A 55,570-nucleotide genomic window follows, 5' to 3' on the forward strand; every position below is an offset into this window, starting at 1 on the left:
GGCAACTCTCCGGAAATTCCGGATGGTTACGCTTTGGTGCCTATCGAACCGACATACCAGATGAGCGAGGCCATTGGATTACCGTGGGAACATCCACCTTTCCCGATCAGATGGAAAAGAATGCTAGCCGCCGCCCCGCAACCGTCAAGTAATCCTTTACAGTTGGACCGCACCGATGCTGTTGAGATGCTTACCAGCGTGCTTCGTAATGCTCCGCTGGCACCGTCTGATAACCAGGGCAAGCCGCGCAAATAACCAACCACATTCCAACGACCTCGGCTAAGTCCGGGGTTTTTTATTGCCTGGAGAAAACCATGAGTGAAGTAATCCAACTGGTGCCCAACAAGTGGGTATCCGAAGATGTTTTGAAGCAGATAACTGGCCTGACGCACAATGCGATCAAGTCTGCCAGAGAGAAGTCCTGGCTTGAAGGTCGGGAGTACCGGCACTACTCCGGCGACTGTAACCCGCGTGATAACAGCCCGATTTTATACAACCGACATGAAGTCGATAACTGGGTAGAGAGACAACGCCCGGCGATCCCCCGCCAGAAATCTGCTTAAATACCCTCTCCTTTCACCAACGAGGAAGTACGCATGTCCAAATATCCAACTGGCGTGGAGAATCACGGCGGCACGTTGCGCCTGTGGTTCATCTACAAAGGTAAGAGGGTAAGAGAGTCGCTGGGCGTAGAGGATACGCCGAAGAACAGGAAGATAGCCGGGGAGTTACGAACATCTATCGGGTTCGCAATAAAGACAGGGACGTTTAATTATGCCGCTCAGTTTCCGCAGTCGCCAAACCTTAAGAGGTTCGGCATTACCGGGCAAGACATTACGCTCGGGGCGATTTCTGCAAAGTGGCTTGAGCTCAAGAGGATGGAGATAACGGAGAACGCATTCAGGAGGTACAAATCATACATCAAGATAACTACTGAGGAGCTTGGGCCGGATCGGCTCCTCTCATCCATCACACATGAAGACATTCTCACCATGAGAATGGAGTTGCTGACCGGGTATCAGGTTAACGGAAAGCATCAGCTGAACCGGTCTGCCAAAAAAGGACGCACGGTAAGAACAGTCAACGTCTACCTTGCCTGCCTTTCAGGGATGATGGAGTTTGCCGTTCATAACGGGTACATCGATAAAAGCCCATTCACGGGTGTTGATCCGCTTCGCAAGAGCAGGCCTGAACCAGACCCACTCAGTAAGGATGAATACCGCCGCTTACTTGATGCGGCACCGGCTGAGCAAATACGTAATCTGTGGGTGCTCGCTGTTAACACCGGATTGCGACACGGTGAGATAAGCGCGCTGGCGTGGGAGGATATAGATACCAGGCAATGGACGATAACCGTTAGTCGCAATCTGGCAATTAAAGACCACTTTACCCCGCCTAAAACTGAGTGCGGTAACAGGACCATCATGTTGACCCAACCGGCTATACAGGCGCTGAAAAGTCAGATGGCTTATACCCGCATGGGGAAGCAACACAAGATAAAGGTTCATCTGCGAGAGTTTGGGAGAACGCGAACAGATGAATGCACTTTTGTCTTTGTGCCGAAGCTTACCGCAAGAAATGGGATCGGGGGAGAGTGGTACGCGCCAGGGTCATTTGGTGCTACGTGGAATCTGATGCTGCAGCGCGCCGGTATTCGTCACCGGAAAGCTTACGAGTCGAGACACACATTTGCATGCTGGGCATTAAGTGCGGGGGCCAACCCGAACTTTATCGCCTCACAAATGGGTCACACTTCAGCGCAGATGGTTTACAACGTTTACGGAAAATGGATGAGTGATAACAACGGCGATCAGATGAGCATTATGAACGCCAATTTTAGTGAAGATGTCCCACAGATGCCCCAGGCAATATCGCAGTAAGACAAAACTCCTTTCAAATCAACGAATCAATCAGCCCACTCGGGTTTGTTCAGGATATGATCCTGCCAATCCTGCACTTCCGACTCTTTCACGGCGATATGCCGCACTGAAATGCGTTCGCCGTGCATGGCCGCCTTCGAGCCGGTCAGCAGCGGGTGCCACTCAGGGAGCCCCTTTCCTTCCGCCAGCAGGCGGTACGCGCAGGTGTGCGGCAGCCATTCGAAAGTGGGAAGATTGTCACGGGTAAGCTTGATGCAGTCTGGCTCGTAGTCGAAGCGACGGGCGTAATTCTTGCACTGGCAGGTCTTAATGTTCAGCTGCTTGCACGCGACGTTGGTGAAGTAGATTTCGTCCGTGTCCTCGTCCATCAGCTTATGCAGACAGCACTGGCCGCAGCCGTCACAAAGTGATTCCCACTCGGTGTCGCTCATCTCGTCGAGGGTTTTACTCTGCCAGAAAGGTGCCTGTGTCATGATGATGCCCGCATTTAAAAAATAAGCTGCACCTTATAAACGCTGTGGGTTAAAGATGCAAGTAATGCCGCGCGCGGGCGGCAAATTTCATTATAGTACGCGGGCTTTATAATACGCGGGTGGTGATGCTTTTGCCGTCGAAGCTCAGCTCAAGGTTGTCACCGCTTGCCAGCGGACCAACACCCTCCGGCGTACCCGTTAGGATCACATCCCCGGCTCTTAGAGTAAAGAAGCGGCTCATATAAGCAATCAGCGGTGCGATCTTGTGGATCATGTCAGAAGTAGAACCCTGCTGGCGGATGTCTCCGTTAATCTTCAGGGAAAGCTCGGTGTTTTGTGCATCGGCGGTAAACTCTGCGGCCGGAATGAACCCTGAAATCGGACAGGAGTTATCGAACCCTTTTGCTTTTTCCCACGGCTGCCCGGCTTTTTTTAGCTTGCCCTGTAAATCGCGCAGTGTAAGGTCCAGCGCCACCCCGTAACCGGCAATCGCCTTAGCTACGTGCTCTTCGGTTGCCTGTTTCAGCGTTGCGCCAATCAGAATCGCAAGTTCCACTTCGTGATGCACCGACCCCAGCCCCTGCGGCAGCGCCAGCGGCTGGCGAATATCGCACAGCGCGCTCTCGGGCTTGATGAACAGCACCGGCTCTTCCGGCGTTGCGCTGCCCATCTCTTTAATATGCTTCGCGTAGTTACTGCCCACGCACACTACTTTGCTGACCGGAAAATCCAGCAGCGCACCCTGCCAGTTATGATGTTGATACATGCCTTTCCTCTGCGTCGTTGCGTTAACTGCATCTGATACTAGATAAAAAAATCCCCGGTGGATACCGGGGACCGTTTCTTATTGCGGGAGAGTTTACTTAACGATGGCATCCGCCATGGTGCCGATGCTTATCGCGAAGTAGTACGAACGGTTCCAGCGCATGATGGTACGGAAATTGTTGTAGACCAGGAATGAACGCGCCTGGTTATCGTCCGGCGTGACAATCCATGCCCGTTCCGTAGAGGCCGGCAGCTGCAGGCCATCCGGGAGCGTTACGCCAAGTTTCTGCCACTGAGCCACGGTTTTACCCTGCGCGGTTTTCGTCCCCGCTAATCCAGGATTAAACCCTTCGGGAAGCTTCACTTCCGTGCCCCAGCTGCCGCCTGCCTGCCACCCTTCCGTGGCAAGGTAGTTGGCCGTGGAGGCAAAGACATCGCTGGTGTTATTCCAGATGTCGATTTTGCCATCGCCGTCGCCGTCTTTGCCATAGCGCAGATAGGAGCTTGGCATGAACTGGTTCTGGCCCATAGCGCCCGCCCACGAGCCTTTCAACTGGTCAGCCGAAGCGCGGCCCGAGTCGACAATTTTCAGCGATGCCATTAACTCCTTCGTGAAGAAGGCCTCGCGTCGCCCCTCGAAGGCCAGGGTTGAGAGCGCGGAGACAATGTCTTCCTTACCCTGAATCTTGCCGAACTGGCTCTCCATCGCCCACAGGGCGACGATATAGTTAGCCTGTACGCCCGTCTGCGCGCTGACAGATGCCAGCTCCGGCTGATACTGCTGATAGAGCTCCCGCGCCCGATCGATTTTCGCCTGGGTTATGACGCGAGAAAGGTAATCATCGAGCGTCACCTTTTTCTCAAGCTGGTTCTGGTCGGATTTAATGACCCGGTCAACAAAATGGACGTTGGCGAAGGCGGCGCTGATGGTTGCATCGCTGATGCCCTGCGCTCTGGCCTGCTGCTTCAGCTGGTCAACATAGCCCGGAAATTCTGCCGGGTCGCGGCCTTGTGCGGCGAGCGTAGTCGATGAACTGGTGGTGGAAGAAGCCTTAGGCTGAGCGGCAGTAGCTGCCGTGGCAGGCGCCACGGCTTCCGCATTGGGGGACTTTGCCGCACAGCTGACGAGAAATAGCGTGCTGGCCGTTAAACAAATTGCTGAATTTTTCATCTACCCTCTCGGATGAGTCTGAGGTTACGACAGTTATCTTCACCCTTTAGGTATAGAAAAGATTTGCCACTAGTCCGAAAGTTATTTTTTCGGAGCTTTCTCCAGATGCATTTTTAACAAACTTTCCGGGGGCGGCGGCAGCTGCAAATAATAGCCTTCTTCCGTCAGTGCTTGCTTAACTTTATCAATGTCAGCGTTGGCCAGTTTCTTACTGCCATCAAGGGGTAATATCATTGCCAGGGTCGGCTGACCGAAACCTTTCATCAATTCTTCCGGCACGCGGGAGAAATCGTCTTTTTTTTCGACATAAAGATATGTCTGGTCACGTTTACTACTTCGGTAGATCACACAAAACATTTTTTTTACTCTATTTTCGCCGGATGGTGGCTTGCCTGAATATAACACTGACTATACCATGCTTAATGTACTTCGGAATATCGTCCCACAAGCCGTGGGGATTGAAACTGAATTGAGTAAGGCCAGGATGTCAAACACGCCAATCGAGTTAAAAGGCAGCAGTTTTACCTTGTCAGTGGTTCACTTACATGATGCACAACCCGAGGTTATTCGCCAGGCCCTGCAGGATAAAATTGCCCAGGCGCCTGCCTTTTTAAAAAATGCCCCGGTAGTGGTTAACGTTGCCAGCCTCGATGGGTCCGTGAACTGGAAGAAAGTCCAGCAGGCGGTGGTTTCTACTGGTCTCCGCGTCGTCGGCATCAGCGGATGTAAAGACGAAGCGTTAAAGGCAGAAATTGAACGTGCTGGCCTGCCGCTTTTATCGGAGGGCAAAGAGAAAGCCCCTCGTACGCCTAAGGTCATTGCGCCCGAGCCGGTTGCAGTAATTGAACCAGTTGCAATGCCGATCACAAAAACGCGTTTGATTGATACCCCGGTTCGTTCCGGTCAGCGCATTTATGCGCCACACTGTGACCTGATTGTCACTAATCACGTCAGCGCCGGTGCGGAACTTATCGCTGATGGTAACATCCATGTCTACGGCATGATGCGCGGCCGTGCCCTGGCGGGTGCCGATGGCTCCCGTGATGCACAAATATTTTGCACAAACCTGGTAGCTGAGCTGGTCTCAATAGCGGGTGAATACTGGCTGAGCGACCAAATCCCAGCCGACTATTATGGGAAAGCGGCACGCCTGAGTCTTGCGGGCGGTGCGCTCTCCGTTCAACCTTTGAATTAAGCCCTTTTAACAAGGAAATCCTTTATGGCACGCATTATTGTTGTTACATCGGGTAAAGGGGGCGTCGGTAAGACCACGTCCAGCGCGGCCATCGCTACGGGGCTGGCCCAGAAGGGAAGAAAAACTGTCGTTATCGATTTTGACATCGGCCTGCGTAACCTGGATCTGATCATGGGCTGCGAACGCCGCGTGGTGTACGATTTCGTAAACGTGATTCAGGGCGATGCGACGTTAAACCAGGCTTTGATTCGTGATAAGCGCACCGAGCAGCTCTATATCCTGCCCGCTTCGCAGACGCGCGATAAAGACGCACTGACGCGCGAAGGCGTGGCGAAAGTGCTCGAAGACCTGAAAAACATGGACTTCGAGTTTATCGTTTGTGACTCCCCGGCCGGCATCGAAACCGGTGCGTTAATGGCGCTCTATTTTGCAGACGAAGCCATTATCACCACCAACCCAGAAGTCTCCTCCGTACGTGACTCCGACCGCATCCTCGGCATCCTCTCTTCCAAATCCCGTCGCGCTGAAAATGGCGAAGACCCGATCAAAGAGCATCTGCTGCTGACCCGCTACAACCCGGGCCGCGTAAACCGTGGCGACATGCTGAGCATGGAAGACGTGCTGGAAATTCTGCGTATTCCGCTGGTTGGCGTGATCCCAGAAGATCAGTCAGTCCTGCGCGCCTCCAACCAGGGTGAGCCGGTGATCCTCGATGCGGAAGCAGACGCCGGTCAGGCCTATGCAGATACCGTTGAACGCCTTCTCGGAGAAGAACGTCCTTTCCGCTTCATTGAAGAAGAGAAGAAAGGTTTCCTCAAACGCCTGTTCGGAGGATAAGTTATGGCATTACTAGACTTTTTTCTCTCACGGAAAAAGAACACCGCAAATATCGCGAAAGAGCGACTGCAGATTATCGTTGCCGAGCGTCGTCGCGGCGACCGTGAACCTCACTACCTGCCGCAGCTAAAGCGCGATATCCTGGAAGTGATTTGCAAATATGTGCAGATCGACCCGGAAATGTTAACCGTCGTGCTGGATCAAAAAGGCGACGATATTTCCGTTCTGGAACTTAACGTCACGTTGCCAGAAACGCAGGAAGCCCCAAAGTCGGCCTGATAAAAACAAAACCCCCCTGCTGAGTTCAGGGGGTTTATTTTATCCACGACGGCCGAAAATAGTTATTTCCTGGCCGTTATTTAGCAAATCTTTACTATTATTAAAGCAACGAAGCACCCTGTAATTATATACAGCCTTCACGGCAATTTAATAATCCGCCAGCAGCGTTTTTAACTTCTCGCCTAATAATTCCCCGCGCCAGCCGCTGACTAATTCCGGCGTTGACGTCTGCGTCTTTAATTTCCAGTGCCAGTTAAGCAGCTGGTTAATTTGTCGACGTGAGGCAAGCAGCTCCACGCTTAAACCGCTGGTTTCACTCACTTCCTGTACTAATGCTTTTATCGCCTTAAAGACTTTGCGGTAGCCGGGCATATCGACCAGGTTGCTCAGCGGAGCGGGCCACTGCTCTTCCGGGATGGCCTGCGCTTCGGCTACCAGCGCCACCAGCGTCTTGCCATGGAAGCGAATTTCGCTGCCGCTCAGACCGAGCTTGTCCAGCTCCGCCAGCGAGCCTGGCATGTAGCGCGCAACCTGCCACAGGTTCTCTTCACGGACAACAAAGTTCACCGCCATGTCGCGCTCGCGCGCCTTGCGCAGCCGCCATGAAGCAAGCTTCTTCAGGCAGGCCAGCTGGCGGGTGCGCAGCTGCCAGGCATTGCCGATTTCGCGCCAGGCTTCTTCCGGGTCGAGCACTTCCGTGCGGCGGGTTGCCATCAGGTTGCATTCGTCCAGCGCCGCCTTCATCCAACCTGCCGCTTCGGTTTCTTCCATGAGCTTGTGTGCGATGGGCAGCAGATAGAACACGTCGGCCGCCGCATATTCACACTGGCGCTCGGTCAGCGGACGGGCCAGCCAGTCGGTGCGGGATTCGCTCTTGTCGAGCGCGATGCCGGTGAATGACTCCACGATGGTGGCAAAGCCGCAGGACAGGGGACGCCCGCTAAACGCGGCGAGGATCTGGGTATCGATGAACGGATCCGGCAGCGCACCGAAGGTATTCTGAAAGACTTCAAGATCTTCGCTCCCGGCATGCAGGAATTTAATCACGCTGGTGTCGGCAATCAGCGCCTTGAACGGTGACCAGTCGCTGATGGTCAGCGGGTCGATCAGCGATACCTGCTCGCCGTCGTACAGCTGGATCAGGCCAAGCTGCGGATAATATGTGCGCGTACGTACGAACTCGGTGTCCAGCGCCAGGGCGGACACCTGACGAGCGGCGTGGCAGACTTCGGCGAGCTGCTCGTCAGTAGTAATCATATGGTATGTCAAATTCGGTTCTCTTAGGTTTGCGCAAAAAAAACGCCGGTTACCCGGCGTTATTGCGGCTGACTCGGAGCTCAGACGTTATTGTTGATCGGCCTTAGCTGCTTCGTCACGTAGTTCTCGTCGTAAAATTTTACCGACGTTGGATTTTGGCAGCTCATCGCGGAATTCCACCAGCTTTGGCACCTTGTAGCCGGTGAGGTGGCGGCGGCAGAAAGTGATCAGGGATTCTTCGCTCAGCGACGGGTCTTTTTTGACCACGAAGATCTTCACGGTTTCCCCACCGGCCCCGCCCGGTACGCCAACTGCGGCCACTTCCAGCACGCCGGGATGCTCCATCACGACGTCTTCGATTTCGTTCGGGTAAACGTTAAAGCCGGAGACCAGGATCATATCTTTTTTACGATCGACGATGCGCATGAAGCCCTCTTCATCCATCGTTGCGATATCCCCCGTGCGCAGCCAGCCGTCCTGCATGATCTCGTCCGTGGCGTCCGGGCGCTGCCAGTAGCCCAGCATGACCTGCGGGCCTTTGACGCACAGTTCGCCCGGCTCCCCCGACGGCACTTCATTACCTTCATCGTCAATGAGTTTTACTTCGGTGGACGGTACGGGAAGGCCGATGCTGCCCGTATGGCGATCGATATCATGCGGGTTAGCGCTGACCAGCGGCGCGCACTCCGTCAGGCCGTAGCCCTCCAGCAGATACCGGCCGGTCAGTTTTACCCAGCGTTCCGCCACGGCGTGCTGTACCGGCATCCCACCCCCGGCCGAAAGATGCAGGCTGGAGAAGTCGAGCTGCTGGAACTCTTTGTTATTAAGCAGGGCATTGAACAGCGTGTTAACGCCGGTCATCGCCGTAAACGGGTATTTAGCCAGCTCTTTGACCAGGCCTGGAATATCGCGCGGGTTGGTGATTAACAGGTTTTGCCCGCCCAGCTCGATAAACAGCAGGCAGTTCATGGTCAGCGCAAAGATGTGGTAGAGCGGCAGCGCCGTGACCACCAGCTCTTTACGTTCGAACAGCAGCGGGCTGTACGCCGCCCTCACCTGCTCCAGGTTGGCGAGCATGTTGCGGTGGGTAAGCATCGCCCCTTTCGCCACCCCCGTGGTTCCGCCGGTGTATTGCAGGAAGGCCAGATCGGTTGAGATGACTTCGGGCTTCACGTACTGCATCCGGTAGCCGTTGTGCAACGCGCTGCGGAAGGAGATGGCGTCCGGCAGATGATATTTCGGCACCAGGCGCTTGATATATTTGACGACAAAGTTCACCACCGTGCCTTTTGCCGCCGAAAGCTGGTCACCCATGCGGGTAAGAATAACGTGCTTCACCTGGGTCTTATCGACCACTTTTTCCAGGGTATGGGCAAAGTTCGAAACGATGACGATGGCGCTCGCGCCGCTGTCGTTAAGCTGATGTTCCAGCTCGCGCGGGGTATAAAGCGGATTGACGTTAACCACCACCATGCCCGCACGCAGAATGCCGAACAGGGCTATTGGATATTGCAGCAGGTTCGGCATCATCAGCGCCACGCGGTCGCCCTTTTGCAGCCCAAGCCCTTCCTGAAGGTAGGCAGCAAAGGCACGGCTGCGCTCTTCGAGCTTGCGGAAGGTCATGACCTCGCCCATGTTCACAAACGCAGGCTGGTCGGCGTAGCGCGCCGTGGCCTGTTCAAACATATCAACCAGGGATTGATAACGATCGGGATTTATCTCGGCCGCAACGTCGGCCGGGTAGCGGTTAAGCCAGACCTTCTTCAAGGATTCACCTCTGAATGTATTATTTGTCGTCATCACAACCCCAATCAGGATACACGCCGTTAACATAATATTAACTCAGCGTACCAGTTTAAGAATTAAGCTGATTTAAGGTTGCGAAGCGCATCACTCTTTTTTTTCATCCGTCCTGGACAAAAACAAACAGCGGCAAAGCCGCTGTCTGAAAAACTAACTAAAACAAAGCGTTATTCGGTTACGATGGTTTGCACCTGTGCCGGGCCCGGGGCATACCACCCAGCGCCGCCCCACATACCATAATGGCCGCGATATGGATAAGGGCCGCCCCAGAACCAGGGGTCCATAGGCTGCGGCGGCATGACAATCTGCTGGGTTACGCGCCAGCGCTTGTAGCCCGTCGCCTGCATCACCATAAATTTATACGGCGTCTGCCCTACTTTGCCTTCTATCGTACCGGTAATAGGTCCGACTACGGTGACCAGCTGCCCGCGGAAGTCTACCGGATCGAGGAAACCGTTAACGTCCGCATAAATGCGGCCTTTTGACGGTTCGCCAAGCTGAGGACGTGCGCCTTCATCGAGGCCGACCGTAGCGATTTCGAGGCGGGTTTTGCCTTCGCGGTTATCAATATTGACCACGCGCCCGCCGAAGCGTGCCTCCTGACCAACATACAGCTGCGGAGCATTCATCACCCGCACCAGATCCTGCTGAGGCGTGGGACTGGTGCCTTTAATGGCGTCCGGGACCGTTACACAGCCGCCAAGCAGCAGCGCCGCGACGACGGCTAGCGCTCCGCCGAATTTCCTGACATTACAATCAGCCATACCCCATCTCCTTAAACGACGTTACCGGCCTGGCAACGCGGCGTATTACTCTTTTCCGGGAAGTTTCTTCCATGTCACTTCGTTGCGCAGATAGACAGGTTCCGCGTGCTCAACGGCAACCGTACGATCTGCGTTAAATGCCTGGATCGCCAGCGGCAGCATGTCTTCCGCTGCCGGAAGCGTGGTTTTACCGTCCCGCACTATAACATGACTGTTCAGCGCCATATCCGGCCACGCCTGCCAGCCGGTTCCGACTGTAGCCCACTCGCCGTCCAGCTGCTTCAACCGTTCGGCAACCGCTTCTGGTTTCAGCACTGCTTCGGTCTCTTCACCGTGCCAGACGCCGTGCTCGTCGCGCTGATATTCAGCCCAGTAGACCTCACCCATGCGGGCGTCGATGGCGGCCAGCACCCGGGTTGCCCCCGTCTGACGCCATGCACCCTGGGCCATGGTGGCAAGGGTTGATACGCCGATAAGCGGCAGCTCCGCGCCCAGCGCCAGCCCCTGCGCAATACCGATACCGATACGTACACCGGTAAAACTGCCCGGTCCTCGCCCGTAGGCAAGCGCGTTCAGTTCGGACAAGGCAAGGCCGCCCTGGTTCAGGATGTCCTGCACCAGGGGCAAAATACGTTGGGTATGCTCGCGTGGGCACAGCTCGAAATGGGCACGGGAGGTGCCTTCATTGTACAGGGCAACCGAACAGGCTTCTGTCGCGGTATCGATGGCTAAAATTCGCATGGACTGGCCAACCTCTGGCGAGAATCTAAGGTAATAAATAAGGTCAAAAATCGGCGCGCATCATACCATAGCCTGGCACAAATTACCGCGCCGCAGGGGTATTAAGAAACTCGACCGCCCGATTTATATCCCGCGTGCGCGGCGTCGGCGGCAGGCTGTTCAGGAAGACGGCACCGTAAGGGCGCATCACCAGACGGTTATCGCAAATCACCAGCACGCCACGATCGTCTACATCGCGAATCAGGCGGCCAACGCCCTGCTTGAAGGTAATCACCGCGTCTGGCAGCTGTACGTCGTCAAAGGGCTCTCCACCCCGCAGGCGGCAGTCTTCCATTCGTGCTTTGAGCAGCGGATCGTCCGGCGAGGTAAACGGCAGCTTGTCGATAATAACCAGCGACAGCGCATCCCCCCGTACGTCCACCCCTTCCCAGAAGCTGCTGGTTGCGACCAGCAGGGCATTCCCGGCGCTGACAAACTGCTCCAGAAGCTGGCCTTTGCTGGTCTCCCCCTGCAACAGCACCGGCAGGGTCATGTTAGCCCTGAACTGCTCGGCCAGCTCACGCATCATGGCGTGCGAGGTGCAAAGCATAAAGCAGCGGCCATTATTGGCCTCGATGAGCGGCTGGAGCATTTTTGCCAGATGGCGGGCCGCATGGGGCTGGTTCGGCGTCGGCAGGCCACGCGGCACGCAGAGCAGCGCCTGGGTGGCGTAGTCAAACGGGCTGACCAGCAGCATCGTCTCGGCGTTATCAATGCCCAGACGGTCGGTAAAGTGGCTAAGCCGATCGTTCACCGAAAGCGTCGCGGAGGTGAATATCCACGTGCCTTTTTTCTGCGCAATCACCTCTTTGAATTTATCGGCGACAGACAGCGGCGTGAGCGCCAGCGTGAAATTGCGCGAGTTGCATTCGTACCAGTAGCTGTAGCCGGGCTGATTGACGTCTTTCAGACGCTTGATGCGCCCGCGATAAATCACCGCCCGCTCAAACGCGGCGTCAAGCAATGCCGATCTGCCCAGAGAGAGTTTGGCGACGTCGTAGCAAAGCTCCAGCGCATCGTCGAGCAGCAGCAGGGCTCGTTGAATAGCGGGCTGAGCGAGCAGTTCGCGCAGGTTGCCGCGATAGCCCGGGTCGCCAAGCTGCAGGCGGAAATCCTGGGTGCTTTGCGCCAGGCGGTCGGCGCTTTTTTGCAGCTGCTGGGCATCGCGCACCTCGGTGCGGTAGGCGATGGAGATATCTTTTGCTAAATCGAGCAGTTGGCGGCTCGAGACGGACTGGCCGAAATACTGGCTGGCGATATCCGGGATCTGGTGGGCTTCATCGAAGATCATCACTTCGGCCTCGGGGATCAGCTCCGCAAAACCGCTCTCTTTGACCACCATGTCGGCCAGGAAAAGGTGGTGGTTAACGACGACTACGTCGGCATCCATCGCCTTTTTACGTGCTTTAACGACGAAACAGTCTTTATACATCGGGCAGTCCTGCCCCAGGCAGTTGTCGTTGGTGCTGGTGACCAATGGCCAGACGGTGGAGTCTTCCGCCACGTCGGTGCAGGTGCTGATGTCGCCGTCAACGGCTTCGATGGCCCAGCCGCGCAGCTTGACGACCTCGCTCAGGGTTTGCACCGGCAGATCGCCTCCGGCCAGCGCCTGCTGTTCGAGGCGCTCAATACAGAGGTAGTTAGAGCGCCCTTTCAGCAGCGCCAGACGCCCTTTAAATTCCAGCGCCTTCGCGACGGTCGGCAGGTCTCTGGAGTAGAGCTGGTCCTGGAGCGCTTTCGACCCGGTAGAGATAATGACTTTTTTGCCGGAGCGCAGCGCGGGTGCCAGGTAGGCATAGGTTTTGCCCGTGCCGGTTCCTGCCTCAACCACCAGCTCGCGCCCGTCTTTAATGGCTTTGGCGACGGCATGAGCCATCTCACGCTGTGGTTCGCGTGGTTTAAAGCCTGGTATCGCTGAAGCGAGCTGGCCGTCTGCTGCAAAATCGTCCGTCACATTACCCCCTGGATATTTTGCCAGTGATTATGTCAGCCCGAGCGCGGTTAATCCAGCAAGCAGGTAGCCGCGGGCGGTTGTTGATGGCAGACTGTTGGGCACTTTTAAAAAGCAGATAAGGAAAATGTCATGAGTCTTGTGCGTATTAAACCAGAAGCGCGTATGTCCGATGCGATCATCCACAACCAGACCGTTTACTACACCGGCGTGCCGGAAAATCTGGATGCGGACGCCTACGAGCAGACCGCCAATACGCTGGCACAGATAGACGCCCTGCTGGCCGAGCTGGACAGCGATAAAACCCGCATTCTGGACGTGACCATCTTTTTGCCGGACGGCAATGACTTCGCGGCCATGAATAAAGCGTGGGATGAGTGGGTTGTGGCGGGTCAGGCACCGGTACGCTGCACCGTACAGGCCCAGCTGATGAACCCGCGCTATAAGATTGAAATTAAAATTATCGCGGCGGTTTAATGCCGCTCTGACTTCAGATCGAGATATCCGGGACGACCCTGGGGTGAGGCGTCCCTGCGGGAACCTGACCCCAGGTTTCCCCTAATATCGGACATTTTATCTGAGATGGATAAGCGCCAGAAGTTAATCGTCTTCCTGGTCGCTGTCCGGGCCGTGGCCGTAATCGGTTTGCTCTTCCGGCGTCTGTTCTTCCTCGTCCTCTTCGTCCTCAAAACGGGCAACCACCATTTCGCCTGTGTGATTAGCGCGGATTTCCGCCGCAACGATGGTGATAGCTTCGCCGCTGCTCATACCCTGCGCCATCAGCTCCTGAATACGCTCGACGGCTTTCTGCTGCTGCTCGTGAGAGAGTGCTGGTAAACCTGAAATCATCGGAAACTCCTGTTACATTGCTAACGTTAATTATATTCATGCTGCCCAGGGTTCGGGGCAGCTTTCGTTTCAGGTTGTGGTAATGACGTTGAAGACTCTCGCTTTACATCCCCTTCCCTGGCAGCCGGACGCCGTGCAACGCTATTTTGCCGCCCTGTCAGATGAGCCCTGGGCCATGCTGCTGCATTCGGGGTTCGCCGACCATCCTCACAACCGTTTTGATATTCTTGTCGCCCGCCCCTGCGTCACGCTTGAAACCTGCGGCCTGCGCACGACGAAAACGGTCGATGACGTCAGGACGGAGCACGACGGGGATCCTCTGACTTTACTGCAGCAGGCGCTGGAAAGTTATGGCGTGAAGCCGCAGCCGCAGGCGGACCTGCCCTTTGTGGGCGGCGCGCTGGGGCTGTTTGGCTACGATCTGGGGCGACATTTTGAAAAAATCCCGCGCCTGGCGCAAGCCTCTGTCCACACGCCGGACATGGCGGTGGGAATTTATGACTGGGCGTTAATTGCCGACCACCAGAAAAAGCAGCTTACCCTGCTGTGCTGGAACGATGTTGCCGCTCGTCTGGCCTGGCTGGAGTCGCTTGTCGTGCCCGCCCGCGAGCCGTTCCGCCTGACCTCCGGCTGGCAATCAAACATGACGCGCGAGCAGTATGGACGTAAATTCCGCCAAATACAGGAATATCTTCTTAGCGGCGACTGTTATCAGGTGAATCTCGCCCAGCGTTTCAGCGCGTCCTACTCGGGTGATGAGTGGCAGGCTTTCAAAAAGCTCAATGACGCCAACCGCGCGCCGTTCAGCGCCTTTATCCGTTTACCGACAGGCACGATCCTGAGCCTCTCCCCCGAGCGGTTTATTTTGCTGGAGGGAAAGGACATTCAGACCAGGCCAATTAAAGGCACGCTGCCGCGCCTGAGCGATCCTGCTGAAGATGCTAAGCAGGCGGAAAAGCTGGCCGCTTCGCCGAAGGATCGCGCTGAAAACCTGATGATTGTCGATCTGCTGCGCAACGACATTGGCCGCGTGGCGGTACCCGGCAGCGTGCGCGTCCCGGAACTGTTTGTCGTCGAGCCCTTCCCGGCGGTACACCATCTGGTCAGTACGATTACTGCTAAGCTTCCTGATTCTTTACAGGCAACCGATCTGCTGCGCGCCTGCTTCCCCGGCGGCTCGATTACCGGCGCGCCTAAAGTTCGGGCGATGGAAATTATTGAAGAGCTGGAGCCGGACCGTCGCAACGCGTGGTGCGGCAGCATCGGCTATATCAGCTTCTGCGGCAATATGGACACCAGCATCACCATCCGCACGCTCACCGCCGAAAACGGCAGGCTTTACTGCTCCGCAGGCGGCGGCATTGTGGCGGACAGCACGGAAGCGGCCGAATACCAGGAAACTTTTGATAAAGTTAATCGTATCCTTCCCCAACTGGAGACTTAAGGCATGCCCGGCTCGTCCCTGACGTTAAGCGACTTTTTATCGCGTTTTCAGATGCTGCAGCCCACTACGAGAGATCTGAGCGGCAACAAGCGTCAGGCTGCGGTACTGGTGCCCATAGTGCGCCGCCCTCAGCCTGGCCTGCTGCTGACCCAGCGCTCTCCGCTGCTGCGCAAACATCCGGGCCAGGTCGCCTTTCCCGGCGGTGCGGTAGACAGCACGGACGCGTCCTTGATTGCCGCCGCGCTCAGAGAAGCCCACGAAGAGGTCGCTATTCCTCCTGAATCAGTGGAAATAATCGGCACTTTGCCGCCCGTGGACAGCGTAACGGGTTTCCAGGTCACGCCCGTTGTCGGCATTATTCCGCCAGATTTGCCGTACTACGCGAGCGAAGATGAGGTCGCCGCCGTTTTTGAGATGCCGCTGATGGAGGCGCTGCGCCTGGGCCGCTATCATCCGCTGGATATCCATCGCCGGGGCAACGCCCACCGCGTATGGCTCTCCTGGTATCAGCACTATTTTGTCTGGGGAATGACGGCGGGCATCATCCGCGAGCTGGCATTACAGATAGGTGTGGAAGCTTGATCACCCTTTTATTCTGCCGGTTAGCCTATATTAAGCAGTGAGTCTTGCTGGATATGGGCTGATATTAGGCGTTTTATCGTTAATCATTAGTTTAATTCATGTGAATAGTTTACTACTGTTAGCAATAAATTTTTACACTAGCGCCTGGATGATCTACAGCATCATATTTTATGAAAACGGTGTTCTTTAAGGAGTTATCAAGTGATTAGCATATTCGACATGTTTAAAGTCGGCATCGGACCTTCCAGCTCCCATACCGTCGGGCCGATGAAGGCCGGCAAGCTGTTTGTCGATGATCTGGTCGAAAAAGGATTGCTTGAGAGCACCACGCGCATTGCGGTGGACGTCTACGGCTCGCTCTCCCTCACCGGCAAGGGCCACCACACCGATATCGCCATTATTATGGGTCTGGCGGGCAACCAGCCGGACAACGTCGACATCGACTCAATCCCGGGCTTCATCCGCGACGTTGAAACGCGGGAAAAGCTGTGGCTGGCCCAGGGCCGTCATGAAGTCGACTTCCCGAAAGCGGGCGGCATGAATTTCAGCAACGACAACCTGTCGCTGCACGAAAACGGCATGACCATTCACGCCTTCAATGGCGATAAACAGATTTACACCAAAACTTATTACTCTATCGGCGGCGGCTTTATCGTCGACGAAGAGAATTTCGGCAAAGAAGCCAGCAGCGAAATCGTCGTTCCCTACTCGTTTAACTCCGCCGAGCAGATGCTTCAGCACTGTAAGGACACCGGTATGTCCCTGTCCGGCGTGATCATGCAAAACGAGCTGGCGCTGCACAGCCGCAAAGAGATCGAAGAGTATTTTGCCAACGTGTGGAGCACCATGCGCGCCTGTATCGATCGCGGTGTGAACACCGAGGGCGTTCTGCCCGGACCGCTGCGCGTGCCGCGTCGCGCTTCCGCGCTGCGCCGTATGCTGGTCTCCAGCGATAAGCTGTCCAACGACCCGATGAACGTAGTGGACTGGGTGAACATGTTTGCCCTGGCGGTAAACGAAGAGAACGCCGCCGGTGGCCGCGTCGTAACCGCGCCAACCAACGGTGCCTGCGGTATCGTTCCGGCGGTGCTGGCCTACTACGATCACTTTATCGAATCCGTCAGCCCGGATACCTACATCCGCTACTTCCTGGCCTCCGGCGCCATCGGCACGCTGTACAAGATGAACGCCTCGATTTCCGGTGCCGAAGTGGGCTGCCAGGGTGAAGTGGGCGTTGCCTGTTCTATGGCGGCTGCGGGGCTTGCCGAAATCCTGGGTGCCAGCCCGGAGCAGGTCTGCGTAGCGGCTGAAATCGGCATGGAGCACAACCTTGGCCTGACGTGCGACCCGGTTGCCGGTCAGGTACAGGTGCCGTGCATCGAGCGTAACGCCATCGCATCCGTCAAGGCCATCAACGCCACGCGCATGGCGATGCGCCGCACCAGCGAGCCGCGCGTCTCCCTCGATAAAGTTATCGAAACAATGTACGAAACGGGTAAAGACATGAACGCCAAATACCGCGAAACCTCCCGTGGGGGCCTGGCGATCAAAGTTCAGTGTGACTGATTTTTGCAGGGTGGGTAAGCGACAGCCGCAATCCACCGCCTGTTTCTGCTAATAAATGTCGGAAGACGCTGCGCTTTTCCGACCTACAGGGCAAGTTAAGCCCTTCCCCGGAAGGGCTTTTTACCATTTGTACCCCTGACACGCCTGCCTCAGCGCCAGCAAAAACTGCCGGGCGGTTTCGGTCAGCGCCGATTTCTGTGACCAGGCCACGCAGTACTGCGCGGACGGCAGCGTGGAGATCGGCAACACGCTGATTCTGTCCTGCAGGTGCAGCGGCATGCTCATCGCCCTCGCCACCACCGTCAGATAGTCCGACTCCAGCACCATGTTTAACCCGCAAACAATTGACTCCGTCCACACCGGCTCTTCATGGATCTGCCCGTAGAACTCGTTAAGCTCATCCTGCAGCTGCTGGTAGTAACCGACATTTGTCTCGGGCAGCAGCCACTTTGCGCGCCGCAGATCGTTCACTGATGAAGCCTGTTCCAGCGGATGCCCCCGGCGGGCAATAATACAGAACGGCGCAACGAACAGCGGCTCAATCACCACGTCGTCCGGCACCTTGCGCGGGTTAATCGTCCCGATAGCGAGGTCTAACTCCCCCTGGCGCAGCAGGGGCAGCAGCGTGGCAAGCTGGCCTTCTTTGAGATTAAGACGCGCGTGCGGCCTGCGGGTCTTAAAATCATCAATCAGCTTCGGGAAAACGGTCAGCGCCAGCAGCGACGAGAAGCCGACGGCAAGTTTTCCCTGCGAGAAGTGGCTTATCTGTTCAACCTCGTCAGCCGCGCGCTGCAGCTCCTCAAGTATCCACTCCGTACGACGTAAAAATGCCGCCCCCGCCTCAGTTAGCGTGACGCCCTCCTGCCCGCGCAGGAATAGTTGCACGCCTAAAGTTTGCTCCAGCTCGCGCAAAGTTCGGCTCAGCGCCGGCTGCGACAGCCCCATTTCCCTTGCGGCCGCACGGATGCTGCGGCTACGGACAACCTGCCGGAAGGTGTGTAAGTGCTGCATTTTCGGCAGATGTTTCATAGTTACCCCTATCAGAAAAAAGCATCACCCTGCAAAAAATCGCATCTTATCGCCAGCCGGAAAACTGATTACTTTGGCTAAAGGCGTTCGCTGAACGTGTGGCGTCATCATAAGGAAAATCCCCCAACGGATCTGTCTCAGAGGAACAAACATCATGAAAACTCATTCGCGGATGATTTTCTTGCTTTTTTTAGGCTATGTCATTGTCTATATAGATAAAACTGTAATGGGGTTCGCACTTTTACCCATTGAGAAAGAGTTTTCCCTCTCCACCGAAGAGCTGGGCTACATCACCGGCATTTTTTTCCTCTCCTATTCGCTGTTCCAGATCCCGGCAGGCTGGCTGAACGACCGCCTTGGATACAAAGCGATGCTGGTCATCTCCCTGTGTCTGCTGGGCGGCTTCGCGTTCTCCTTCGGCGTGTTGGGGTTGAGCTTCGCCCTGCTGATTGCGTTTCGCTTCCTGTCCGGCATGGGGCACTCGGGGTATCCCTGCTCCTGTGCTAAAGCGGTGGTAAGCAACTTCACGCTGGAAAAGCGAACCTTTGCGCAGTCTATCCTGCTCTCTTCCGCAGGGCTTGCGATGACCGCCGGGCCGCTGATTGCCGTCTACGCTCTGGCAAACTTTGGCTGGCGCGGCTCGTTTGCCGGGCTGGGCGTGATGGCCTGCGTGATAGCCATCGTCATCATTTTTCTGGTGCCAAAAGCTCAGGCCGGCGCGCGTCAAAAATCAACGCTCAGCTACCGACAGCTGCTGAAAAGCCCGACCGTTATCCTGCTGTTCATCGCCATCTTTTGTATCAACATTCCCAGCTACGGGCTGATGGCCTGGCTGCCTAAGTTCCTTGTGCAGCAGCGCGGCATGCCGATGGACACCTCCAGCTATGTTATTGCCATCGGTGGCCTGGGGATCTGGATCTCTTCTTTGTGCACGGGCTGGCTGGTCGGCAAATACTTCCAGGAAAGAGAGCCGATGGTGATTATGGTTTGCTCACTGCTCAGCGCGTTGTGCATTTACATGGTCTACCTGACGCCGTCCGCGCTCACCGCCAGCCTGTTCCTTTTCCTCGGCGAGGTCTTCCTGATGGGGGCCTTCGTGACGACCTTCACGCTGCCGATGAAGCGGGTCCCGGTAGAAAACATGGGGGCGGCGATGGGCATTATTAATACCGGCGGCACGCTGGGAGGGTTTGTCTCGCCGATCGTCATGGGCTATCTGATTGGCTCCTCTGGCGGCTATTTCAGCACCTTTATTTTTCTCTCTCTCGCCATGGTCTGCGCCGCCCTTGCGGTGGTACCGCTGATGGTGAAGAGAACGCATTCTGACCTTACCGTGACGGAATAATGGAGTTTGTTATGTCTTTGAATTTCGAAAAGCTGATTACAGACGTTGCCCCGGACGTGATGCGCTGGCGGCAGTATATGCACGCCAATCCGCAGCTCTCCTTCCAGGAGCAGCCTACGGCGGACTACATTGCCCGCGAGCTGGAAAGCTTTGGCGGCCTGGAGATCCTGCGCTTAACCGACAACAGCGTGGTGGCGGACTTACACGGCAAGCACCCCGGCCCGAAATGGGCGCTGCGCGCGGATATCGACGCTTTGCCTATCCAGGAAGACAGCGGCGTGCCTTTCGCATCTCGTAATAAAGGGGTTATGCATGCCTGCGGCCACGACGCCCACGCGGCTATGCTGCTGGGCGCAGCCAAAATCCTGTGCCAGCTGAAAGAACGCCTGCAGGGGTCGGTGCGCTTCATTTTCCAGCATGCCGAAGAGGTGCCGCCGGGCGGCGCGCAGGAGCTGGTGAAACTTGGGGTATTAAACGGCGTGGAGTACATTTTTGGCCTGCACGTCATGCCTGACCGCCCTACCGGCACGCTGTCGCTTAAGGAGGGCGTGTTCTGCGCCTCCAGCGATAACTTTGATATCGTCATTAAAGGCAAAGGCGGCCACGGGTCGATGCCGCATCTGTGCATCGATCCGGTGGTGATCGGCGCTGAAATCGTGACTTCGCTGCAGCAGATTGTGGCCCGCAGGCTCGACCCGCTCCACGTGCCGGTGCTGACCATCGCCTCTTTCCAGTCGGGCGAGAAAAGCTATAACGTTATTCCGGACAGCGTCCGCCTCTCCGGTACGCTGCGTACCCACAACAAGAGCGTGCGCGAGCGCGTGCCGGAGCTGATGAAGCAAATCGTGCAGGGCATTGGCGAAGCGCACGGGGCCGAATGCGAGGTCATCTGGCAGAGGGGGTACGAAGTGGGCGTCAATCATGCCGATGCCTGCGCCATCGCCCGGGAAGTCATCCAGCAGCACTTCCCGGAGGGGACGCTGCACGAAGTCACCGCTCCGCTCTTCGGCGGGGAAGATTTCTCATCCTATCAGGCGCATATACCGGGTGCCTTCCTGTTCGTTGGCTCACGCAATGAAGAGATGGGCGCGGTATGGAACGTTCATAACCCTCACTTCCTGCTGGACGAAAACGCGATGCTGACCGGGGTGAAAATGCACCTGGGTTTGATCGGCAGGCTGTTCGCGCCGGAATAGTCTGGCATTCGCTCCCCCTTTCGCGACCAGGGGGGAGTTTTTCCTCGTCGTCAGCGCTTTCCCCCACTACACTTTGAATGTTCTGCGCATCAATATTGTCCGCAGCTTCGAAACAAAGGTGACCAGGGATGCAGACCGCTCAGCGTATTATTAAGGGCTATCGCCGCAGGCGCTTAATCGTTTGCGCGGCGTTAGCTTTGCTGGTCCTTGTTCTGACGCTCAGCGTGCGTTTCGTCACCGAACGCAATATTAACGAGCAGCGCCTGCTCGCTTTTAATTCCCGGGCCATTACCACCCTCGAAAATATCCTGACGCCTCTTGATGACGTCAGCGCTGAGGTGCTCAAATTTGTTGGTGCCAACTGCGAGACGGTGCAGTTCAGGCTGCGGGAGCATGCGGCCCGCATGCAGACGGTCCGCTCGATTGCGCTGATCAAAGACGGCATTTTGTACTGCTCGAGTATTTTTGGGCCGCGTAATGTCCCTGTCTCCCTGCTCCAGCCTCGTTTACCCGCCGACGCCCCGCTGCTGCTTTTATCCACCGACAGCTCCCTGCTTAAAGGCTCGCCAATTCTTATCTCCTGGCATCCCGTAGAAAATGGCAGCCCTGACGGCGTCATGGAAGTGGTGAACATTGAGATGCTCACGGGGCTGATGCTGGAGCCAGAGCGGCCGTGGGTATCCCGCGCCGTGCTGAACGTGGGTGATTCTCACCTGGAATACGGCAAAGGCCTGCTGGCGAAGGTCACCGCAGGAGAGGGGCTGGTAAGCCGGGATATAGCCTCCCGGAAGTACCCGTTCTCTATTACCACCATCGGCCCTTCGGCGAGTGATTTAGCGTTAAAAAATCTGCCAACCCAGCTTCCGCTGGCCCTGATGCTGAGCATGCTGATCGGCTATATCACCTGGCTTGCGACAGCTAACCGCATGAGCTTCTCCTGGGAAATCAATCTTGGGCTGGCCTCGCGGGAATTCGAGGTCTTCTGCCAGCCGCTGATGAACGCCAGGACGCTGCAATGCGTCGGCGTCGAGCTGCTGCTGCGCTGGAACAATCCCCGCCAGGGCTGGATTTCGCCCGACGTTTTTATCCCCCTTGCCGAGCAGCAAAATCTCATCGCTCCGCTGACTCGTTTCGTCATGGTCGAAGCCGTGCGGCATCTGGAAATGTTCCCGCCGTCCCGTGATTTTCATATTGGCATAAACGTGGCGGCCAGCCATTTTCACGAGGGGGAAATTATTGACGATTTACGACGCCACTGGTTCCCGGCACAGGCCGTCCAGCAGCTAACTCTTGAGCTTACCGAACGCGATGCGCTGCCCGAAGTCGACCATCGCGTTGTGCGCGATCTGAGAAGGCTCGGCGTAGCGCTGGCCATAGACGACTTCGGGACCGGACAAAGCTCGCTGGCCTATCTCGAGACCCTGAACCCGAACGTACTGAAGATCGATAAGTCTTTTACCGCGGCCATTGGCACCGATGCCGTTAACTCAACGGTGACGGACATTATTATTGCGCTGGCGCAGCGGCTGGGGATTGATTTGGTTGCGGAGGGGGTGGAGACGCCGCAGCAGGCAGAGTATCTGCGCAGCCACGGCGTGAATGTACTACAGGGATATTTGTTCGCCCGGCCAATGCCGTTAAAAGAATTCCCCCGCTGGCTCGAGGGACGCTCGCCGCCTCCCCCTCGCCATAACGGTCACGCGATCCCCGCGATCCCGCTGCGCTGAATTACTCTTCTTCGCCTTCGTGCGGCTGGCGTTCTTTTGTGACCCGAACTAAATCGATGCGGTAGTCGTTCGCTTCCATTACCTGGAAGCTCAGCGGCGCAAACTCGATAATATCGCCGACCTTCGGGATTTGTCCGTTCACCGAGATAACCAGCCCGGCGATCGACGCGATATCCTCTTCGTCATTGACCAGCGTATTGATATCCAGGTGCTGCTGCAGCGCATGGAGGTCCGTGCCGCCTTTCACCAGCCAGCCGTCGCCGTCACGCACGATTTCCGGCGTTTCGTCAGCGTCCGGGAATTCACCGGCAATAGCTTCCAGCACGTCGAGCGGCGTCACCAGCCCCTGCACCACGCCGAATTCGTTGTTAACGATGACGAAGCTGCCGCGGGCACGACGCAGGACGCCCAGCAGGTTGATAGGATCCAGGGTTTCCGGCACCACAATCGCTGGCGTTCGCGAAGCAATCGCCTCTACGTCCGCGCCCTTATCAAGCGCCACCAGCAGTTCTTTGGCGCGCACGATACCGATGATTTCATCCAGCTCGCCCCGGCAGACCGGGAACAGGCTGTGCGGGGACTCGAGCAGCTGCTCACGGATTTCAGCAACGCTTTTCTGCGCATCAACCCAGGAGATTTCGCCGCGGGGCGTCATGATGCTGCGCAGCGAGCGGGAGGCCAGCGTCAGCACGCCGTTAATCATATAGCGTTCTTCAGCCGCAAAGGATTCGGCTTCGATTGGGGTGATCGTTTTGCTTTCATCGCGCTCCGAGCGCGCCTGGCGCTTGCCGTTCATCAGACGAAGGATCGCATCAGCCGTGCGGGCGCGTAACGGCACGTTTGACTGGTGGCGAATGAAGTTACGACGGGCAATCTGGTTGAACAGCTCAATGATAATCGAGAAGCCAATCGCCGCGTACAGATAACCCTTCGGAATATGGAACCCGAAGCCTTCCGCCACGAGGCTCAGACCGATCATTAACAGGAAGCTAAGACAGAGCACCACGACCGTTGGATGCTGGTTGACGAAGTTCGTCAGCGGCTTAGAAGCCAGCAGCATGACACCCATCGCGATAATTACCGCGGCCATCATTACCGGCAGGTGGTTTACCATTCCCACGGCGGTAATCACCGCATCCAGGGAGAACACCGCATCCAGCACAACAATTTGTAACACCACTACCCAGAAGCTGGCGTAGCCTTTCCCATGACCGTCGTCGTGCTGACGGTTTTCCAGCCTTTCGTGCAGCTCGGTTGTCGCCTTGAACAACAGGAAGATACCCCCGACGAGCATGATCAAATCGCGCCCGGAGAAGACTTTATCCATAATTGTGAACAGCGGTTGGGTCAGCGTGACCATCCATGAAATTAAGGACAGCAGGCCCAGACGCATGAACAAAGCGAGGGATAAACCGATAAGTCGGGCTTTATCCCGCTGTTTTGGCGGAAGTTTGTCAGCAAGGATGGCGATGAATACCAGGTTGTCGATACCCAGTACGATTTCCAGCACCACAAGCGTCAGCAGGCCCACCCAAATCTGCGGGTCCATTAAGAATTCCATGAAAAACTCCTGCTGGAATGACAAAACGGCACAGCGCGATTAACGGGCGCAACACATTGAACGGAAAGGATAAACGGACGAGAAACGTCGCGTGGCGGGACGGCTAAAAGCGTCCGGGAAGTGAAAAGTCGTCGGTGACGGTCCATACGGTGGGCTACTGCCCTCTACTCCTGGTTATTAAACGAAGAGTAAACATTATCAGAGCAAATATGGCTTTGGCAAAGATTTACCTGACTTTGCAATTTTTTTGCAACCTGTACTGGTCATATTTACCTCTCCAATTGCTTGAAAACGTAACAAAGTTAAATTACGGAGCTTCATCACATAAATTATTTTTTTCACTGACTAAAATAATTCCCGCAAATGGTTCGACTTTTCATAATCCCTTATCTGAATCGATTCATTCCGAACGGACAGATTTCTTACCCTTTCGTAAGGATGTTGAGATGACTAACACAGGAGGTAGCAAGTGACTATTGCTATTGTCATAGGCACGCATGGCTGGGCAGCAGAACAGCTGCTGAAAACGGCCGAAATGCTATTAGGTGAGCAGGAAAACGTTGGCTGGATCGATTTCGTTCCCGGCGAAAACGCCGAAACGCTGATCGAGAAGTACAACGCGCAGTTGGCGAATCTGGACACCGGCAAGGGTGTGCTGTTTCTCGTCGATACCTGGGGCGGTAGCCCTTTCAATGCGGCAAGCCGTATTGTCGTCGATAAAGAGCATTACGAAGTCGTAGCTGGGGTCAACATTCCGATGCTGGTGGAAACCCTGATGGCCCGCGATGACAATCCTTCTTTCGATGAGCTGGTTGCTCTGGCAGTAGAAACAGGTCGCGAAGGGGTGAAAGCCCTGAAAGCTCAGCCTGTCGAAAAGGCGGCACCTGTTGCAGCAGCACCAAAGGCTGCGGCTCCGCTTAAGCCAATGGGTCCAAACGACTACATGAATATCGGTCTTGCGCGTATCGATGACCGTCTGATTCATGGCCAGGTTGCTACCCGCTGGACGAAAGAGACCAACGTGACCCGTATTATCGTCGTCAGCGATGAAGTTGCCGCCGATACCGTACGTAAAACGCTGCTGACTCAGGTCGCTCCTCCAGGCGTCACCGCACACGTGGTGGACGTTGCGAAGATGATTCGCGTCTACAACAACCCGAAATATGCCGGCGATCGCGTCATGCTGCTGTTCACCAACCCGACCGACGTTGAGCGGATTGTGGAAGGCGGCGTGAAGCTTACCTCGGTCAACATCGGTGGTATGGCTTTCCGCCAGGGGAAAACCCAGGTTAACAATGCCATCTCCGTTGATGAAAAAGATATCGAAGCCTTTAAGAAGCTGAACGCGCGCGGCATTGAGCTGGAAGCCCGTAAAGTTTCTACCGATCAAAAATTGAAAATGATGGATCTGATCGCGAAGGTGAAAAGCTAATTGCTACGGTGATTGCTTAATCGCTACGTTTTGCTCAGTTTTTATACTTAAGTCATACGTTATAGGAGAAGTACAATGGAGATTACCACTCTTCAGATTGTGCTGGTGTTCATCGTAGCCTGTATTGCCGGTATGGAATCGGTCCTTGATGAATTTCAGTTCCACCGTCCGCTCGTCGCTTGTACGCTGATCGGTCTGGTTCTGGGCGACATGAAAACCGGTATTATTATCGGTGGTACCCTTGAAATGATCGCCCTGGGCTGGATGAACATCGGTGCAGCAGTGGCACCCGATGCGGCGCTTGCCTCTATTATCTCAACTATCCTGGTTATTGCCGGTCATCAGGGCATCGGCTCTGGTATCGCGCTGGCTATCCCGCTGGCGGCAGCAGGCCAGGTGCTGACCATTATCGTTCGTACTATCACCGTTGGCTTCCAGCACGCGGCGGATAAGGCGGCGGAAAAAGGCAACCTCTCGGCTCTGTCCTGGATCCACGTCTCTTCCCTGTTCCTGCAGGCCATGCGTATCGCTATCCCAGCCGTTATCGTCGCGATTTCTGTGGGTACCAGCGAAGTGCAGAACATGCTGAACGCCATTCCTGAAGTGGTGACCAGCGGTCTGAACATCGCCGGTGGCATGATCGTGGTGGTTGGTTACGCCATGGTTATCAACATGATGCGTGCGGGCTACCTGATGCCGTTCTTCTACCTCGGCTTCGTTACCGCCGCCTTCACCAACTTCAACCTGGTCGCGCTGGGCGTGATTGGTGCGGTGATGGCGATTCTGTATATCCAGCTGAGCCCGAAATACAACCGTTCCGCTGGTGCCGCAGCGCCTGCTGCTGGTTCTAACGATCTTGATAACGAATTAGATTAATAGGTGAGCGAAATGGTTGATACCACCAAAACTACGACTACCGAGAAGAAACTCACCCCGGGTGATATTCGCGCCGTGTTTATGCGTTCGAACATTTTCCAGGGTTCATGGAACTTCGAACGTATGCAGGCGCTGGGCTTCTGCTTCTCTATGATCCCGGCAATCAAACGCCTGTATCCTGAGAACAACGACGCGCGTAAACAGGCGATTAAACGCCACCTGGAGTTCTTTAACACCCATCCATACGTTGCCGCTCCGGTTCTGGGCGTGACGCTGGCGATGGAAGAGCAGCGTGCAAACGGCGCAGAGATTGACGATGGTGCCATCAACGGCATCAAAGTTGGTCTGATGGGTCCGCTGGCAGGCGTGGGTGACCCAATCTTCTGGGGTACCGTACGTCCCGTGTTTGCAGCGCTGGGCGCAGGGATTGCCATGAGCGGCAGCCTGCTTGGCCCGCTGCTGTTCTTCATCCTGTTTAACGCGGTACGTCTGCTGACCCGTTACTACGGCGTGGCTTACGGCTACCGTAAAGGGATCGATATCGTTAAGGATATGGGCGGCGGCTTCCTGCAGAAACTGACCGAGGGGGCGTCAATTCTCGGCCTCTTTGTCATGGGGGCGCTGGTCAACAAGTGGACGCACGTGAACATACCGCTGGTCGTGTCGAAAATAACCGACCAGACCGGCGCGGTAAAAGTCACCACCGTGCAGACCATCCTCGATCAGCTGATGCCGGGCCTTGTGCCGCTGCTGTTGACCTTCGCCTGTATGTGGCTGCTGCGTAAGAAAGTGAACGCGCTGTGGATCATCATGGGCTTCTTCGTCATCGGTATTGTCGGTTATGCTATCGGCCTGCTGGGTCTGTAAGTAAGCAGTACTACAAACCGGGGCCAGTTTGCCCCGGTTTTTTATTTTTAAGCGTGGGGAAAAGTGATGTCGTTAACGGATGTTGTACTGGTGGTGTTCATTGTGCTGCTGCTCGGCTGGGCAATTTACGACGAATTCATCATGGAGAGGCTTAAAGGCAAAACGCGGCTCGCCATCCCCCTGCTGCGCCGTAACCGCATCGACAGCACGATCTTTGTCTTCCTGGTCGCCATTCTTATCTACAACAATGTCACTAATCACGGCACCGTGGTCACCACCTGGCTATTATCTGCCCTGGCACTGATTGCAATATATCTCTCCTGGATCCGTCAGCCTAAGCTGCTGTTTAAAAATGAGGGATTTTTCTTCGCCGGCGTCTGGATCCTCTATTCCCGCATTAAAGAAATGAATTTATCTGAAGACGGCGTGCTGGTAATGCAATTAGAACAGCGCCGCCTGCTTATCCGCGTGAAAAATATAGAAGATCTGGAGAAAATTTATAAAATTCTTGTTGCATCTCAATAGGTTAAAAACATAGCAGTGACTATAACTTTAATTACAATTGCCCCTTTTAAAATATAGCCACTGCTATTTCAGATGATTCTTTAACCTTTCTTATTAACATCCTGATTACCTTATTTCATAAATGAAAATCGTTATCATTTACCAGCGATAAATTCAATATCAAATATTGTTTTGATTTAAAAAAATATGTTAAGGTTGCGCCCGTCGTTGGGGAGTAGCCGATTTTCACCGCCCAGGCCGTGAAAATGTACATGTCAACATACTCGTTAGGGTCCAGAAAGGGATTAAACGTGGCATGTACGACTCAGTCATGAGTAGGCGAGACCATAGGCACGTGACCCTCGTAAGTTGGGGATGGGCTGCGTGTATATGGATATCCCCAACTGAGGCGTCATCATGAATCTCTCCGCAACAATTCTGCTCGCATTTGGCATGTCGATGGATGCTTTCGCTGCATCAATCGGGAAAGGCGCCTCTCTGCACAAGCCCAGATTCTCTGAAGCGCTTCGCACCGGCCTGATTTTCGGCGTCATTGAAACCATTACTCCCCTTATTGGCTGGTGCCTCGGCCTGCTGGCAAGCCAGGTCGTCCTCGAGTGGAACCACTGGGTAGCCTTTATACTGCTGGTGTTCCTCGGCGGGCGAATGCTGATTGAAGGCTGTCGGGGCGGGGACGACGAAGACGCGCCGAAGCTGCAGCGGCATGGTTTCTGGCTGTTAGTGACGACGGCAATTGCCACAAGCCTTGATGCGATGGCCGTCGGGGTTGGCCTGGCCTTCCTGAAGGTGAACATCATCGAAACGGCGCTGGCCATCGGCTGCGCTACGATGATCATGTCCACGCTGGGGATGATGATAGGCCGCTTTATCGGCCCGATGCTGGGCAAACGCGCCGAGATCCTCGGCGGGCTGGTGCTGATAGGTATCGGCTGCCAGATCCTCTACGGCCACTTCCACCCTTAAGCGCTGCCTTCGCGCCACCAGACGCGAACGATAAAATCCGTTTCGCATGCAAACGCCGTTTCCACCTTCAGCTGCTGCCAGATTTCCGGGCGGGCGCGCCAGGCAAACGGCGTCATCTGTAACAGCGCCACCGCCTCTTCCCCCTTCAGCGTCATCGGCCAGCCGGTCCGTTCCGTGTGCACAGCTTCGAAGCCCGGAAGGGACTCAACGTCTTCCGAATGCAGCATGACCTCCTGATAAATCAACCCTTTTAGCTGCATCAGGTGGCGTGGACCAGGGGTTGCCGTTATCACCGTACCGCCAGGTTTAACCACCCGGGCCAGCTCTTCTGCCTTACACGGAGCAAAGATGCGCACAACGGCATCCAGGCTGCCGTCGGCAAAGGGTAAACGGTGGCTTGAGGCCACGCAGAACTCAACCTGCGGATAGCGTTTTGCCGCATAGCGAACGGCTACTTTTGAAACGTCCAGACCCCAGATATGCTTCACTTCGCCCGGTAAAACTTCCGCAAAGCCCGCGGTGTAATACCCTTCCCCACAGCCGATATCCAGCAGCGTGTCAGGTGCCACCGTTTTTAACTGCTGGCAAATTGTGTCGCGCAGAGGCTGGTAATGTCCGGCATCAAGAAATGCCCGGCGGGCCTGCATCATTTCACTGCTGTCGCCCGGATCCTTCGACCGCTTATGCTGAACGGGCAGCAGATTGACGTAGCCCTCTTTCGCCTTGTCGAACTGGTGCCCCTGGGGGCAAACAAAGCTTTTTTCTTTCAGGGCTAACGGCGAGTGGCAGAGTGGGCAGAGGTAGGACATGGTGGCTCCGGGTAACGATTAAGGGCGCAAGTGTAACGCTTACGCCCCGTCACGAAAAGCGCTCAAGGGGCGGGAGCGATGGACTTTTCCTTGTTCAGCACGACCAGGTTGTCATCTCCCGGCGCGAGGCCGTCCGGCTTAATGTTTTCCAGGCGCAGTACGTCACCCATTATCTGGCTGAATACGGGAGCCGCAACGGCACCGCCATAGTAGGCACCGTTCGAAGGGTTATTCAGGACAACGACCAGCGCGAAGCGCGGATTACTCGCCGGGGCAACCCCTGCGGTATAGGCGATATATTTATTCACGTACTTGCCGTCATCGCCAATTTTCTTGGCCGTCCCGGTTTTTATCGCCACGCGATAGCCGTGTACCGCCGCTTTGATACCGCCGCCGCCGGGTAACGCCACGCTTTCCATCATATGTTCGACCTCGTGGGTAATTTCTGAGGACATGACCCGCTTGCCTTCAACCGGCGGATCGACGCGGGTGATGGACAGCGGCCGGGCGATGCCGTAGCTCCCTATAGTCGCGTAAACGTGGGCGAGCTGAAGCGGCGTGACCATCAGGCCGTAGCCAAAGGAGAACGTCGCGCGGTCGAGCTGCCCCCAACGCTGGCGGTTCGGCATCAGCCCGCTGCTCTCCCCGGTCAGGCCCAGCCCGGTGGGTGAGCCAAAGCCGAAGCCTTTATAGGTATCGATTAATGCCTGAATCGGCATCGCCAGCGACAGGTGAGATACGCCGGTGTCGCTGGATTTTTGCAGGATGCCGGTCAGCGTCAGCTGGGGATAATAGCCTACGTCGCGAATGCGGTGCCCGTCGATGGTATACGGATGGGTATCCACCACGCTGTCCGGGCGCACGATGCCCTTTTTCAGCGCCGTCATGATCACCATCGGCTTAACGGTTGAGCCCGGTTCGAAGGTGTCGCTGATTGCGCGATTGCGAAAATCATCGAGCGTCGCCCCTTCACGGTTGTTCGGGTTAAACGTCGGGCAGCTCGCCATCGCCAGCACTTCGCCCGTATTAACGTCGATAATGACCGCTGCCCCCGACTCGGCTTTGTTCCACGACACGGCGTTGCTCAATGCATCTTCCGTCACCGTCTGCAGGCGCTCATCAATGCTGAGGATAATATTGTGTGCCGGGCTTGCCGGGGTTTCGGTGATATTCTCAATCACGTGGCCGTGACGATCTTTACGCACCAGCCGCTTGCCGGAGACGCCCGTAAGCTGTCGGTTAAAACTTTTCTCAACGCCCTCAATGCCCTGGTCATCAATATTCGTAAAGCCGAGCAGGTTGGAGGCGACGTGGCCCGCGGGGTAAAAGCGGCGGGATTCTTCCCGGGTCGCAATGCCCGGAATATTAAGCTTGTCGATCCAGGCAGCCTGCTGCGGGTCGAGCTGGCGGGCAAGATAGATAAAGCGGCTGCGATCGTTCTGGTGGATACGCGCGGCAATTTGGCTCAATGGAACATGGAGCGCGTTGGCCAGCGCCTTCCAGCGGCGGTCAACCTGAACGCCGCCCTTTTCCATGATGGTTTTGGGATCGGCCCAGATGGCTTCTACCGGTACGCTAACCGCCAGCGGGCGTCCGTCACGGTCTTCAATCATACCGCGTGGAACGATGATAGGCTTCTCGCGCAGGGAACGCATATCTTCCTGCTTTACCAGATTGTCCGGAGAGATAATCTGCAGCCAGGCTACGCGCCCTAACAGGAAGAGCAGGCTGAACAAAATGGCCAGGCAAAGCAGGCCAAATCGCCACTGGATAAAATTGCCAATCAGCGGCGCACTGTCTTTCCTCACAATCAATCCTTAGCAAAACTTAATTGATTGAAAATTTAAACAGATATACGCGCATTTTGTGCGGGAACAGTGCTACATCCTTCCCAGGTTTGCAACAAGAGGCAACACGGGCTGGGTTTTAGACACACTTTGAAAGAAGTTGACCTTATTTCGAGCATTAAAAAGCCCCGCTACCGGAGCGAGGCTTTTAACTCAATTAGGCGTTCTACGCCCGGCCTAATTCAGCTGAATTAGATGGCAGTCACGTTAACTGCAGCAGGGCCTTTCTGGCCGTCCTGGATTTCGAACTCAACGTTCTGGCCTTCAGCCAGAGTTTTGAAGCCGTTACCCTGGATTGCAGAGAAGTGTACGAACACATCTTTGCTGCCGTCAGCAGGAGTAATGAAACCAAAACCTTTAGACTCGTTGAACCACTTAACTTGACCTTTAATCTTTGCCATTTTGCAAATTCCTTAGATAGTTTTCTTCGCCCGCAGGCATAACTTAGATAAAACAGAGACGTTACTGCTTGAGGCACTAATATAAGGCTCGGCAGAGAAGCGGTATTCAACGACAACGTGTTTACTCAGGACTTCTTTACTGAAAATGCCACACATAAACAGAACTGTACCTCGTTTGACCCAAAGTGTTATCACATACAACGTAAACAATGGCAAGCCATTTTTAAGCATGTATCGATCCGCCGCACAATTCCAGAAAGTCAGTGATTTGCAGGTGAAAAACAAATACCGAATTAGTGAATAAAACGCCCGGTGAACGTACATTCACCGCAGCGCCCGTGCCAGCACCGTCACGACAACTTTTTTACATTAGCTCAAAGACTTCACTTCGTCCAGGCGAAGAGAGAAAAAGCGCGCGGCCCCTCGCACCGTCTTATGATTATTGCTGCATAACTATGCAAGAAAAGAGCAATAGACAGCCACTTTACCGTGACGTCTGCCGGGGTGTTTTTTACCGGAACAGATAAATAGAATAAAGCTTGAGCAGTCAGGCAATTATATTGCACCAATATAATGAAAGTTTAATGACAGGATGCGCCATCGGAGGGCAATCAAACGTTTCGCTATAATATATTTCACACTTAGTACGCGGAAGTTCTCATTAAAAATAAAACATACAGTGCCGATCGCATTATAAATCTGCACGTTTAATTAAGGGCAAACTTTGACCAATACGCAGCGGCATAAACCGCTCTTCTGCTTCGTCGGCAGCAGATAGCGCCTCGCTTAGCTCCTGCGGCGGCATATCCAGCGATTCGTCTGCCAGTTCAAACACCCCCCAGTGAATCGGGATGGTCAAAGGACGTCCAATTTGCTGCCAGAGCGAAACGGCCTGCTGCGGATCCATATGGTGTGACCCCATGAACCAACGGGGAGCGTAGGCGCCAATCGGAATCGCCGCCGCATCCAGCGGACCCAGCCGTAATGCTATTTCAGCCAGATCGCTGGTATAACCCGTATCGCCGCTGAACCAGAAGCGGAAATCCTGAGCTTCAATGACCCAGCCGCACCACAGGCTTCGATTACGATCCCAGAACGAACGCATGCTCCAGTGCTGGGCTGGAACGGCGGTGAAGCTCATCCCGTGCCAGCTAACGGCCTGCCACCAGTCCAGTTCGGTAACCTGTTTCGCTCCCCGCCTGACAAACCATGGCTTCAGGCCCAGAGGAACAAAGAAATGCACGTCAGGAAAGCGGCGAAGGATTTGCCGCACCGTTCGGTAATCGAGGTGGTCGTAGTGGTTATGAGAAATAAAGACAGTATCGAGCTGCGGTAGCTCCCGAATGTTAAGGGATACGGGAGTTTTTCGCTGCGGACCCGCAAATGAGAGCGGCGAGGCCCTTTCAGAGAAGACGGGGTCGGTTAGCAGATATTTGCCCTGCAGGCGCAGCAGCAGGCTGGCATGCCCCAGCCACCAGATACGATCGTCTACTCCGGTCACGCTGGCTTTTTGCCACCAGCGGTCAATAAAGGCAGGGTAACCCTCGCCCGGAGGATGCGGTAGCCCCTGGGCTTTTCGTTCATCGCGCCAGCGCTTTACATCGCCAGCGTCGCGTTCCAGAGGGTGCAGATTTCGAAAGCCATCTTGCTGATGATGTGGGCGCTGCGGATCGTACCACGGGTTTTTAAACGGCATCTAAGTTCCTTAAAGTTTCCGAGGTCACCGCACGGCCATTTCTACCGTTCAGCGACCAGGCGGACGAAATCATCCCGATCGTCGTCTTCTGCTTTCAATGCGGTTTCTTTCTTTTCTACTTCCGGCTCGTTTGCTTCGCACAGGCGACGCAGCAGCGCGTTCTGGCGCTTTTGCTGTTCGAGCAGCTCCTCCAGCAGCGCGACCTGCTCATTCGCGCGGCTGCTTGCGCGGTTAACAAAGAACCATAAAACCAGCCCTACCACCAGCACAACCAGAGAGACCGCGAGAGACGCGATGTTCAATACGCCAACGTTTAGTTCGTTCATGTTACCACCTCAACAAAACGCGCTATTCTACACCTGCCCACGAACAAGGAAATCACCCGGAGGCCGAAAAGCTCTACCAGGGGATAAATTTATTAATCGTGCAGATGCCGCTGAAGAATTGCACGTCCTGATCGCACATGACGTTGACCATTTGCGTCCACAGCAGCAGGCAGGCGACAATAATCCCCGCAGCGATAACCCACCAGTACTTTTTCACTCACCTCTCCCATTCAGCTTGATACTGCCAAGCCTAACACCGATAACTTAAACCTGACTTAACCGTCCTTGCTATTGATAATTAGGAATCTTGTTATTGTTTGCTAAGCATAATCCTCTACGCTTAAGGGCAGATTACACAGCAAAAAAATGAGGCTTCTATGCGTTTTATGATCCGCACCATTATTGTCATTGCGCTTTTGTGGATCGGTTTACTTTTGTCAGGCTACGGCGTGCTTATTGGCAGCAATGAGAATGCGGCAGGCCTGGGCCTGCAGTGCAAATATTTGACGGCCAGGGACGTTGTGACCGCACAGTTTGTACATACCGACAGCGGTATCATCGGCTTAACGAACTGTCCGATACTGCGCAAAAGTGAAACGGTCGTTGATAACGGTTAATCGTTCGCTTCAGCAATAAAAAACGCCGCTAAATGCGGCGTTTTTTATTGCCTGACCATCCATTTGTTGGGTCGGGACGCGACGCTTATCCGACCTACAAAAATGGTTTAGCTGCTAAACCGTCAAAACGGATAATCGTGATAGCCCATCTGTTTAGAGATAATGCGGGCGGCATCGTGGAGCATTTCGACATACTCGTGCAGGCGGTCCTCGGAGAAGCGCAGCGTCGGGAAAGAGATGCTCAGCCCGGCAATCACCACGCCAAAACGATCGAACACCGGTACGCCAATGCAGCGTAGCCCCTCTTCCTGCTCTTCGTTATCTTCACCGTAGCCCTGCTCGCGAACTTTATCCAGCAGCGGCAGCAGCTCTTCGGTGCTGGTAATGGTGCGATCGGTGCTGCGTTTGTATTCAACTTCTGCGAGGATCTCTTTAACTTCCTCACGGTCGCGCCACGCCAGCAAAACTTTACCGATTGCCGTGCTGTACAGCGGATTGCGGCGGCCCACACGGGAATACATGCGCAGGTTATACATGGAGTCGATTTTGTGGATATAGACAATGCTGTCTTCATCCAGCGCGCCCAAATGGATTGTCTCTTTGGTCAGACGCGACAGTTCACGCATCTGAATATCCGCGCTGCGGATTAAGTCGACGTTCTGTAGGGCGCGGGCACCCAGTTCAAACAATTTCAGGGTCAGCGAATATTTCTCCGACTCCCCTTCCTGAGCCACATAGCCCAGCGACTTCATGGTTTGCAAAAAGCGATAGACGGTGCTTTTCGACATCATGACGCGCTGCGAAAGCTCAGTGATGCCGATTTCGCGTTCTTCGCCAAGCGCCTGCAGAATGCCAAAAACTTTCAGGACGGATGAGACAGAATCAGGTTGTTTATCCAGATCTGCGATAGCCATTAATCACCTCGATCGCACGTGTTTTATAAAAATCAGAACTGGTTTTTAGTATAAATTGCGCAACGGTTCACCGCAATGTAACAATCCGATTTCGTTACAAATCTGCGACCTGTCACAGATATATCGGTGCTAAAATTACAGCTCGCAAAATGACTTCTATTAAGTTGTACTTTTCCTATGGATAAACCCTTATCTGACGGGCTGCCGATGCCCCAGCGTTATGGCGCCATTTTCGCCATCGCGCTCGGCATCACTATAGCCGTACTTGATGGCGCAATCGCCAACGTGGCGCTTCCCACCATTGCTCACGATCTTAATGCCAGCCCTGCCGAATCCATCTGGGTGGTGAACAGCTACCAGATAGCGATTATCGTCTCGCTGCTGTCGATGTCTTTCCTCGGCGATCTTTTTGGCTACCGGCGGGTCTACCAGTGCGGCCTGGTGCTGTTCTGTATGACCTCACTGTTCTGCGCCCTCTCCACTTCGCTTCCTATGCTGACGATAGCGCGCGTGTTGCAGGGCTTCGGCGGGGCTGCGCTAATGAGCGTTAACACCGCGCTAATACGGCTGATCTATCCGCAAAGATTTCTCGGCCGCGGCATGGGTATCAACTCGTTCATCGTGGCCGTCTCATCCGCTGCGGGACCAACCGTAGCGGCCGCCATACTTTCGGTCGCCTCCTGGCAGTGGCTGTTTTTAATCAACGTGCCGATCGGCGTTGTGGCGCTATATTTTGCGCTACGCTATCTGCCGCCCAACCAGCAAAAATCTCAGGGGCAAAAGTTTGATATCCCAAGCGCCATTATGAATGCGCTGACCTTCGGGCTGCTGATTTCCGCCATCAGCGGGTTCTCACAGGGGCAGTCCGGCACGCTTATCCTCGGTGAGCTGGCGGCGCTGCTGGTTATTGGCTATTTCTTTGTCCGCCGTCAGCTTGCCCTTCCGTTCCCCATTTTGCCGGTTGACCTGCTGCGCATCCCGATTTTCTCCCTTTCCATTGGCACCTCGGTTTGTTCATTCGCGGCCCAGATGCTGGCGTTTGTCTCTCTGCCCTTCTTCTTACAGACGACGCTGGGCCGCAGCGAGGTTGAAACCGGGCTGCTGCTGACGCCGTGGCCGCTGGCAACAATGGTAATGGCCCCGCTTGCCGGGTACATGATCGAGCGTTTCCATGCGGGCCTGCTGGGCGGGATTGGGCTGGCGGTGATGGCCTGCGGGCTGTTCGCACTGGCGATGCTGCCGCATAATCCGGGCGATATCGATATTGTCTGGCGGATGATCCTTTGCGGGGCGGGCTTTGGTCTTTTCCAGTCGCCAAACAACCACACGATTATCTCGTCGGCTCCGCGCCATCGCAGCGGGGGCGCCAGCGGCATGCTGGGCACCGCACGTCTGCTGGGACAAAGCACCGGTGCGGCTCTGGTCGCGCTGATGTTCAACATGTTCCATGACCATGGCACCCACGCGTCGCTGATTCTGGCAGGCAGCTTCGCGACCCTTGCCGCCATCGTCAGCAGCCTGCGGATGTCGCAGCCCAGAGTTCAGGCATAAAAAAAGCGAGCCGTCCGGCTCGCTTTTTCACTTCTGCATCGCTTACTTCAGGTAGTCACCGTTACGCAGCGCTTCGATACGTTTGTCCAGCGGCGGGTGGGTCATGAACAGTTCGCTCATAGACTTCGCCTTGCCGTTGATGCAAAACGCCATCATGCTGCTGGCCTCCTGCGGCTCATAGCTGGTCTTCAGACGCTGCAGCGCAGCAATCATTTTTTCACGCCCAACCAGTTTTGCCGAGCCCGCATCGGCGTGGAATTCGCGGTGGCGCGAGAACCACATGGTGATAATGCTGGCCAGGATACCGAAGACGATTTCCAGCACCGTTGCCACGGCGAAATAGACCAGCGGGTTACCGTTGCTGCTTTCGCCCTCGTCCCGGTTGCCGGACAGGAAGCCGGAAGCCACCTGCGCGATGATACGGGAAATAAAGATAACGAAGGTGTTCACCACGCCCTGAATCAGCGTCATGGTGACCATATCCCCGTTGGCGACGTGGCTGATTTCGTGAGCGATCACGGCCTCAGCTTCATCGCGGCTCATGTTTTGTAGGAGTCCGGTGCTGACGGCGACCAGCGAAGCATCACGACGGGCACCCGTCGCAAAGGCGTTGATGTCAGGCGCATGATAGACAGCCACCTGCGGCATCGCGATACCCGCCTGCTGCGACTGACGACGAACGGTCTCAAGCAGCCAGCGCTCTGTTTCATTACGCGGTTGTTCAATCACTTCCCCACCCACCGAGCGCAGTGCCATCCACTTCGACATCAGCAGTGAGACGATTGAACCACCAAAGCCAAACAGTACCGCCATGATCATCAGACCGGAAACGCTGCTTGACTGGATCCCCGTCAGGCTTAGCACCAGCCCGAAAACGACCATAACCGCAAGGTTGGTCAGCAGGAAAAGCCCGATACGCATCATAATTTTCTTTTTACCTCGGTTTTCAAAATACGCACTGTGCGTTACCCCACATCGTAGGGGCAAGCCCGCCATTTTCAAGCATTGCGGCTTCACAAGTGATTAATAATACATATCTTTACATAAAACGGAGACGGGGCTGACGTGGCTTGAGAGAGGTAGAAAAACGGGCCCGGTTTAACGGGCCCGTTGGGGGATTACTTCGCGGGTGCCGGTTGTTCCGCCGGCTTGCCCTGTTCCATCTTCGCGAGGTCGAGGGCAATGTGAACCGTTTCATCGAGATACGGGTCGGGTTCCTGATAATCCTTCGGCAAATCTTCCAGCTTTTTCAGCGGTGGTTTGCCTGCACGCTTGTAGCGGTCGTTAATACGGGCCAGACGCGTGGCGTCATCTTCCTGGTTTTCTTTCTCACGCTGGGCGAGATTCAGAGAGATGATGCTGCGTTTCTCTTTCAGGGCATTGAACCGGGCAATGTCCTTCGAGATGTACTGGAACTCAGGATCCGCAGCGATGCGCTCCTGGTGCATTTTCAACAGCTGAGGCTCGAACGGTGCCATATCGCCAGACTTCACGTAGGTCGCAGCATTGATGCTGTCCCACGGAAGCGCGTTATCTTCGAACTTCTCACCGGTTTCGGTCTCTTGCGTGCCGGTAGGCATCATGACGTCCGGCGTAACACCTTTACGTTGGGTACTGCCGCCGTTGACGCGGTAGAACTTCTGAATGGTGTACTGCACGGAGCCAAGAGCAGGCCATTCCGGGCGCAGCATCTGATCGTAAATACGATTCAGAGAACGATACTGCTGCACGGTGCCTTTACCGAAGGTCGGCTCACCAACAATCAGCGCACGACCGTAATCCTGCATAGCAGCAGCAAAGATTTCGGAGGCGGAGGCGCTGAAGCGGTCAACCATCACCACCAGCGGGCCTTTATAATAAACCACGCCGTCGGTATCGCTATCTTCACGAACCTTGCCGTTGTTGTCGCGCACCTGAACGACCGGGCCGCTTGGGATAAACAGGCCGGACAGGGAGACCGCTTCGGTCAGCGCGCCGCCGCCGTTAGAACGCAGATCGATGATCACGCTCTTCACGTTCTGTTTTTCCATTTTCTGCAGCTGGACTTTGACGTCATCCGTCAGGCCCACGTAGAAGCCGGGAATATCCAGCACGCCGACTTTGTCTTTACCGACGGTTTTCACCGTCAGCTTCACGGCGCGGTCTTCGAGGCGAATACGTTCGCGCGTCAGCGTGACGATACGGGTTTTGGTTCCCTTACCGGCAGGCAGGATCTCAAGGCGCACTTTGCTGCCCTTCGGTCCTTTTATTAACGCCACCACGTCGTCCAGACGCCAGCCGATGACATCGACCATGCCTTTACCCGTCTGGCCCACGCCAACAATGCGATCGCCAACGGTAATCGCTTTGCTTTTCGCAGCCGGTCCGCCCGCGACCATGGAGTTGATAACCGTGTAGTCATCGTCCATTTGCAGCACGGCACCGATACCTTCCAGAGAAAGGCTCATTTCGGTGTTGAACTGCTCGGTATTGCGCGGAGAGAGGTAGTTAGTGTGCGGGTCGATTTCGTGGGCAAAAGCGGTCATTGCCAGAGAGAAGACGTCTTCGCTGTTGCTCTGCGCCAGGCGGCGTATCGCAAACTGATAGCGCTTGGTCAGCGTCTCACGAATTTCTTTCTCGTCTTTACCGGTCAGCTTGAGGCTCAGCTCGTCGTACTTAACCTTGCCATCCCAGAGTTTATTGAGTTCATCAACGCTGGTCGGCCAGGGCGATTTACTGCGATCCAGATTAAAGGTGTCGTTGCCGGTAAAGTCCATCGGACGTTCCAACACCTTCAGCGCATACTGATAACGTTCAAAACGGCGCTTCTGACCCAGATTATACAAATCGTAAAACACATCCAGCTTGCCGGAACGCAGCTCGTCGCCAATCTGCCCTTTCTTTGCCGCATACTGCTCAACGTCGCTGGCAAGCAGTACGTTGTGGCTGTAGTCGAGCAAATTCAGGTAGCGGTCAAAGATTTTGGCGGAGAAGTTTTGATCCAGGTCGAACTGGCGGTAGTGCGAGCGAGTAAAGCGCGAGGTTACGCGCTCACTCACCGTGGCATGCTGAGCTTCTTCCTTTAGCTGCGGAATCTGATCGGCACGCGTGATGTTCTCAACGGCCAGCGTGCTGCCTGCAAAGAATAACAGACTGGCGACGGCCGTAAGCTTAAAGAGTTTGTTCATGCCCGGGTCTGGCCTCCGTTTCAGAACGACAAGTGTTCTGCGCGTACAATCATAGCCATACCAGAAGTCAGCTGTACACGGACGCCATCTTTGGTAATTTCCAGTACGGTGGCATCCATCGCGTTGTTACCCGCTTTGACTTTAATTGCCTGGCCTACCTGCAGAGCCGAAATATCCGTAACTGGCGTGCGTTTCTCTTCACGCGGCGCAGGTGCAGCCGGTTTTTCAGCGCGTGGTTTACGCTCTGAAGTTTCTTTACGACGTGGAGCCTGAGCCGGGCGTGGTTTGCGCTCACGACGAGGCTTGTCTTCGACAGTCTCACCGTTAGCAATTGCGGCTTCACGTTTTTTCGCTTGCTGTTCGGCACGCTGAGCCTGAACGCGAGCTTTTGCTTCTTCGAGCTGCTTGCGGGCATGCTCTACGTGTTGCTCGTCCAGCTCCCCGCAAGGGTTGCCGTCGAGGTCGACGCGCACTGCACCGACTTTGATACCGTACAGGTAACGCCAGCTTGAAGTATAAAGACGTAACGCGGAGCGAAGCTGAGTCTTACTGAGGCTCATTTCGCCTTCAACGCGCGCGACCAGATCCTGGAAGATTCCAATCTTCAGGGGGCGAGCTTCACCTTCAGCGCTGAAGCACTGGGGGAAACGCTCTGCCAGAAAGGCGATAACTTCTTTGCTGCTATTCAACTTGGGTTGATTTTCCATGAAATTTCCTGATTACAACGGAGTAGCCAACATTCCGCAGGCATGAACAGGCGACATTATAATGACGCTATCGGCAAATGCCACGTTATCCGTTGCTTATCATGCTATCGAGTGAAGAATTTTTTATAATCCGTAGCGGCGAGCAGCTCTGAAAGCCGCGCAACCAGTTGGGATAAGCCTTGTTGGTCTTCCGGGGAGAAGCGCCCGTATTCGGTGCTGTCGATATCCAGAACGCCCACGATTTCGTCATTCACCACCAGCGGGAAGACGATTTCGGAATTGCTTGCGGCGTCGCAGGCGATGTGGCCATCAAAGGCATGCACATCTTCCACCCGCTGAACCTGAGCCGTAGAGATCGCCGTGCCGCACACGCCTTTACCAACCGGAATGCGTACGCAGGCGATTTTGCCCTGGAACGGGCCCAGCACCAGCGTATTGGATTCAAGAAGATAGAAGCCTGCCCAGTTCACACCCTCCAGGCGTTCAAACAGCAGCGCGCTGGTATTAGCCAGCGTGGCTAAAAAACTTGTTTCACCTGCCATTAATGCACTGAAATCGCGATTTAAATCCGCGTAAAATTGTTCTTTGTTCATTGAGTAACCATTTGTTGTCTGACTCTACTGCATAGCATACTAAAATAAGCACTAAATGCGCTGCGCCACAAGGTGTATCATTTTATGAATTACTATAGGCTTAATGAATAATTTATAACTGACCGAGAGGCGACATGCCGCACTGCTCTTCCTGGCCAACGACGACACATGAAAATACACGCCATTAGTCAGGTTTTGCCGGAGGCACGTTATCAGCGTTGCCCGGAATGCGATACCCTTTTCTCGCTGCCGCAGGTTAAATCCTCCCAGAGCGCGTACTGCCCACGTTGTGATGCCAAAGTGCATCACGGACGGGACTGGCCGATGACCCGTTTAACGGCGATGGCGGTTGCCATGCTATTGCTGATGCCGGTGGCCTTCACCGAGCCGCTGGTGCGCATCTGGCTGTTAGGCACCAAAATCGATGCCAACGTCTTCCAGGGCATCTGGCAGATGACGCATCAGGGTGACCCCGTCACTGCCGCAATGGTGCTCTTCTGTGCGGTTGGCGCACCGGCCACGCTCGTGGCGGCCATCATCTATCTCTACTTCGGCAACATCCTGGGCATGAACCTGCGTCCCGTCCTGCTGATGCTCGACAAGCTTAAAGAGTGGGTGATGCTCGATATCTACCTGGTCGGCATCGGCGTGGCGTCAATTAAAGTCAAAGAGTATGCTTTTATGCAGCCCGGGGTGGGCCTGGTGGCCTTTGTCGCGCTGGTCGTGCTGAGCCTGATGACGATGATCCACCTGAACGTTGAGCAGCTCTGGGAACGTTTTTATCCCCAGCGGCCGCCGCGGGCCTACAACGCCCAGCTCCGCGTCTGTCTGGGCTGCCATTTCACGGGTATTCCCGACGAGCGCGGGCGCTGTCCTCGCTGCCACGTGCCCCTGCGCAACCGCCGCAGGCAAAGCCTGCAAAAGTCATGGGCGGCGCTTATCGCCTCCATCATGTTCCTTTTGCCTGCGAACCTGCTGCCGATATCTATTATTTACGTTAATGGTTCCCGCCAGGAAGATACGATCCTCTCGGGCATTATCTCTTTAGCCAGCGGCAACATTCCCGTGGCAATTGTGGTGTTTATTGCCAGTATTCTCGTGCCCTTTACTAAAGTGATTGTGATGCTCACCCTGCTGCTGAGCATCCACTTCAAGTGTGAGAGAGGCCTGCGTACGCGTATCCTGCTGCTGCGCTTAATTACCTGGATTGGCCGCTGGTCAATGCTGGATTTGTTCGTCATTGCACTCACCATGTCACTGGTCAACCGCGATCAGCTGCTGGCATTTACTATGGGACCGGCTGCGTTTTATTTTGGCGCGGCGGTTATTTTAACTATTCTTGCTGTCGAATGGCTGGATAGCCGACTACTTTGGGACGCACATGAGTCAGGAAACGCCCGCTTCACCGACTGAAGCGCGAATTAAAACAAAACGCCGGATCTCCCCTTTCTGGCTGCTGCCGATTATCGCCCTGCTGATTGCGAGCTGGCTTATCTGGACCACGTATCAGGAGCGGGGAACCACCGCGACCATCGACTTTGTGTCGGCTGACGGCATCGTCGCCGGGCGAACGCCCGTCCGTTTCCAGGGCGTGGAAGTTGGCACCGTGCAGAGCATCAGCCTGGGGAAAAACCTCAATAAGATCGCGGTAAAAGTCAGCATTAAAAGCGATATGAAAGATGCGCTGCGCGAAGAAACACAATTCTGGCTGGTTACGCCGAAAGCCTCGCTGGCGGGCGTATCAGGCCTGGATGCGCTGGTCGGCGGTAACTATATCGGCATGATGCCGGGTAAAGGCGAACCAAAAAATCATTTCACCGCGCTGGATACCCAGCCGAAATATCGCCTGAACAACGGCGAACTGATGATCCACCTTCACGCCCCGGACCTCGGCTCGCTGAACAGCGGCTCGCTGGTTTACTTCCGCAAGATCCCGGTTGGCCGCGTTTACGACTACACCATTAATCAGAACAAACAGGGCGTCACCATTGACGTGCTTATTGACCGCCGCTTCACTAGCCTCGTGAAAAAAGGCAGCCGCTTCTGGAATGTCTCGGGTGTGAAATCCGACATCAGCCTGAGCGGCGCGCATGTGCAGCTCGAAAGCCTGGCCGCGCTGGTCAACGGCGCCATCGCCTTTGACTCCCCGGAAAAATCAGCCCAGGCAAAAGCCGACGACGAATTTGGCCTGTACGAAGACCTGGCCCACAGCCAGCGGGGCGTACTGGTAAAACTGGATCTGCCGGACGGCGCAGGTCTGAAGGCTGATTCAACGCCGCTGATGTATCAGGGGCTGGAGGTCGGCACCCTGACCAAGCTGGATCTGAACCCTGGCGGCGCCGTCACCGGTGAAATGACCGTTGACCCAGGCGTGGTGAATTTGCTGCGCACCGGCACGCGCATCGAACTGCGCAGCCCTAAAATTTCCCTGAATAACCCGAGCATCAGCAGCCTGCTTACCGGCAAAACCTTCGAGCTTGTTCCCGGCGAAGGCGATCCTCAGGACCATTTCGTGATCCTGCCGAGCGACAAAACGCCGCTGCAGCAGCCAAACGTGCTGACGCTGACGCTGACCGCGCCGGAAAGCTACGGCATTGATGCGGGCCAGCCGGTTATTCTGCACGGCATTCAGATTGGTCAGGTTCTGGAGCGCTCGCTGAGCAAAAAAGGCGTCAGCTTCGCGGTCGCTATCGAGCCGCAGTATCGCCATCTGCTGCAGGGCGACAGCAAGTTTGTGGTCAACAGCCGCCTCGACGTCAAGCTGGGCATGGACGGCGTTGAATTTCTCGGCGCCAGCGCCAGCGAGTGGCTGAGCGGGGGCATCCGCGTGCTGCCCGGTAATAAAGGCGAGATGAAATCGACCTACCCTCTGTATGCCAATCTGGAAAAGGCGGTTGAAAACAGCCTGAGTGATTTACCGACGACCACGCTGACCCTGACGGCCTCCAGCCTGCCGGATATCCAGACCGGATCCGTGGTGCTGTACCGTAAGTTCCAGGTCGGCGAAATTATCACCGTGCGCCCGAAAGCGAACAGTTTCGATATCGACGTGCATATCAAGCCGGAGTTCCGCCATCTGCTTACCGCTAACAGCATATTCTGGGCTGAAGGCGGCGCCCGCGTGCAGCTTAACGGCAACGGCCTGACCGTGCAGGCATCACCGCTTTCCCGTGCCCTGAAGGGCGCCATCAGTTTCGATAACCTGAGCGGTGCCGGAGCGGGCCTGACGAAAAACGATAAGCGAGTGCTTTATGCCTCGGAAACCGCCGCGCGCGCGGTAGGCAGCCAGATCACTCTGCATACTTATGATGCCAACAAGCTCTCTGCGGGGATGCCAATCCGCTATCTGGGTATTGATATCGGCCAGCTTGAGTCCATCAACCTCACCGCCTCGCGCAGCGAAGTAGAGGCCAAAGCGGTGCTCTACCCCGAGTTCGTGAAAACCTTCGCCCGCGGCGGTACGCGCTTCTCGGTGGTCACGCCGAAGATTTCTGCGGGGGGCATCGACAATCTGGATACGATTCTGCAGCCGTACATCAACGTTGAGCCTGGCCGCGGCTCCCCGCGCCGTGACTTTGAGCTGCAGGAAGCGACGATTACCGACTCCCGCTATTCCGACGGTCTGAACGTTGTGCTGGAGGTGCCGGAGGCCGGTGGGCTGAGCATCGGAACGCCGGTGCTGTTCCGTGGCGTTGAGGTTGGTACCGTAACCGGCCTGACGCTGGGCAACCTCTCCGACCGCGTAATGGTCGGGCTGCGCATCAGCAAGCGCTTCCAGCACCTCGTGCGCGACAGCTCGGTGTTCTGGCTGGCCTCGGGCTACAGCCTTGATTTCGGGCTGACGGGCGGCGTCGTTAAAACCGGCACTTTCAACCAGTTTATTCGCGGTGGCGTTGCGTTTGCTACCCCGCCGGGAACGCCGCTGGCGCCGAAGGCAGAGCCGGGTAAACACTTCCTGCTGCTGGAAAGCGAGCCAAAAGAGTGGCGTCAATGGGGCACCGCCCTGCCGCGCTAGACATCATTCTGACTAACAGCCCCGGTAATAGCCGGGGCTTTTTTTATGCTACACTGCGCCCCTTATTTTTCTCTGGAACTCCCTTCGTGGCTCAATCTCACTCCGCTTTCCTCCCGCAGGCATTTCTTGACGTCATGCGCGATGCGCTTCCGGCTGGCCTCACGCTCGACGATTTTATCGAGTACAGCCAGCGCCCGCTGCGCCGCAGCCTGCGCGTTAACACCCTTAAGATCTCCGTTGCCGATTTCCTGGCGCTGGTTGCACCCTATAACTGGCAGCTGACGCCGATCCCATGGTGTGCGGAAGGATTCTGGATCGAGCGGGAAGACGAAGAAAGCCTGCCGCTGGGCAGCACCGCCGAGCACCTGAGCGGCATGTTCTATATTCAGGAGGCCAGCTCCATGCTGCCGGTGGCGGCCCTGTTCGCCGACGGCCGCGACCCGCAGCGCATCATGGACGTGGCCGCCGCTCCCGGTTCCAAAACCACCCAGATTGCGGCCCGCATGGGGAACAACGGCGCGATTCTTGCCAACGAATACTCCGCCAGCCGCGTCAAAGTGCTGCACGCGAACATCAGCCGCTGCGGCATCAGCAACGTCGCCCTGACCCACTTCGACGGCCGGGTGTTTGGCGCGGCGCTCCCGGAATGCTTTGATGCCATTCTGCTTGATGCCCCCTGCTCCGGTGAGGGCGTGGTGCGTAAGGATCCCGATGCGCTGCGGAACTGGACGCCCGAAAGCACTTCCGGCATCGCCGATACCCAGCGCGAGCTGATTGCCAGCGCGTTTCACGCCCTGAAGCCGGGCGGCACGCTGATTTACTCGACCTGCACGCTGAACCGCGAAGAAAACCAGCAGATTTGCCAGTGGCTGCTTGATGAATGGCCCGACGCGGTGGAAGTCGACCCGCTGAACGACCTGTTCCAGGACGCGGACAAAGCGATTACGCCTGAAGGCTATCTTCACGTCTTCCCGCAGATTTACGACTGTGAAGGCTTTTTCGTCGCCCGCCTGCGGAAAACGGCCTCTGTTGAGCAGCTTCCGACACCGGGCTACAAAGTCGGCAAGTTCCCGTTTGCGCCGCTGCACGGTCGCCAGGCCGCTGACGTTGTCGCCTCCGCTGCAAAAGTGGGTCTCAGCTGGGGCGACGGACTTAAGCTGTGGCAGCGCGACAAAGAAGTCTGGCTTTTTCCGGAGGAGATGATCCCTTTGTTTGGCAAAGTGCGCTTCTCGCGCATCGGCCTGCGCCTGGCTGAGCAGTACAACAAGGGATACCGCTGGCAGCACGAAGCCGTTATTGCTCTGGTCAAAGGGGATTCCCCTCTCGCCTTTGAGCTGACCGAGGCTGAAGCGGACGAGTGGTATCACGGACGAGACGTCTATCCGGAAACCTCGCCCGCGTCTGATGACGTTGTGGTGACCTATCAGGGGCAACCCGTTGGGCTGGCGAAAAAAATTGGATCGCGCCTGAAGAATAGCTATCCGCGAGAGCTGGTTCGCGACGGCAAGCTATTCGCTGGCAGCCGTTAATTTGCCTTAAAAATGATCGCTTTTTATTTGGCACTTTTTGCACCGTTGACTAGGCTGAAAAGTGGGTGGCCGAACTGGTCATACCACACCGGGTGCAAAAAGGAGAGCGAGATGACGAAAACTAACGTACGAATAGGCATGTTCGAAATCGACGATGCCGAACTGCACGGCGAGCAGCAGGGGGAACGAACGTTAACCATCCCTTGTAAATCCGATCCTGACCTGTGCATGCAGCTTGATGCCTGGGATGATGAAACCAGTATTCCTGCCGTCCTGGACGGCGAACACTCCGTGCTCTACCGTCAGCATTACGACCAGAAGTCCGATGCCTGGGTCATGCGCCTTGCCTGATCCAGAATGAACCCGTCGCCAGGCGGGTTATTTTTAAACGTCCCAATTTTCCCCCTTTGCGTCGGATCCCCTACAATAAAGCTAAACGGAGCGGTCAAGAGGCGCTAATGTTTGCTTTGGTTTTATTTGTTTGTTACCTGGACGGCGGCTGCGACGATATCGTCATTGATGTGTTTAACACCGAGCAGCAATGCCTGTCCGCGATGGATGAGCAGCGTATGCGGCACGGGGGCTGTTATCCGGTAGAGGAATTTATCGACAGCTTCTGGCGTCCGGCGCAGGAATACAGCGACCTGTAGCCGCTACTGCACCTGAATCATCGTCAGCTTGTTGCCAAATACCGCACCGGTATCGATATAGTTCTGGTTGTAGAAATGGGCGCTGTTTTTAAGCGGCGTATGCCCGAAGTAAAACTCATCGGCACCAGCGATGCTTTCGCCTTCACCCGCCATATTGCGGTTGAGCCTTTCACGGCTCCACAGCAGACGATGCTCGTCAACCGGCTTGTTCCAGGCGTAGTCAGAAGAAGGATAATCCGCATGGGCGATGACAAACATTTGACCGCCGGTGTGCAGCTCGATTATCAACGGCAGCTCGCGACAGCGCAGCAACGCGGCTCGCACCCATTCCTGGCGTGCGGCAGTCAGGCCGCGAAACCAGTCGCCGCCGTTCATCGCCCAAAGCATTCTGTCGCCCTGCTCCAGCGACGCCAGCGCCATCTCTTCATGGTTGCCACATACCGCCCTGAACCAGCGTTTATCCAGCAGGGCGAGACAGCCAGGGCTGTCCGGGCCACGGTCGATCACATCGCCTACGGAGATCACCAGATCCTGCCAGGGGTCGAAACTACAGGCTTTCAGCTGCGCGACCAGCTTCGTCAGGCAGCCGTGCAGATCGCCCACGATATAAATATGCCGCCAGTTTTCACCGTCAATCCGCTGATACATAGCGCCGCCTCCGGCCTGGACCTGATAACTCAGTATAGGCCAGAGCCAAATCAGGAAGGCTGACGGACCAGCATTCGCACCTGTTTACCGTGGTAGGTCACAAAGTGTCGAAAGAGAAAGCCGTTGCTTTCGGCAAGGTGGATGGAACGCTGGTTGTCATCGTCAATAATGCAGCAGACCGGTCCGTCAAAAGCGCCGTCCGCCCAGGCTAAAATCGCCTTCAGCGCTTCCTTTGCGTACCCCTTTCCCTGTACTGCCGGGATTAGTGACCAGCCTGCCTCCGGGTATTCCAGCGGCGGAGTGAGATCGCGATGGGCTTCCTGAAAACCAAACGAGCCGATATAGCGCCCCGTTGATTTCTCAAACAGAGCCCAGTAGCCGTAGCCAAACGCGTGCCAGTGGCCGATATAGCGCAGCAGGCGGCCCCAGGTCATCTCAGCGCTTTGCGGCTGGCCGTTGCCGATAAACTTCACCATTTCCGGGTCGGCCCAGCAGGCCGCCAGCTCGTCAAAATCGTCCAGGGTAATCTGGCGTAGCGTCAGGCGCTCAGTGTTCAGCTCAGGTGCTTCCGTAATCATTTCCATCCCCCTTTATTATGCATCCTGCAGGCGTGACAGCATGCTGAGCCTGCAGGCGTAAATAATCGCGCACAACAGCAGGCTGAGCAAGGCGGTGCTGATGAATACCCCTGCTCCGGTCAGCGCCAGCATCACGCCCCCTATTAACGGCCCTGCGGCAATGCCCAGCGTCGTCAGCGTGGAGGCGCCAAGATAGGCACCGCGGTGTTCGGCGGGGGCCAGCTGGTCGAGCAGAATATTAAGATTCGGCATCAGGATCGCCTCCCCCATGCTGAAAATGCCGGTGACCATGAGCCATACCCAGGTTTCCGTCGAGCGCGTGGCAAAAAAGCAAAGCTGCGAAAAAGCAAAGATCGCCCCGCCCAGCAAAATACGTTTCGGCAGATTAATATGCGCCATAAAACGCACGATGAATGTCTGTAACACCAGCACGGTGCAGGCGTTAGTCACCAGAATAAGGGTGATGAGCTTCACCGCCGCGTCCGCGTTCAGCAGCAATAAATACTGCGGCAATACCGCCTCGTAATGGATAAAAACGATGCTGCATAAAATGCTGCACAGCAGCGCCGCAACGTAGATTTTATCCCTGGCGATGATGCCCATCACCTGATGCAGCTTAACCGCCGGGCCGCTGCTGCTCTGCTGTTTGCCTAACAGTTTTCCCGCCGGGATAAAGAGCAGCACGTAAACGAAGAACGGGAGATAGGTCAGCCCGGTGATTAAAAACGTGCCTTTCTGGGACGTGAGGCCGAAAACAATCCCTACCAGCGGACCAAACACCGCCGCAACGTTAATCAGGTAATAACGCATTTGCAGGGCAAGCGCGCGGCGACGGCGGTCACCGAGCAGGTCACTCATCAGGGCGCGGACCGGCGGATCGACCCACGCAAAGCACACGCCGATAATCATCAGCCCGGTGATAAACAGCCCCATTCCCGTGGCAAGGGCAAGCGTCATATACCCGACGGCGGAAAAACCGCAGCCCAGCAGAAGAATAACCCGTCGCCCAAGCCTGTCGGAGATCTGCCCGCCGTACATGCCGAGTACCACCGAAATCAGCGCGCTGCTGGTCATCGCCACGCCAATAGCGATCGGCGACATATGGTAATTCTGCGTCATGATCACCGCGATAAACGGCCACGCCATAAAATAGCTGAACCGGATGACGAGCGTAAAAAATAGCAGCGCGTGAACGGTGCCTGGAAAGGTTTTTAACGTCTGGAATAAGCTCGGTTCCGCGCAGGCCTCGGCGGCGGGTTTTGTCGTCATACATCATCCTGTACATTTTTGTTATTAAGATGCGGGGGCCGCCCTGCAATATAAGCGGTTAAATAGTAATAAGATTATTCCGCCGCAGCCGCAACGATAATGTTAAGGAAATGTTTAATTCGCCAGCTTATGACTCGAACGCTATCAACGGCAGCGATTTATAGGGAAAAGTGTGATGCAGGCCCCAGAGGGCGGTGATAAACACTGAAGTGACCGGTAGCCCCTTGCGGGCTACCGGTGTGAAGAGGATTAGAGTTTACCTGTGAGCCGTTCGTGGAAGTCCGCGCTGCGAATATCCAGGCCAACGATTTCTACTCTGGCCTCATAGCGCCGGTAGCGGGTTTCAATGGCGTCCAGCACCGCGACGGTTGAAGCATCCCAGATCTGCGCGTGTGACAGGTCGATAATGACGTGCTGCGGGTCGTCGGCGTAGTGGAAATGTTCAAACAGATCGTTACTGCTGGCGAAGAACAGCGGCCCGGTCACCGTATAGCGAACGGAGCTACCATCAGCCGCGAGCTTACGCTCCGCGCGAACAACGTGGGCGATACGGCGGGCAAACAGCATCATGGCGAAAATCACGCCGCCCAGCACGCCGATGGCCAGATTCCCCGTATAGACGGTGACGACAACCGTGACGACCATCACCAGCGTCTCCGGCACCGGCATACGCCTTAGGGTCGAGGGTTTTACGCTGTGCCAGTTAAGCGTTTTGACCGCCACAATCATCATAATGCCCGCCAGCACCACCATCGGGATCTTTGCCATCATGTCGCTGAGGCCGGTTACCAGCAGCAGAAGCACCAGGCCTGCGGCCAGCGTTGAAATACGCGTGCGGCCCTTGCCAAGCTCGACGTTGACGATGGTCTGTCCGATCATCGCGCAGCCCGCGATGCCGCCGTAGAACCCGGCAAAAATGTTGGACAGCCCAAGCCCCCAGCATTCACGGCGTTTGCTGGACGGCGTATCCGTCAGCTCGTCCACCAGCTTCGCCGTCAGCAGCGACTCCATCAGGCCTACAAACGCGATGCTCAATGCGCACGGCCAGACAATCCGCAGCGTATCCAGGCTCAGCGGAACCATCAGCTCGGTCAGACCGGGCAGGCCAGCCCTCATCGGGCCGGTATCCCCTACCGTTGGCATCGTCCAGCCCATCGCCACGCTGGCAACGGTGATGACCACGATTGCCACCAGCGGCGACGGGACGGTTTTGAACACCCGCGGCAGCAAAAGCACTATCGCCAGCGTTGCTGCGAATAATCCCCAGACCAACGGGCTGTTTCCCCAGACGTGCGGCACCTGGGCAAAGAAAATCAGAATGCCCAGCGCGTTCACAAATCCGGTCATCACGGAAAGCGGAATATAACGCATCATGCGCGCAAGACCGGTCACGCCGAACAGGATCTGGATCAGCCCGCCCAGCACGACGGCGGGCAAAATATATCCCACGCCATACTGATGCACCATCGGTCCGATAACTAACGCGACGGAACCTGCCGCAGCCGTCACCATCGCCGGACGACCGCCGAGCACCGACATCGCAAGGCAAAGCACGATGGACGCAACCAGGCTGACCTTAGGATCGACCCCGGCAATAACGGAGAAAGAGATAACTTCCGGGATCAGCGCCAGCGCGGTGATCACACCCGCCAGGGTTTCCCGCACGAGCAGGCGCGGAGAGCGTAAGACAGCGTTAAGGGAATTTTCCCTCGCATGCGTCTGTGTTTGAGTGGTTGTCATAGATTTGTCTTTGCAGGTTTATCGTTTTTATTACCGCGCCATCACGGGCGGGCGTGGCCAGGCCGGGCGTGATTGTACTGGCAGAATCGTGAGGATGCTAATGAATGTAAAAAACCCCGGCGAATGCCAGGGCTTAAGAAGTGTTCTTCGGCTGGTTATCAGACCGATTTATCAACGCTGGTATTCGACCCCTGGGTCAGAATGCGGACCTTATCGCCCGGATTGAAGACCTGGTTGCCCTGAAGCGTCTGCACGACGTCAATTGTTTGACCGCTATCGGTTTTAATCAGCAAATCGACCTTCTGGACGCCCTGCTGCTGGCTCTGATTATAACGGGAAGCCGCGATCCCGGCGACGGCACCGCCAGCGGTCATGGCTTTTTTTCCTTTACCGTTGCCAAACTGGTGGCCAACAACGCCTCCCAGCGCACCGGCAGCAGCGCTGCGCAGCGGATGGTAAACCCCCTGAGCGCCGGCAATGACGTGGCTCTGCTGCACGACGCCGTATTCCACCAGCGTTTTAGTCCCGGCAAGGCTGGCATGGCTCACTAACATAAGAAGGCCGGAAGCGATAAGTACGATTTTTTTCATGATGGTTTCTTTTCCATTTCTAAGCGTATCCGTGAATTTGCCAGCAAGAAATTGTCGCGCTAAGGCAATAGTGCAAGTAGCTATAAACGCTAAATCTTCATTAATCCTTAACGATATCCTTTACTTCATTAGCCGTATTGCGGGCATCAGAGGCGGTATTTTTGACGTTCTGAGTTTTATTGCTGATGTTGTTCCTGGTCTCATCAAGGTTGGTATTATTTTTAATCGCATCCTTAGAAACATTCTTAGGCGTGCAATGGCCGGAAACGCCCACGGTCGCGTTCATGGCAGCGTTACGGGCAGCTTTCTGCGCATCACAGTCTGCGTGAGCGGCAACGGCAGTAAGTAGGAAAATTGAGGCAAGTGCGATTTTTAATTTCATTAGGGTATCTGAAGGTTGAGGAATTGATTAGCTAAGGTACAAAACGCGTTTTTTATCAGCAAGGCAGCCTTTGTAAGAAGTTTTTTTATAAATAACAGAGGGCTATCACATCCGCCTGTCTTTTTATTAACCCTCGGCCCTTTTTAACGTGAGCAAAATCATCTTTCCCTGTAAAAGCTGCATTTATAGCAAAGCATTATCCAGACGGTATGAGCTATAACTAAATGGCTTGAAAAAGTAGCGAAAATGTTAAAAAAATGCTGGACATCAAAAGCCCTGGCGATATGATGAAAAAACCGTCTGCGGCGAGACCAGGGAAAGGGTTAAATCGCTATATTGCGGACAAAAAAAGACCGAATACGATTCCTATATTCGGTCCAGGGAAATGGCTCTTGGGAGAGAGCCGTGCGCTAAAAGTTGGCATTAATGCAGGCTTAGTCGCCTTGCCTATTAAGAATAGATTACCGCCGCAGGTTTTCCAGTCCGGCCCTGAAGTGTTCGGAAAAAAACCTTTCGTCAGGTGATTATTATAATAAAAACAGCATTAACCGTTTTTCGGCTATTGCTGTTTTTTTTGGCATAAATCTGGAGGGTGGTGCTATTTACACAGCTTTTCGGCGCGTTCGATAAACGGTGCGAGGCTCATTTTCTGGCCGGGTGCGTTGGGATCGTCAACCTGAATAACGCTTATTGGCTGTCCGGTCGTTTTGCCGCTTTTCACCAGCTGTTCGGCTTCGTCGTTCAGCGGATACTGCATCAGGGTGCTCGGGTTGATGGCAAACAGGGCATGATCGGCCCGGCAGCTCAGCATCACCTCTTCGCGGTTAAACGCCCATTTCTCTTTTCCTACCTCAAAACGGCTTACCGTGATGATTTGCGGTGCCGCTAGCGCCGTACCGCTCAGGGACACTAATAACAGCGTCAAAATACTCTTTTTCATCTATCTCTCTCAGGCTAGCTGCCGTCAGAACGGCTCCCAGGTAGCAAAGGTGCTCACCGCAAGGAGGACCGCCACCGATAAAATCACTTCCAGCCAGGTCAGCTGGATAAAACGAATCTGCGCCGCATCCGTGGTGCCGTTCATGCGCGGCACCAGAAGATAACGGTTTATCAGCGCTATTGTCACCATTACGGCCACAAGGGCAACTTTTAGCAGCAACAATTGCATATAGGCACTGTCCAGCGGCAGGGACCAGCCGAGGATCATCAGGCCGTTAACTCCGCCGGTCACAATCACTGCGGCAACGGCAAGGTGCCCATAGCGCGAAAAACGCATCATTGCCGTGATCGCCGCCTGCCGCCAGCGGGGTTTGCGCGCCATACGCATACACATCAGCAGGGGTAGCAGGCCCCCCGCCCACCAGGCCGCGCTAAGCAGATGAACAGCGTGATTAATACGTTGAACGCCGCCCGCCATCCCCTCGCGCATAGCAGCATGGCCGACACCGGCAAGCAGGATTAGCTGGGCCGCCGCCAGCAGCATCAGCACGCTCTGCAACGCTCTGGGCTTAAGCAGATAGACCACAACGGTCACTATGCCGAGCAATATCTGCCATATCCAGACCGCGCCGAACCGGGTGCCCAGCACAGCCTGCCAGACCTGCGGGTTAACGGTGTCAACCCAGCCGTTGCCCATCAGGCCGGCCTGCACGCTCAACATTGCCAGCCCGCTGATTAAGCTCAGCCAGATGGCGGCGCGCCATTGTTTAGCAAGCCGCGTAACCAGTACGGGCTTAAATGCCTGCGGGGCAAGGAGCGCGCTGCAAACGGTGCTGCCAAACAGCACCATTAACGAAGCGAAGTGGACGAACCTCAGCGCGATAAAAAGCGTCGACAGCATCGCGCTTATTTCACGGAGAAGCCGTAGTTCCCTTTGGTTTTGTGCCCGTCTACGGACACCACGTGCCAGTCAACCTTGTAATCCCCCGGCTTTAACGACTCTTCCAGCGGCACGATTAGCTGTTTGTTGTCTTTCTCATTGCGCTTAACAGCACCGGTTTTAACTGTTGCCTGCCCGGGACCGGTAACGGCCACGCCGCTGAAATTCGGTTCAATACCTTCGGAGAAATCGAGGGTCAGCGCCTGCGGTGCGGCAGTAACCGCGGCGTCCGCAGCAGGGTACTGATGTTTAAGATGAGCATGAGCGAATGCGGCAGGAGAAGCGGCAATCGCAGCGAAAAATGCTGCGGCGGCGAGGATACGTGGGGTGGTGAAAGCCATATCAACTATTCCTTTTTATTATGCCAGTGCGCGAAAGGATAACCCTGGGCGGCGGTCAAGTCGAGATGAGAACGGCTATCAATGCGTGTAAAGACTTGTCATCGGGTTCATCTGCAAGTACCTTCTGCGATGACCAGAAAGGAGAAGCTTATGAACTACAATCTCGCCGATTTACCCCAGGACGAAATGGACAAAGTGAATGTC

General features: G+C 55.5%; 59 protein-coding genes, 1 pseudogene and 1 riboswitch (1 of these 61 cut by a window edge). Of the genes and pseudogenes, 27 read left to right on the top strand and 33 right to left on the bottom strand.

From position 1 onward, the window contains the following. The 3 genes and pseudogenes from AAE045_RS10490 to AAE045_RS10500 form a co-directional block, all read left to right on the top strand. Window positions 1–255 (top strand): annotated as a pseudogene (locus tag AAE045_RS10490) (hypothetical protein); the annotation flags it as partial. Between the two features lie 59 nt (window positions 256–314). Beyond that, window positions 315–563 carry an excisionase family protein gene (xisR, locus tag AAE045_RS10495; protein WP_455547682.1) on the top strand — a complete coding sequence of 83 codons (249 nt, stop codon included), beginning with the start codon at window positions 315–317 and terminating at the stop codon, window positions 561–563. 33 nt (window positions 564–596) lie between these two features. Then, complete coding sequence (locus AAE045_RS10500; protein WP_455547683.1) at window positions 597–1,880, top strand: Arm DNA-binding domain-containing protein; 1,284 nt, start codon at window positions 597–599, stop codon at window positions 1,878–1,880. Window positions 1,881–1,906: 26 nt separating this feature from the next. Here the strand turns inward: AAE045_RS10500 and AAE045_RS10505 are convergent, their stop codons facing one another. The 4 genes from AAE045_RS10505 to AAE045_RS10520 all read right to left on the bottom strand — a co-directional run bounded on the left by AAE045_RS10505 (window position 1,907) and on the right by AAE045_RS10520 (window position 4,646). Next, window positions 1,907–2,353 carry a YcgN family cysteine cluster protein gene (locus AAE045_RS10505; protein ID WP_455424712.1) on the bottom strand — a complete coding sequence of 149 codons (447 nt, stop codon included), beginning with the start codon at window positions 2,351–2,353 and terminating at the stop codon, window positions 1,907–1,909. Between the two features lie 106 nt (window positions 2,354–2,459). Continuing rightward, entirely contained in the window at window positions 2,460–3,119 is a 660-nt protein-coding gene (locus tag AAE045_RS10510) for a fumarylacetoacetate hydrolase family protein (protein WP_455547684.1), read from the bottom strand. Window positions 3,120–3,212: 93 nt separating this feature from the next. Then, window positions 3,213–4,289 carry a lytic murein transglycosylase gene (locus AAE045_RS10515; RefSeq protein WP_455547685.1) on the bottom strand — a complete coding sequence of 359 codons (1,077 nt, stop codon included), beginning with the start codon at window positions 4,287–4,289 and terminating at the stop codon, window positions 3,213–3,215. 81 nt (window positions 4,290–4,370) lie between these two features. Beyond that, window positions 4,371–4,646 carry a YcgL domain-containing protein gene (locus AAE045_RS10520; RefSeq protein WP_455548048.1) on the bottom strand — a complete coding sequence of 92 codons (276 nt, stop codon included), beginning with the start codon at window positions 4,644–4,646 and terminating at the stop codon, window positions 4,371–4,373. Between the two features lie 127 nt (window positions 4,647–4,773). Between AAE045_RS10520 and minC the strand changes: the two genes are divergently transcribed. The 3 genes from minC to minE are packed head-to-tail and all read left to right on the top strand — an operon-like array spanning window position 4,774 to window position 6,600. After that, on the top strand, window positions 4,774–5,484 hold the full coding sequence (gene minC / locus AAE045_RS10525; RefSeq protein WP_455548049.1) for a septum site-determining protein MinC: 711 nt from the start codon (window positions 4,774–4,776) through the stop codon (window positions 5,482–5,484). Window positions 5,485–5,508: 24 nt separating this feature from the next. Beyond that, window positions 5,509–6,321: a septum site-determining protein MinD gene (minD, locus tag AAE045_RS10530; RefSeq protein ID WP_435945358.1), complete on the top strand. Its 813-nt coding sequence runs from the start codon at window positions 5,509–5,511 to the stop codon at window positions 6,319–6,321. A 3-nt stretch (window positions 6,322–6,324) separates the two neighbouring features. Then, window positions 6,325–6,600 carry a cell division topological specificity factor MinE gene (minE, locus tag AAE045_RS10535; protein WP_455547686.1) on the top strand — a complete coding sequence of 92 codons (276 nt, stop codon included), beginning with the start codon at window positions 6,325–6,327 and terminating at the stop codon, window positions 6,598–6,600. Between the two features lie 147 nt (window positions 6,601–6,747). Here the strand turns inward: minE and rnd are convergent, their stop codons facing one another. The 5 genes from rnd to AAE045_RS10560 all read right to left on the bottom strand — a co-directional run bounded on the left by rnd (window position 6,748) and on the right by AAE045_RS10560 (window position 13,158). Next, window positions 6,748–7,857 carry a ribonuclease D gene (rnd, locus tag AAE045_RS10540; RefSeq protein ID WP_455547687.1) on the bottom strand — a complete coding sequence of 370 codons (1,110 nt, stop codon included), beginning with the start codon at window positions 7,855–7,857 and terminating at the stop codon, window positions 6,748–6,750. An 87-nt stretch (window positions 7,858–7,944) separates the two neighbouring features. Beyond that, entirely contained in the window at window positions 7,945–9,624 is a 1,680-nt protein-coding gene (gene fadD / locus AAE045_RS10545) for a long-chain-fatty-acid--CoA ligase FadD (RefSeq protein ID WP_455547688.1), read from the bottom strand. A 203-nt stretch (window positions 9,625–9,827) separates the two neighbouring features. Further along, window positions 9,828–10,424, bottom strand: coding sequence for a Slp/YeaY family lipoprotein (locus tag AAE045_RS10550; protein WP_455547689.1), 597 nt, complete (start codon window positions 10,422–10,424; stop codon window positions 9,828–9,830). Between the two features lie 45 nt (window positions 10,425–10,469). Beyond that, window positions 10,470–11,165 carry a tRNA (adenosine(37)-N6)-threonylcarbamoyltransferase complex dimerization subunit type 1 TsaB gene (tsaB, locus tag AAE045_RS10555; RefSeq protein WP_455547690.1) on the bottom strand — a complete coding sequence of 232 codons (696 nt, stop codon included), beginning with the start codon at window positions 11,163–11,165 and terminating at the stop codon, window positions 10,470–10,472. Between the two features lie 82 nt (window positions 11,166–11,247). Continuing rightward, window positions 11,248–13,158: an ATP-dependent DNA helicase gene (locus AAE045_RS10560; protein WP_455547691.1), complete on the bottom strand. Its 1,911-nt coding sequence runs from the start codon at window positions 13,156–13,158 to the stop codon at window positions 11,248–11,250. A gap of 129 nt (window positions 13,159–13,287) precedes the next feature. Here AAE045_RS10560 and AAE045_RS10565 point away from each other — a divergent pair, with 129 nt between their 5' ends. Next, window positions 13,288–13,632, top strand: a complete 345-nt coding sequence (locus tag AAE045_RS10565) for a RidA family protein (protein ID WP_455424723.1) — start codon at window positions 13,288–13,290, stop codon at window positions 13,630–13,632. 123 nt (window positions 13,633–13,755) lie between these two features. On the opposite strand, the gene AAE045_RS10570 is transcribed toward AAE045_RS10565, so the two are convergent. Continuing rightward, window positions 13,756–14,004: a YoaH family protein gene (locus AAE045_RS10570; protein ID WP_455424724.1), complete on the bottom strand. Its 249-nt coding sequence runs from the start codon at window positions 14,002–14,004 to the stop codon at window positions 13,756–13,758. A gap of 82 nt (window positions 14,005–14,086) precedes the next feature. On the opposite strand from AAE045_RS10570, the gene pabB reads away from it, so the two are divergent. The 3 genes from pabB (at window position 14,087) to sdaA (ending at window position 17,596) form a co-directional block, all read left to right on the top strand. Beyond that, entirely contained in the window at window positions 14,087–15,448 is a 1,362-nt protein-coding gene (gene pabB / locus AAE045_RS10575) for an aminodeoxychorismate synthase component 1 (protein WP_455547692.1), read from the top strand. A gap of 3 nt (window positions 15,449–15,451) precedes the next feature. Further along, window positions 15,452–16,030: a CoA pyrophosphatase gene (locus AAE045_RS10580; RefSeq protein WP_455547693.1), complete on the top strand. Its 579-nt coding sequence runs from the start codon at window positions 15,452–15,454 to the stop codon at window positions 16,028–16,030. Between the two features lie 201 nt (window positions 16,031–16,231). Beyond that, a complete protein-coding gene (gene sdaA, locus AAE045_RS10585) occupies window positions 16,232–17,596 on the top strand; it encodes an L-serine ammonia-lyase (protein WP_455547694.1) in 1,365 nt (454 codons plus the stop codon). A gap of 120 nt (window positions 17,597–17,716) precedes the next feature. Here the strand turns inward: sdaA and AAE045_RS10590 are convergent, their stop codons facing one another. Further along, complete coding sequence (locus AAE045_RS10590) at window positions 17,717–18,625, bottom strand: LysR substrate-binding domain-containing protein (protein ID WP_455547695.1); 909 nt, start codon at window positions 18,623–18,625, stop codon at window positions 17,717–17,719. 154 nt (window positions 18,626–18,779) lie between these two features. On the opposite strand from AAE045_RS10590, the gene AAE045_RS10595 reads away from it, so the two are divergent. The 3 genes from AAE045_RS10595 (at window position 18,780) to AAE045_RS10605 (ending at window position 22,893) form a co-directional block, all read left to right on the top strand. After that, the gene (locus tag AAE045_RS10595; protein WP_455547696.1) at window positions 18,780–19,970 is read left to right on the top strand and encodes an MFS transporter; all 1,191 of its coding nucleotides are present in this window, start codon (window positions 18,780–18,782) and stop codon (window positions 19,968–19,970) included. A gap of 11 nt (window positions 19,971–19,981) precedes the next feature. Further along, the gene (locus AAE045_RS10600) at window positions 19,982–21,166 is read left to right on the top strand and encodes an amidohydrolase (RefSeq protein ID WP_455547697.1); all 1,185 of its coding nucleotides are present in this window, start codon (window positions 19,982–19,984) and stop codon (window positions 21,164–21,166) included. A 128-nt stretch (window positions 21,167–21,294) separates the two neighbouring features. Beyond that, complete coding sequence (locus AAE045_RS10605; RefSeq protein WP_455547698.1) at window positions 21,295–22,893, top strand: EAL domain-containing protein; 1,599 nt, start codon at window positions 21,295–21,297, stop codon at window positions 22,891–22,893. A gap of 1 nt (window position 22,894) precedes the next feature. On the opposite strand, the gene yoaE is transcribed toward AAE045_RS10605, so the two are convergent. Further along, complete coding sequence (yoaE, locus tag AAE045_RS10610; protein WP_455424732.1) at window positions 22,895–24,454, bottom strand: TerC family protein; 1,560 nt, start codon at window positions 24,452–24,454, stop codon at window positions 22,895–22,897. Window positions 24,455–24,923: 469 nt separating this feature from the next. On the opposite strand from yoaE, the gene manX reads away from it, so the two are divergent. From manX to mntP, 5 genes are all read left to right on the top strand, one after another. Next, on the top strand, window positions 24,924–25,886 hold the full coding sequence (gene manX / locus AAE045_RS10615; protein WP_455547699.1) for a PTS mannose transporter subunit IIAB: 963 nt from the start codon (window positions 24,924–24,926) through the stop codon (window positions 25,884–25,886). Window positions 25,887–25,961: 75 nt separating this feature from the next. Beyond that, window positions 25,962–26,762: a PTS mannose/fructose/sorbose transporter subunit IIC gene (locus tag AAE045_RS10620; protein WP_455424734.1), complete on the top strand. Its 801-nt coding sequence runs from the start codon at window positions 25,962–25,964 to the stop codon at window positions 26,760–26,762. A gap of 12 nt (window positions 26,763–26,774) precedes the next feature. After that, window positions 26,775–27,629, top strand: coding sequence for a PTS mannose transporter subunit IID (locus tag AAE045_RS10625; RefSeq protein ID WP_455547700.1), 855 nt, complete (start codon window positions 26,775–26,777; stop codon window positions 27,627–27,629). Between the two features lie 66 nt (window positions 27,630–27,695). Continuing rightward, on the top strand, window positions 27,696–28,154 hold the full coding sequence (locus AAE045_RS10630; protein WP_455547701.1) for a DUF986 family protein: 459 nt from the start codon (window positions 27,696–27,698) through the stop codon (window positions 28,152–28,154). A 197-nt stretch (window positions 28,155–28,351) separates the two neighbouring features. Then, window positions 28,352–28,547: riboswitch (yybP-ykoY riboswitch) on the top strand. Window positions 28,548–28,550: 3 nt separating this feature from the next. Further along, entirely contained in the window at window positions 28,551–29,117 is a 567-nt protein-coding gene (gene mntP / locus AAE045_RS10635) for a manganese efflux pump MntP (protein ID WP_455547702.1), read from the top strand. Here mntP and rlmA read toward each other — a convergent pair. The 7 genes from rlmA to mgrB form a co-directional block, all read right to left on the bottom strand. Then, complete coding sequence (gene rlmA / locus AAE045_RS10640) at window positions 29,114–29,926, bottom strand: 23S rRNA (guanine(745)-N(1))-methyltransferase (RefSeq protein ID WP_455547703.1); 813 nt, start codon at window positions 29,924–29,926, stop codon at window positions 29,114–29,116. The two genes, mntP and rlmA, sit on opposite strands and share 4 nt — an antisense overlap. Window positions 29,927–29,988: 62 nt before the next feature. Then, a complete protein-coding gene (gene ftsI / locus AAE045_RS10645) occupies window positions 29,989–31,734 on the bottom strand; it encodes a peptidoglycan glycosyltransferase FtsI (RefSeq protein ID WP_455547704.1) in 1,746 nt (581 codons plus the stop codon). 230 nt (window positions 31,735–31,964) lie between these two features. After that, complete coding sequence (gene cspE, locus AAE045_RS10650) at window positions 31,965–32,174, bottom strand: transcription antiterminator/RNA stability regulator CspE (RefSeq protein ID WP_001062678.1); 210 nt, start codon at window positions 32,172–32,174, stop codon at window positions 31,965–31,967. 12 nt (window positions 32,175–32,186) lie between these two features. Continuing rightward, on the bottom strand, window positions 32,187–32,330 hold the full coding sequence (locus AAE045_RS10655; protein ID WP_271123094.1) for a DUF2627 domain-containing protein: 144 nt from the start codon (window positions 32,328–32,330) through the stop codon (window positions 32,187–32,189). Window positions 32,331–32,865: 535 nt separating this feature from the next. Then, window positions 32,866–33,870, bottom strand: a complete 1,005-nt coding sequence (locus tag AAE045_RS10660; protein WP_455547705.1) for an MBL fold metallo-hydrolase — start codon at window positions 33,868–33,870, stop codon at window positions 32,866–32,868. A gap of 41 nt (window positions 33,871–33,911) precedes the next feature. Further along, a complete protein-coding gene (locus AAE045_RS10665; protein ID WP_455547706.1) occupies window positions 33,912–34,196 on the bottom strand; it encodes a YebO family protein in 285 nt (94 codons plus the stop codon). A 73-nt stretch (window positions 34,197–34,269) separates the two neighbouring features. After that, entirely contained in the window at window positions 34,270–34,413 is a 144-nt protein-coding gene (gene mgrB, locus AAE045_RS10670) for a PhoP/PhoQ regulator MgrB (RefSeq protein WP_455547707.1), read from the bottom strand. Window positions 34,414–34,573: 160 nt separating this feature from the next. Between mgrB and AAE045_RS10675 the strand changes: the two genes are divergently transcribed. After that, window positions 34,574–34,813 carry a YobH family protein gene (locus AAE045_RS10675; RefSeq protein WP_455547708.1) on the top strand — a complete coding sequence of 80 codons (240 nt, stop codon included), beginning with the start codon at window positions 34,574–34,576 and terminating at the stop codon, window positions 34,811–34,813. A gap of 122 nt (window positions 34,814–34,935) precedes the next feature. Here the strand turns inward: AAE045_RS10675 and kdgR are convergent, their stop codons facing one another. Next, entirely contained in the window at window positions 34,936–35,727 is a 792-nt protein-coding gene (gene kdgR / locus AAE045_RS10680) for a DNA-binding transcriptional regulator KdgR (RefSeq protein ID WP_455547709.1), read from the bottom strand. 177 nt (window positions 35,728–35,904) lie between these two features. Here kdgR and AAE045_RS10685 point away from each other — a divergent pair, with 177 nt between their 5' ends. Further along, a complete protein-coding gene (locus tag AAE045_RS10685; RefSeq protein WP_455547710.1) occupies window positions 35,905–37,278 on the top strand; it encodes an MFS transporter in 1,374 nt (457 codons plus the stop codon). A gap of 42 nt (window positions 37,279–37,320) precedes the next feature. On the opposite strand, the gene htpX is transcribed toward AAE045_RS10685, so the two are convergent. The 4 genes from htpX to AAE045_RS10705 all read right to left on the bottom strand — a co-directional run bounded on the left by htpX (window position 37,321) and on the right by AAE045_RS10705 (window position 41,745). After that, complete coding sequence (gene htpX, locus AAE045_RS10690; protein WP_202300655.1) at window positions 37,321–38,202, bottom strand: protease HtpX; 882 nt, start codon at window positions 38,200–38,202, stop codon at window positions 37,321–37,323. A 194-nt stretch (window positions 38,203–38,396) separates the two neighbouring features. Beyond that, window positions 38,397–40,445, bottom strand: coding sequence for a carboxy terminal-processing peptidase (prc, locus tag AAE045_RS10695; protein ID WP_455547711.1), 2,049 nt, complete (start codon window positions 40,443–40,445; stop codon window positions 38,397–38,399). Window positions 40,446–40,465: 20 nt separating this feature from the next. After that, window positions 40,466–41,152, bottom strand: coding sequence for an RNA chaperone ProQ (gene proQ / locus AAE045_RS10700; RefSeq protein ID WP_455547712.1), 687 nt, complete (start codon window positions 41,150–41,152; stop codon window positions 40,466–40,468). Between the two features lie 104 nt (window positions 41,153–41,256). Then, window positions 41,257–41,745 (bottom strand): GAF domain-containing protein, encoded by a 489-nt coding sequence (locus tag AAE045_RS10705; RefSeq protein WP_455547713.1) that lies wholly within the window; start codon window positions 41,743–41,745, stop codon window positions 41,257–41,259. Between the two features lie 168 nt (window positions 41,746–41,913). Here AAE045_RS10705 and yebS point away from each other — a divergent pair, with 168 nt between their 5' ends. The 5 genes from yebS to AAE045_RS10730 all read left to right on the top strand — a co-directional run bounded on the left by yebS (window position 41,914) and on the right by AAE045_RS10730 (window position 47,939). Next, a complete protein-coding gene (gene yebS, locus AAE045_RS10710; protein ID WP_455547714.1) occupies window positions 41,914–43,158 on the top strand; it encodes a membrane integrity lipid transport subunit YebS in 1,245 nt (414 codons plus the stop codon). Beyond that, a complete protein-coding gene (locus AAE045_RS10715; protein ID WP_455547715.1) occupies window positions 43,127–45,760 on the top strand; it encodes an MlaD family protein in 2,634 nt (877 codons plus the stop codon). The genes yebS and AAE045_RS10715 overlap by 32 nt, the downstream gene beginning before the upstream one ends. 86 nt (window positions 45,761–45,846) lie before the next feature. Beyond that, window positions 45,847–47,289 (top strand): 16S rRNA (cytosine(1407)-C(5))-methyltransferase RsmF, encoded by a 1,443-nt coding sequence (rsmF, locus tag AAE045_RS10720; RefSeq protein WP_455547716.1) that lies wholly within the window; start codon window positions 45,847–45,849, stop codon window positions 47,287–47,289. Window positions 47,290–47,400: 111 nt separating this feature from the next. After that, window positions 47,401–47,640, top strand: a complete 240-nt coding sequence (locus tag AAE045_RS10725; protein ID WP_455424752.1) for a YebV family protein — start codon at window positions 47,401–47,403, stop codon at window positions 47,638–47,640. A gap of 107 nt (window positions 47,641–47,747) precedes the next feature. Beyond that, window positions 47,748–47,939, top strand: coding sequence for a YdfD/YebW family protein (locus tag AAE045_RS10730; RefSeq protein ID WP_202300665.1), 192 nt, complete (start codon window positions 47,748–47,750; stop codon window positions 47,937–47,939). A 3-nt stretch (window positions 47,940–47,942) separates the two neighbouring features. Here AAE045_RS10730 and AAE045_RS10735 read toward each other — a convergent pair whose 3' ends face one another. From AAE045_RS10735 to AAE045_RS10760, 6 genes are all read right to left on the bottom strand, one after another. Then, the gene (locus tag AAE045_RS10735; protein ID WP_455547717.1) at window positions 47,943–48,587 is read right to left on the bottom strand and encodes a metallophosphoesterase; all 645 of its coding nucleotides are present in this window, start codon (window positions 48,585–48,587) and stop codon (window positions 47,943–47,945) included. Window positions 48,588–48,637: 50 nt separating this feature from the next. Continuing rightward, on the bottom strand, window positions 48,638–49,165 hold the full coding sequence (locus AAE045_RS10740; protein ID WP_455547718.1) for a GNAT family N-acetyltransferase: 528 nt from the start codon (window positions 49,163–49,165) through the stop codon (window positions 48,638–48,640). Between the two features lie 15 nt (window positions 49,166–49,180). Continuing rightward, on the bottom strand, window positions 49,181–50,434 hold the full coding sequence (locus tag AAE045_RS10745; RefSeq protein ID WP_455547719.1) for an MFS transporter: 1,254 nt from the start codon (window positions 50,432–50,434) through the stop codon (window positions 49,181–49,183). Window positions 50,435–50,683: 249 nt separating this feature from the next. Further along, a complete protein-coding gene (locus tag AAE045_RS10750) occupies window positions 50,684–52,174 on the bottom strand; it encodes a SulP family inorganic anion transporter (protein ID WP_455547720.1) in 1,491 nt (496 codons plus the stop codon). A gap of 158 nt (window positions 52,175–52,332) precedes the next feature. Continuing rightward, window positions 52,333–52,764 (bottom strand): hypothetical protein, encoded by a 432-nt coding sequence (locus AAE045_RS10755; RefSeq protein WP_455547721.1) that lies wholly within the window; start codon window positions 52,762–52,764, stop codon window positions 52,333–52,335. 100 nt (window positions 52,765–52,864) lie between these two features. After that, window positions 52,865–53,146 carry a hypothetical protein gene (locus AAE045_RS10760; protein WP_455547722.1) on the bottom strand — a complete coding sequence of 94 codons (282 nt, stop codon included), beginning with the start codon at window positions 53,144–53,146 and terminating at the stop codon, window positions 52,865–52,867. A gap of 257 nt (window positions 53,147–53,403) precedes the next feature. Between AAE045_RS10760 and AAE045_RS10765 the strand changes: the two genes are divergently transcribed. Next, the gene (locus AAE045_RS10765) at window positions 53,404–53,670 is read left to right on the top strand and encodes a hypothetical protein (RefSeq protein ID WP_455547723.1); all 267 of its coding nucleotides are present in this window, start codon (window positions 53,404–53,406) and stop codon (window positions 53,668–53,670) included. Between the two features lie 74 nt (window positions 53,671–53,744). Here the strand turns inward: AAE045_RS10765 and AAE045_RS10770 are convergent, their stop codons facing one another. From AAE045_RS10770 to yobA, 3 genes are read right to left on the bottom strand one after another with little or no spacing between them, the layout of a single operon-like run. Beyond that, a complete protein-coding gene (locus AAE045_RS10770) occupies window positions 53,745–54,086 on the bottom strand; it encodes a YebY family protein (RefSeq protein ID WP_455547724.1) in 342 nt (113 codons plus the stop codon). Between the two features lie 24 nt (window positions 54,087–54,110). Beyond that, complete coding sequence (gene copD / locus AAE045_RS10775; protein ID WP_455547725.1) at window positions 54,111–54,986, bottom strand: copper homeostasis membrane protein CopD; 876 nt, start codon at window positions 54,984–54,986, stop codon at window positions 54,111–54,113. A gap of 5 nt (window positions 54,987–54,991) precedes the next feature. Beyond that, entirely contained in the window at window positions 54,992–55,366 is a 375-nt protein-coding gene (yobA, locus tag AAE045_RS10780; protein WP_455547726.1) for a CopC domain-containing protein YobA, read from the bottom strand. A gap of 150 nt (window positions 55,367–55,516) precedes the next feature. Between yobA and AAE045_RS10785 the strand changes: the two genes are divergently transcribed. Then, window positions 55,517–55,570 carry the 5' portion of a DNA polymerase III subunit theta gene (locus AAE045_RS10785; protein WP_455547727.1) on the top strand. 177 nt of this gene lie beyond the right edge of the window, so the window shows 54 of its 231 coding nt (coding positions 1–54); its start codon is at window positions 55,517–55,519; the stop codon falls past the right edge of the window.

Source organism: Dryocola clanedunensis (assembly GCF_038405435.1).
In the GTDB taxonomy this organism is placed as follows: Bacteria; Pseudomonadota; Gammaproteobacteria; order Enterobacterales; family Enterobacteriaceae; genus Dryocola; species Dryocola clanedunensis_A.

Excerpts from the sequence above, each read along its gene's own strand:
- xisR (WP_455547682.1), top strand. The coding sequence starts at position 315 with ATGAGTGAAGTAATCCAACTGGTGCCCAACAAGTGGGTATCCGAAGAT.
- AAE045_RS10500 (WP_455547683.1), top strand. The coding sequence starts at position 597 with ATGTCCAAATATCCAACTGGCGTGGAGAATCACGGCGGCACGTTGCGC.
- AAE045_RS10505 (WP_455424712.1), bottom strand. The coding sequence starts at position 2,353 with ATGACACAGGCACCTTTCTGGCAGAGTAAAACCCTCGACGAGATGAGC.
- AAE045_RS10510 (WP_455547684.1), bottom strand. The coding sequence starts at position 3,119 with ATGTATCAACATCATAACTGGCAGGGTGCGCTGCTGGATTTTCCGGTC.
- AAE045_RS10515 (WP_455547685.1), bottom strand. The coding sequence starts at position 4,289 with ATGAAAAATTCAGCAATTTGTTTAACGGCCAGCACGCTATTTCTCGTC.
- AAE045_RS10520 (WP_455548048.1), bottom strand. The coding sequence starts at position 4,646 with ATGTTTTGTGTGATCTACCGAAGTAGTAAACGTGACCAGACATATCTT.
- minC (WP_455548049.1), top strand. The coding sequence starts at position 4,774 with ATGTCAAACACGCCAATCGAGTTAAAAGGCAGCAGTTTTACCTTGTCA.
- minD (WP_435945358.1), top strand. The coding sequence starts at position 5,509 with ATGGCACGCATTATTGTTGTTACATCGGGTAAAGGGGGCGTCGGTAAG.
- minE (WP_455547686.1), top strand. The coding sequence starts at position 6,325 with ATGGCATTACTAGACTTTTTTCTCTCACGGAAAAAGAACACCGCAAAT.
- rnd (WP_455547687.1), bottom strand. The coding sequence starts at position 7,857 with ATGATTACTACTGACGAGCAGCTCGCCGAAGTCTGCCACGCCGCTCGT.
- AAE045_RS10550 (WP_455547689.1), bottom strand. The coding sequence starts at position 10,424 with ATGGCTGATTGTAATGTCAGGAAATTCGGCGGAGCGCTAGCCGTCGTC.
- tsaB (WP_455547690.1), bottom strand. The coding sequence starts at position 11,165 with ATGCGAATTTTAGCCATCGATACCGCGACAGAAGCCTGTTCGGTTGCC.
- AAE045_RS10565 (WP_455424723.1), top strand. The coding sequence starts at position 13,288 with ATGAGTCTTGTGCGTATTAAACCAGAAGCGCGTATGTCCGATGCGATC.
- AAE045_RS10570 (WP_455424724.1), bottom strand. The coding sequence starts at position 14,004 with ATGATTTCAGGTTTACCAGCACTCTCTCACGAGCAGCAGCAGAAAGCC.
- pabB (WP_455547692.1), top strand. The coding sequence starts at position 14,087 with ATGACGTTGAAGACTCTCGCTTTACATCCCCTTCCCTGGCAGCCGGAC.
- AAE045_RS10580 (WP_455547693.1), top strand. The coding sequence starts at position 15,452 with ATGCCCGGCTCGTCCCTGACGTTAAGCGACTTTTTATCGCGTTTTCAG.
- AAE045_RS10590 (WP_455547695.1), bottom strand. The coding sequence starts at position 18,625 with ATGAAACATCTGCCGAAAATGCAGCACTTACACACCTTCCGGCAGGTT.
- AAE045_RS10595 (WP_455547696.1), top strand. The coding sequence starts at position 18,780 with ATGAAAACTCATTCGCGGATGATTTTCTTGCTTTTTTTAGGCTATGTC.
- AAE045_RS10600 (WP_455547697.1), top strand. The coding sequence starts at position 19,982 with ATGTCTTTGAATTTCGAAAAGCTGATTACAGACGTTGCCCCGGACGTG.
- AAE045_RS10605 (WP_455547698.1), top strand. The coding sequence starts at position 21,295 with ATGCAGACCGCTCAGCGTATTATTAAGGGCTATCGCCGCAGGCGCTTA.
- yoaE (WP_455424732.1), bottom strand. The coding sequence starts at position 24,454 with ATGGAATTCTTAATGGACCCGCAGATTTGGGTGGGCCTGCTGACGCTT.
- AAE045_RS10620 (WP_455424734.1), top strand. The coding sequence starts at position 25,962 with ATGGAGATTACCACTCTTCAGATTGTGCTGGTGTTCATCGTAGCCTGT.
- AAE045_RS10625 (WP_455547700.1), top strand. The coding sequence starts at position 26,775 with ATGGTTGATACCACCAAAACTACGACTACCGAGAAGAAACTCACCCCG.
- AAE045_RS10630 (WP_455547701.1), top strand. The coding sequence starts at position 27,696 with ATGTCGTTAACGGATGTTGTACTGGTGGTGTTCATTGTGCTGCTGCTC.
- mntP (WP_455547702.1), top strand. The coding sequence starts at position 28,551 with ATGAATCTCTCCGCAACAATTCTGCTCGCATTTGGCATGTCGATGGAT.
- rlmA (WP_455547703.1), bottom strand. The coding sequence starts at position 29,926 with ATGTCCTACCTCTGCCCACTCTGCCACTCGCCGTTAGCCCTGAAAGAA.
- cspE (WP_001062678.1), bottom strand. The coding sequence starts at position 32,174 with ATGGCAAAGATTAAAGGTCAAGTTAAGTGGTTCAACGAGTCTAAAGGT.
- AAE045_RS10655 (WP_271123094.1), bottom strand. The coding sequence starts at position 32,330 with ATGTGTGGCATTTTCAGTAAAGAAGTCCTGAGTAAACACGTTGTCGTT.
- AAE045_RS10660 (WP_455547705.1), bottom strand. The coding sequence starts at position 33,870 with ATGCCGTTTAAAAACCCGTGGTACGATCCGCAGCGCCCACATCATCAG.
- AAE045_RS10665 (WP_455547706.1), bottom strand. The coding sequence starts at position 34,196 with ATGAACGAACTAAACGTTGGCGTATTGAACATCGCGTCTCTCGCGGTC.
- AAE045_RS10675 (WP_455547708.1), top strand. The coding sequence starts at position 34,574 with ATGCGTTTTATGATCCGCACCATTATTGTCATTGCGCTTTTGTGGATC.
- kdgR (WP_455547709.1), bottom strand. The coding sequence starts at position 35,727 with ATGGCTATCGCAGATCTGGATAAACAACCTGATTCTGTCTCATCCGTC.
- AAE045_RS10685 (WP_455547710.1), top strand. The coding sequence starts at position 35,905 with ATGGATAAACCCTTATCTGACGGGCTGCCGATGCCCCAGCGTTATGGC.
- htpX (WP_202300655.1), bottom strand. The coding sequence starts at position 38,202 with ATGATGCGTATCGGGCTTTTCCTGCTGACCAACCTTGCGGTTATGGTC.
- prc (WP_455547711.1), bottom strand. The coding sequence starts at position 40,445 with ATGAACAAACTCTTTAAGCTTACGGCCGTCGCCAGTCTGTTATTCTTT.
- proQ (WP_455547712.1), bottom strand. The coding sequence starts at position 41,152 with ATGGAAAATCAACCCAAGTTGAATAGCAGCAAAGAAGTTATCGCCTTT.
- AAE045_RS10705 (WP_455547713.1), bottom strand. The coding sequence starts at position 41,745 with ATGAACAAAGAACAATTTTACGCGGATTTAAATCGCGATTTCAGTGCA.
- yebS (WP_455547714.1), top strand. The coding sequence starts at position 41,914 with ATGAAAATACACGCCATTAGTCAGGTTTTGCCGGAGGCACGTTATCAG.
- AAE045_RS10715 (WP_455547715.1), top strand. The coding sequence starts at position 43,127 with ATGAGTCAGGAAACGCCCGCTTCACCGACTGAAGCGCGAATTAAAACA.
- AAE045_RS10725 (WP_455424752.1), top strand. The coding sequence starts at position 47,401 with ATGACGAAAACTAACGTACGAATAGGCATGTTCGAAATCGACGATGCC.
- AAE045_RS10730 (WP_202300665.1), top strand. The coding sequence starts at position 47,748 with ATGTTTGCTTTGGTTTTATTTGTTTGTTACCTGGACGGCGGCTGCGAC.
- AAE045_RS10735 (WP_455547717.1), bottom strand. The coding sequence starts at position 48,587 with ATGTATCAGCGGATTGACGGTGAAAACTGGCGGCATATTTATATCGTG.
- AAE045_RS10740 (WP_455547718.1), bottom strand. The coding sequence starts at position 49,165 with ATGATTACGGAAGCACCTGAGCTGAACACTGAGCGCCTGACGCTACGC.
- AAE045_RS10745 (WP_455547719.1), bottom strand. The coding sequence starts at position 50,434 with ATGACGACAAAACCCGCCGCCGAGGCCTGCGCGGAACCGAGCTTATTC.
- AAE045_RS10750 (WP_455547720.1), bottom strand. The coding sequence starts at position 52,174 with ATGACAACCACTCAAACACAGACGCATGCGAGGGAAAATTCCCTTAAC.
- AAE045_RS10755 (WP_455547721.1), bottom strand. The coding sequence starts at position 52,764 with ATGAAAAAAATCGTACTTATCGCTTCCGGCCTTCTTATGTTAGTGAGC.
- AAE045_RS10760 (WP_455547722.1), bottom strand. The coding sequence starts at position 53,146 with ATGAAATTAAAAATCGCACTTGCCTCAATTTTCCTACTTACTGCCGTT.
- AAE045_RS10765 (WP_455547723.1), top strand. The coding sequence starts at position 53,404 with ATGCTGGACATCAAAAGCCCTGGCGATATGATGAAAAAACCGTCTGCG.
- AAE045_RS10770 (WP_455547724.1), bottom strand. The coding sequence starts at position 54,086 with ATGAAAAAGAGTATTTTGACGCTGTTATTAGTGTCCCTGAGCGGTACG.
- copD (WP_455547725.1), bottom strand. The coding sequence starts at position 54,986 with ATGCTGTCGACGCTTTTTATCGCGCTGAGGTTCGTCCACTTCGCTTCG.
- yobA (WP_455547726.1), bottom strand. The coding sequence starts at position 55,366 with ATGGCTTTCACCACCCCACGTATCCTCGCCGCCGCAGCATTTTTCGCT.